The sequence below is a fragment of the Streptomyces sp. NPDC059816 genome, assembly GCF_042732055.1.
In the GTDB taxonomy this organism is placed as follows: domain Bacteria; phylum Actinomycetota; class Actinomycetes; order Streptomycetales; family Streptomycetaceae; genus Streptomyces.
Map to the genome: position 1 here is coordinate 1 of NZ_JBHWIQ010000036.1, position 57,671 is coordinate 57,671.

The 57,671-nt window shown below is 71.5% G+C and carries 48 protein-coding genes (1 of these 48 running past the window's edge); 25 read left to right on the plus strand and 23 right to left on the minus strand.

Features of this window, described 5'->3' with window-relative positions; genetic code table 11:
• The first annotated feature begins 15 nt into the window (after positions 1-15).
• Positions 16-7,029 (plus strand): amino acid adenylation domain-containing protein, encoded by a 7,014-nt coding sequence (locus ACFV88_RS32525; RefSeq protein ID WP_385495759.1) that lies wholly within the window; start codon positions 16-18, stop codon positions 7,027-7,029.
• A 43-nt stretch (positions 7,030-7,072) separates the two neighbouring features.
• Entirely contained in the window at positions 7,073-7,759 is a 687-nt protein-coding gene (locus ACFV88_RS32530; RefSeq protein ID WP_385495710.1) for a maleylpyruvate isomerase family mycothiol-dependent enzyme, read from the plus strand.
• A gap of 165 nt (positions 7,760-7,924) precedes the next feature.
• On the opposite strand, the gene ACFV88_RS32535 is transcribed toward ACFV88_RS32530, so the two are convergent.
• From ACFV88_RS32535 to ACFV88_RS32580, 10 genes are all read right to left on the minus strand, one after another.
• Positions 7,925-9,175, minus strand: coding sequence for an alpha-hydroxy acid oxidase (locus ACFV88_RS32535; protein WP_385495711.1), 1,251 nt, complete (start codon positions 9,173-9,175; stop codon positions 7,925-7,927).
• Positions 9,176-9,433: 258 nt separating this feature from the next.
• Positions 9,434-10,021: a histidine phosphatase family protein gene (locus tag ACFV88_RS32540; protein WP_385495712.1), complete on the minus strand. Its 588-nt coding sequence runs from the start codon at positions 10,019-10,021 to the stop codon at positions 9,434-9,436.
• Between the two features lie 199 nt (positions 10,022-10,220).
• Complete coding sequence (locus tag ACFV88_RS32545; RefSeq protein WP_385495713.1) at positions 10,221-10,850, minus strand: hypothetical protein; 630 nt, start codon at positions 10,848-10,850, stop codon at positions 10,221-10,223.
• 97 nt (positions 10,851-10,947) lie between these two features.
• Complete coding sequence (locus tag ACFV88_RS32550) at positions 10,948-12,567, minus strand: ATP-binding cassette domain-containing protein (protein ID WP_385495714.1); 1,620 nt, start codon at positions 12,565-12,567, stop codon at positions 10,948-10,950.
• Positions 12,564-14,177: an ATP-binding cassette domain-containing protein gene (locus ACFV88_RS32555; protein ID WP_385495715.1), complete on the minus strand. Its 1,614-nt coding sequence runs from the start codon at positions 14,175-14,177 to the stop codon at positions 12,564-12,566. The genes ACFV88_RS32550 and ACFV88_RS32555 overlap by 4 nt, the downstream gene beginning before the upstream one ends.
• Positions 14,167-15,021, minus strand: a complete 855-nt coding sequence (locus ACFV88_RS32560; RefSeq protein ID WP_385495716.1) for an ABC transporter ATP-binding protein — start codon at positions 15,019-15,021, stop codon at positions 14,167-14,169. Before ACFV88_RS32560 ends, ACFV88_RS32555 begins: the two co-directional genes overlap by 11 nt.
• Positions 15,018-16,097 carry a FecCD family ABC transporter permease gene (locus ACFV88_RS32565; protein ID WP_385495717.1) on the minus strand — a complete coding sequence of 360 codons (1,080 nt, stop codon included), beginning with the start codon at positions 16,095-16,097 and terminating at the stop codon, positions 15,018-15,020. The genes ACFV88_RS32560 and ACFV88_RS32565 overlap by 4 nt, the downstream gene beginning before the upstream one ends.
• Positions 16,094-17,143, minus strand: coding sequence for a FecCD family ABC transporter permease (locus ACFV88_RS32570; protein ID WP_385495718.1), 1,050 nt, complete (start codon positions 17,141-17,143; stop codon positions 16,094-16,096). Before ACFV88_RS32570 ends, ACFV88_RS32565 begins: the two co-directional genes overlap by 4 nt.
• 64 nt (positions 17,144-17,207) lie before the next feature.
• On the minus strand, positions 17,208-18,281 hold the full coding sequence (locus ACFV88_RS32575) for an ABC transporter substrate-binding protein (RefSeq protein ID WP_385495719.1): 1,074 nt from the start codon (positions 18,279-18,281) through the stop codon (positions 17,208-17,210).
• Between the two features lie 115 nt (positions 18,282-18,396).
• On the minus strand, positions 18,397-19,239 hold the full coding sequence (locus ACFV88_RS32580; RefSeq protein WP_385495720.1) for a siderophore-interacting protein: 843 nt from the start codon (positions 19,237-19,239) through the stop codon (positions 18,397-18,399).
• Between the two features lie 212 nt (positions 19,240-19,451).
• On the opposite strand from ACFV88_RS32580, the gene ACFV88_RS32585 reads away from it, so the two are divergent.
• Together ACFV88_RS32585 and ACFV88_RS32590 are read left to right on the plus strand one after the other, a co-directional pair.
• Entirely contained in the window at positions 19,452-21,002 is a 1,551-nt protein-coding gene (locus tag ACFV88_RS32585) for a helix-turn-helix domain-containing protein (protein ID WP_385495721.1), read from the plus strand.
• A 72-nt stretch (positions 21,003-21,074) separates the two neighbouring features.
• A complete protein-coding gene (locus tag ACFV88_RS32590; RefSeq protein ID WP_385495722.1) occupies positions 21,075-21,815 on the plus strand; it encodes a class I SAM-dependent methyltransferase in 741 nt (246 codons plus the stop codon).
• 66 nt (positions 21,816-21,881) lie between these two features.
• On the opposite strand, the gene ACFV88_RS32595 is transcribed toward ACFV88_RS32590, so the two are convergent.
• The 4 genes from ACFV88_RS32595 to ACFV88_RS32610 all read right to left on the minus strand — a co-directional run bounded on the left by ACFV88_RS32595 (position 21,882) and on the right by ACFV88_RS32610 (position 26,183).
• The gene (locus ACFV88_RS32595; protein ID WP_385495723.1) at positions 21,882-22,751 is read right to left on the minus strand and encodes a hypothetical protein; all 870 of its coding nucleotides are present in this window, start codon (positions 22,749-22,751) and stop codon (positions 21,882-21,884) included.
• Positions 22,752-22,981: 230 nt separating this feature from the next.
• Positions 22,982-23,935, minus strand: coding sequence for a zinc-binding dehydrogenase (locus ACFV88_RS32600; protein WP_385495724.1), 954 nt, complete (start codon positions 23,933-23,935; stop codon positions 22,982-22,984).
• A 347-nt stretch (positions 23,936-24,282) separates the two neighbouring features.
• Positions 24,283-24,969: a response regulator gene (locus ACFV88_RS32605; protein WP_385495725.1), complete on the minus strand. Its 687-nt coding sequence runs from the start codon at positions 24,967-24,969 to the stop codon at positions 24,283-24,285.
• Positions 24,966-26,183 (minus strand): sensor histidine kinase, encoded by a 1,218-nt coding sequence (locus ACFV88_RS32610; RefSeq protein WP_385495726.1) that lies wholly within the window; start codon positions 26,181-26,183, stop codon positions 24,966-24,968. Before ACFV88_RS32610 ends, ACFV88_RS32605 begins: the two co-directional genes overlap by 4 nt.
• Positions 26,184-26,435: 252 nt before the next feature.
• Here ACFV88_RS32610 and ACFV88_RS32615 point away from each other — a divergent pair, with 252 nt between their 5' ends.
• Positions 26,436-27,809, plus strand: coding sequence for a tannase/feruloyl esterase family alpha/beta hydrolase (locus ACFV88_RS32615; RefSeq protein WP_385495727.1), 1,374 nt, complete (start codon positions 26,436-26,438; stop codon positions 27,807-27,809).
• A gap of 29 nt (positions 27,810-27,838) precedes the next feature.
• Here the strand turns inward: ACFV88_RS32615 and ACFV88_RS32620 are convergent, their stop codons facing one another.
• Complete coding sequence (locus ACFV88_RS32620; RefSeq protein WP_385495728.1) at positions 27,839-28,435, minus strand: TetR/AcrR family transcriptional regulator; 597 nt, start codon at positions 28,433-28,435, stop codon at positions 27,839-27,841.
• Positions 28,436-28,594: 159 nt separating this feature from the next.
• Between ACFV88_RS32620 and ACFV88_RS32625 the strand changes: the two genes are divergently transcribed.
• The 8 genes from ACFV88_RS32625 (at position 28,595) to ACFV88_RS32660 (ending at position 36,487) form a co-directional block, all read left to right on the plus strand.
• Positions 28,595-29,731, plus strand: coding sequence for an MFS transporter (locus ACFV88_RS32625; protein WP_385495730.1), 1,137 nt, complete (start codon positions 28,595-28,597; stop codon positions 29,729-29,731).
• Between the two features lie 144 nt (positions 29,732-29,875).
• Positions 29,876-30,211, plus strand: coding sequence for a hypothetical protein (locus ACFV88_RS32630; protein WP_385495731.1), 336 nt, complete (start codon positions 29,876-29,878; stop codon positions 30,209-30,211).
• Between the two features lie 75 nt (positions 30,212-30,286).
• On the plus strand, positions 30,287-31,477 hold the full coding sequence (locus tag ACFV88_RS32635; RefSeq protein WP_385495732.1) for an MFS transporter: 1,191 nt from the start codon (positions 30,287-30,289) through the stop codon (positions 31,475-31,477).
• Between the two features lie 211 nt (positions 31,478-31,688).
• Positions 31,689-32,816 (plus strand): SagB/ThcOx family dehydrogenase, encoded by a 1,128-nt coding sequence (locus ACFV88_RS32640; RefSeq protein WP_385495733.1) that lies wholly within the window; start codon positions 31,689-31,691, stop codon positions 32,814-32,816.
• Positions 32,817-32,889: 73 nt separating this feature from the next.
• Positions 32,890-33,957: an ABC transporter substrate-binding protein gene (locus ACFV88_RS32645; RefSeq protein WP_385495734.1), complete on the plus strand. Its 1,068-nt coding sequence runs from the start codon at positions 32,890-32,892 to the stop codon at positions 33,955-33,957.
• A complete protein-coding gene (locus ACFV88_RS32650) occupies positions 33,957-35,039 on the plus strand; it encodes a FecCD family ABC transporter permease (RefSeq protein WP_385495735.1) in 1,083 nt (360 codons plus the stop codon). Before ACFV88_RS32645 ends, ACFV88_RS32650 begins: the two co-directional genes overlap by 1 nt.
• Positions 35,040-35,041: 2 nt before the next feature.
• Entirely contained in the window at positions 35,042-35,836 is a 795-nt protein-coding gene (locus tag ACFV88_RS32655; RefSeq protein ID WP_385495736.1) for an ABC transporter ATP-binding protein, read from the plus strand.
• A gap of 72 nt (positions 35,837-35,908) precedes the next feature.
• Entirely contained in the window at positions 35,909-36,487 is a 579-nt protein-coding gene (locus ACFV88_RS32660; protein WP_385495737.1) for a dienelactone hydrolase family protein, read from the plus strand.
• Positions 36,488-36,536: 49 nt separating this feature from the next.
• Here ACFV88_RS32660 and ACFV88_RS32665 read toward each other — a convergent pair whose 3' ends face one another.
• The gene (locus ACFV88_RS32665; RefSeq protein ID WP_385495738.1) at positions 36,537-36,971 is read right to left on the minus strand and encodes an NUDIX hydrolase; all 435 of its coding nucleotides are present in this window, start codon (positions 36,969-36,971) and stop codon (positions 36,537-36,539) included.
• Positions 36,972-36,992: 21 nt separating this feature from the next.
• Between ACFV88_RS32665 and ACFV88_RS32670 the strand changes: the two genes are divergently transcribed.
• The 5 genes from ACFV88_RS32670 to ACFV88_RS32690 all read left to right on the plus strand — a co-directional run bounded on the left by ACFV88_RS32670 (position 36,993) and on the right by ACFV88_RS32690 (position 44,700).
• Positions 36,993-38,711, plus strand: a complete 1,719-nt coding sequence (locus tag ACFV88_RS32670) for a trypsin-like peptidase domain-containing protein (protein WP_385495739.1) — start codon at positions 36,993-36,995, stop codon at positions 38,709-38,711.
• A 4-nt stretch (positions 38,712-38,715) separates the two neighbouring features.
• Positions 38,716-40,872: a tetratricopeptide repeat protein gene (locus ACFV88_RS32675; protein WP_385495740.1), complete on the plus strand. Its 2,157-nt coding sequence runs from the start codon at positions 38,716-38,718 to the stop codon at positions 40,870-40,872.
• A gap of 86 nt (positions 40,873-40,958) precedes the next feature.
• Positions 40,959-42,431 carry a VWA domain-containing protein gene (locus tag ACFV88_RS32680; RefSeq protein ID WP_385495741.1) on the plus strand — a complete coding sequence of 491 codons (1,473 nt, stop codon included), beginning with the start codon at positions 40,959-40,961 and terminating at the stop codon, positions 42,429-42,431.
• Complete coding sequence (locus ACFV88_RS32685) at positions 42,428-43,393, plus strand: hypothetical protein (RefSeq protein ID WP_385495742.1); 966 nt, start codon at positions 42,428-42,430, stop codon at positions 43,391-43,393. The genes ACFV88_RS32680 and ACFV88_RS32685 overlap by 4 nt, the downstream gene beginning before the upstream one ends.
• A gap of 20 nt (positions 43,394-43,413) precedes the next feature.
• Entirely contained in the window at positions 43,414-44,700 is a 1,287-nt protein-coding gene (locus tag ACFV88_RS32690; protein ID WP_385495744.1) for an ABC transporter substrate-binding protein, read from the plus strand.
• Positions 44,701-44,715: 15 nt separating this feature from the next.
• Here ACFV88_RS32690 and ACFV88_RS32695 read toward each other — a convergent pair whose 3' ends face one another.
• Positions 44,716-44,949 (minus strand): DUF5988 family protein, encoded by a 234-nt coding sequence (locus tag ACFV88_RS32695; protein WP_385495745.1) that lies wholly within the window; start codon positions 44,947-44,949, stop codon positions 44,716-44,718.
• 336 nt (positions 44,950-45,285) lie between these two features.
• Here ACFV88_RS32695 and ACFV88_RS32700 point away from each other — a divergent pair, with 336 nt between their 5' ends.
• Complete coding sequence (locus tag ACFV88_RS32700; protein ID WP_385495746.1) at positions 45,286-46,020, plus strand: vancomycin high temperature exclusion protein; 735 nt, start codon at positions 45,286-45,288, stop codon at positions 46,018-46,020.
• 91 nt (positions 46,021-46,111) lie between these two features.
• On the opposite strand, the gene ACFV88_RS32705 is transcribed toward ACFV88_RS32700, so the two are convergent.
• A complete protein-coding gene (locus ACFV88_RS32705) occupies positions 46,112-46,576 on the minus strand; it encodes a MarR family winged helix-turn-helix transcriptional regulator (RefSeq protein ID WP_385495747.1) in 465 nt (154 codons plus the stop codon).
• A 113-nt stretch (positions 46,577-46,689) separates the two neighbouring features.
• Here ACFV88_RS32705 and ACFV88_RS32710 point away from each other — a divergent pair, with 113 nt between their 5' ends.
• Positions 46,690-47,775: an epoxide hydrolase family protein gene (locus ACFV88_RS32710; RefSeq protein ID WP_385495748.1), complete on the plus strand. Its 1,086-nt coding sequence runs from the start codon at positions 46,690-46,692 to the stop codon at positions 47,773-47,775.
• A gap of 86 nt (positions 47,776-47,861) precedes the next feature.
• Here ACFV88_RS32710 and ACFV88_RS32715 read toward each other — a convergent pair whose 3' ends face one another.
• Complete coding sequence (locus ACFV88_RS32715; protein ID WP_385495749.1) at positions 47,862-49,019, minus strand: nuclear transport factor 2 family protein; 1,158 nt, start codon at positions 49,017-49,019, stop codon at positions 47,862-47,864.
• A 95-nt stretch (positions 49,020-49,114) separates the two neighbouring features.
• Here ACFV88_RS32715 and ACFV88_RS32720 point away from each other — a divergent pair, with 95 nt between their 5' ends.
• Positions 49,115-50,023 carry a LysR family transcriptional regulator gene (locus ACFV88_RS32720; RefSeq protein WP_385495750.1) on the plus strand — a complete coding sequence of 303 codons (909 nt, stop codon included), beginning with the start codon at positions 49,115-49,117 and terminating at the stop codon, positions 50,021-50,023.
• A 17-nt stretch (positions 50,024-50,040) separates the two neighbouring features.
• Here the strand turns inward: ACFV88_RS32720 and ACFV88_RS32725 are convergent, their stop codons facing one another.
• A complete protein-coding gene (locus ACFV88_RS32725) occupies positions 50,041-50,790 on the minus strand; it encodes a dienelactone hydrolase family protein (protein ID WP_385495751.1) in 750 nt (249 codons plus the stop codon).
• 110 nt (positions 50,791-50,900) lie between these two features.
• Here ACFV88_RS32725 and ACFV88_RS32730 point away from each other — a divergent pair, with 110 nt between their 5' ends.
• Both ACFV88_RS32730 and ACFV88_RS32735 read left to right on the plus strand, forming a co-directional pair.
• Positions 50,901-51,407, plus strand: coding sequence for a MarR family winged helix-turn-helix transcriptional regulator (locus ACFV88_RS32730; protein WP_385495752.1), 507 nt, complete (start codon positions 50,901-50,903; stop codon positions 51,405-51,407).
• Positions 51,408-51,567: 160 nt separating this feature from the next.
• On the plus strand, positions 51,568-52,035 hold the full coding sequence (locus ACFV88_RS32735) for a hypothetical protein (RefSeq protein WP_385495753.1): 468 nt from the start codon (positions 51,568-51,570) through the stop codon (positions 52,033-52,035).
• Between the two features lie 4 nt (positions 52,036-52,039).
• Here ACFV88_RS32735 and ACFV88_RS32740 read toward each other — a convergent pair whose 3' ends face one another.
• Positions 52,040-53,458, minus strand: coding sequence for an aminopeptidase P family protein (locus ACFV88_RS32740; protein ID WP_385495754.1), 1,419 nt, complete (start codon positions 53,456-53,458; stop codon positions 52,040-52,042).
• Positions 53,459-53,603: 145 nt separating this feature from the next.
• Between ACFV88_RS32740 and ACFV88_RS32745 the strand changes: the two genes are divergently transcribed.
• Positions 53,604-54,587, plus strand: coding sequence for a LuxR family transcriptional regulator (locus ACFV88_RS32745; protein ID WP_385495755.1), 984 nt, complete (start codon positions 53,604-53,606; stop codon positions 54,585-54,587).
• Between the two features lie 43 nt (positions 54,588-54,630).
• On the opposite strand, the gene ACFV88_RS32750 is transcribed toward ACFV88_RS32745, so the two are convergent.
• Positions 54,631-55,761, minus strand: coding sequence for an arylcarboxylate reductase (locus ACFV88_RS32750; RefSeq protein WP_385495756.1), 1,131 nt, complete (start codon positions 55,759-55,761; stop codon positions 54,631-54,633).
• Positions 55,758-56,720: an ACP S-malonyltransferase gene (locus tag ACFV88_RS32755; RefSeq protein ID WP_385495757.1), complete on the minus strand. Its 963-nt coding sequence runs from the start codon at positions 56,718-56,720 to the stop codon at positions 55,758-55,760. The genes ACFV88_RS32750 and ACFV88_RS32755 overlap by 4 nt, the downstream gene beginning before the upstream one ends.
• A 426-nt stretch (positions 56,721-57,146) precedes the next feature.
• On the opposite strand from ACFV88_RS32755, the gene ACFV88_RS32760 reads away from it, so the two are divergent.
• Positions 57,147-57,671, plus strand: partial view of an SDR family NAD(P)-dependent oxidoreductase gene (locus ACFV88_RS32760; protein ID WP_385495758.1) — the 5' end (the start) only. The gene runs 12,813 nt beyond the window's last position; only the first 525 of its 13,338 coding nucleotides appear in the window; it begins with the start codon at positions 57,147-57,149; the stop codon falls past the right edge of the window.

The window sequence follows — 57,671 nt, forward strand, 5'->3', positions numbered from 1 at the left end:
TCGGCGACGTACAACATTCCGTTGGTGTTGCGTTTGGTGGGTGAGTTGGATGTGTCGGCGATGGAGGCGGCTCTCAATGATGTGATCGCCCGGCATGAGCCGTTGCGGACGGTGTTCCCCGACCTCGACGGTGAGCCGTACCAGCACGTCCTCACCCCCACCGAAGCCCACCTCACCCTCCCGGTCGAACCGGTGACGGAGAACGAGATGGCTTCCCGGCTGGCAGCATGTGTTCAGCACGGTTTCGAGCTGGACAGCGAAATCCCGCTGACTGCGCAGCTGTTGACATCGGGACCGAGGGAAGCCGTCCTGGTACTCGTGATGCACCACATAGCCGCCGACGGCTGGTCGATGACTCCTCTCGCGGCCGATCTAGCTGCCGCGTACGCGGCCCGGCGCGGCGGCGAGGGGCCGGAGTGGGCCCCGCTGCCGGTCCAGTACGCCGACTACAGCGTCTGGCAGCACGAACTGCTCGGCGAGGACACCGACCCCGACAGCTTGCTTCGCCGTCAAGCCGCGTACTGGACCGATCACTTGAGCGGCCTGCCCGACGTCGTCTCCCTGCCCACCGACCGGCCGCGAACGGCGACCCCTTCCTACCGCAGCGACACCGTGAGCTTCGCGGTCGACGCCTCGACGCATGCCGCGTTGCGGGAGCTCGCCCGTGCGTCGGATGCGACGCTGTTCATGGTCCTGCACGCGGGCCTGGCGGCGCTGCTCTCGCGGGTGGGCGCGGGGCACGACATCGCGGTGGGCTCGCCCATCGCCGGCCGCACCGACGAGGGCCTGGACGACCTGGTGGGCTTCTTCGTCAACACCCTGGTCATACGCGCTGACGTGACGTCGGACCCCACGTTCGGTGAACTCCTGACACAGGTCCGTGAGACGAGTCTCGCTGCCTACAGCCACCAGGACATCCCCTTCGAGTACCTGGTGGAGCGGCTCAACCCCCAGCGTTCGCCCGACCATCACCCGCTCGTCCAGATCATGCTGGCACTCCAGAACAACACTGACCTGGCCTTCGCACTCCCGGGCCTCCGATCCGAGTTCGTGGACCCGGGCCTGTCCGGTTCACAGTTCGACCTCACCATCAACATGGGTGAGACGTTCGACGAAGACGGTCGCCCCGCTGGTATGTCCGGGCTGATCGAGTTTGCGACGGATCTGTATGACCGGGACTCTGTGGACTTGTTCGGGGCTCGGTTGGTACGCGTGTTGTCCGGTGCGGTTGCGGAGACCGGCTCGCGGGTGGGTGAGCTGGAGGTCCTGGGTGTGGGTGAGCGGGAGCGGTTGTTGGGTTGGTCGGCGTCTGGTGTTGCGCCTGTGTTGAGTACGTTGCCGGAGTTGTTTGTGGGGCGGGTGCGGGAGTGCCCGGATGCGGTGGCGGTGGTGTGTGGGGGAGAGGAATGGTCGTATGGGGAGTTGGGTGTGCGGGCGAATCGGTTGGCTCGTTGGTTGATCGATGGTGGTGTGGGTCCTGGTGGTGTGGTGGCGGTTGCGGTGCCGGCGGGTGTGGAGCAGTTGGTTGCGGTGTTGGGTGTGGTGTTGGCGGGTGCTGCGTATGTGCCGGTGGATGTGGAGTATCCGGGGGCGCGGATCGGTTGGTTGTTGGAGGACGCGCGGCCGAGTCTGGTGCTGAGTACGGGTATCGCTGCGGGGAGTTTGCCTGAGGGTCTGCCCGTGGACGTTGTCCTGCTGGACGAGGTCGACACGGATCGACTGTCTGGTGTGGAGGTCACTGATGCCGATCGGGTGGTGCCGTTGTTGCCTTCGCATGTGGCGTATGTGATTTATACGTCTGGTTCGACGGGTCGTCCGAAGGGTGTGGCAGTCACTCACGCTGGTGTGGCGGGGTTTGCTGTGGGTTTGGTGGAGCGGATGGGTATCGGCGCTGGTGGTCGTGTGTTGCGTACGGCGTCGTTGAGTTTTGATGCGTCGGTGTTGGAGTTGGTGTTGGCGTGGGGTTCGGGTGCGGCGTTGGTGGTGCCGGAGGGTTCTGGTTTGGCGGGTGAGGAGTTGGAGGCGGCGCTGTCTGTGGGTGGGGTGTCGCATGCGTTTTTGCCGCCGTCGGTGGTGGCGACGTTGCCTGAGGGTGCGTGGGAGCGGTTGGAGGACTTGGTGGGTTTGGGGGTGGGTGCGGAGGCGTGCCCGCCGGAGTTGGTGGCCCGCTGGGGTTCTGGTCGTCGGTTGGTGAATGCGTATGGTCCGACGGAGATCACGGTGGCTGCGGCGATCAGTGATCCGTTGGTGGTGGGTGGGGGTGTTCCGATTGGGCGGGCGGTGCCGGGGGCGGGGCTGTTCGTGCTGGATGAGCGTCTCGGGCTTGTTCCGGCTGGTGTGTCGGGGGAGTTGTATGTGTCCGGGCCCGGTTTGGCGCGTGGGTACGCGGGCCGACCGGGTCTGACCGCTGATCGTTTCGTGGCCAACCCGTTCGGTGGTCCCGGTGAGCGGATGTATCGGACGGGCGATCTGGTGCGTTGGGATGTGGATGGTCAGCTTCGGTTTGTGGGGCGTGCTGATGATCAGGTGAAGATTCGTGGGTTCCGTATTGAGCCGGGTGAGGTGCAGGCGGCGTTGGAGGCGGAGCCGGGTGTGTCCCAGGCTCTGGTGGTCGCCCGCCCGCACCACGACGACACCCGACTCGTCGCCTACGTCGTCCCCGCGGACCGTCTCGGCCGCTCCCTCGGCGCCCTGCGCGAGTCGTTGAGCCGTGACCTGCCCAGGTACATGGTGCCGTCGGCCATCGTCGCGCTGGACGAGTTCCCGCTGACCGTGAGCGGGAAGATCGACCGGAGCGCGCTGCCTGCGCCGGAGTACGAGGCCGGCACGTCCCGTGCACCGCGCACCCAGACCGAAGAGGTCCTGTGTGAGCTGTTCGCCGGGGTGCTGGGTGTTCCGGTGGTGGGTGTGGACGATGACTTCTTCGATTTGGGTGGGCATTCGTTGTTGGCGACTCGGTTGGTGAGTCGGGTGCGTGCGGTGTTGGGGGTGGAGTTGTCGTTGCGGGCGTTGTTCGATGCGCCGACGGTGGCGGGGCTTGCGGGTGGGTTGTCGGATGTGGGTGCGCGTCCGGTGTTGGAGCGGCGGGTGCGGCCCGAGGTGTTGCCGTTGTCGTTCGCGCAGCGCAGGTTGTGGTTCCTGTACAAGTTCGAGGGCGCGTCGGCGACGTACAACATGCCGCTCGTGCTCAAGCTCACCGGGAAGCTGGACATCGGGGCTCTGGAGGCCGCGCTCAACGACGTGATCGCGCGGCACGAGCCGCTGCGGACCGTCTTCCCCGACATCGATGGACGGCCCCACCAGCGGGTGCTCGGTCCGGAGCAGGCGCGGATCGGCGTCGAGGTGGCGGAGATCGGCGAGGAGCAGGTGCCCGAGCGGGTGTCCCGGATCGTGCGGCACGGGTTCGAACTGGACCGGGAGATCCCGGTCCGGGCCGGGCTGCTGGTCACCGGGCCCGATGCGTCCGTGCTGGTCGTGGTCATCCACCACATCGCGGCCGACGGCTGGTCGATGGGGCCGCTGACGCGCGACCTGGTCGCCGCGTACACCGCGCGCCGGGACGGGGCACGACCCGAGTGGACCCCGCTCCCGTTGCAGTACGCGGACTTCACCCTCTGGCAGCACGAGCTGCTCGGGGACGACTCCGACCCGGACAGCCTCTTCGTGCGGCAGGCCGCGTACTGGGCGGACCAACTGGCCGGGCTGCCGGAACAGGCCACGCTGCCGCCCGACCGGCCCCGCCCCGCGCTTCCGTCCTACCGCGGCGACGTCACGCAGTTCCGGATGGACGCCGCGACCCATGCCGGACTGAGGGCGCTGGCCCGTGCCGCGGACTCGACGCTGTTCATGGTCCTCCAAGCGGGCCTGGCTGCGCTGCTGTCGAGGCTGGGCGCCGGGGACGACGTGCCCGTGGGCTCGCCCATAGCCGGCCGCGGCGACGAGAACTTGGACGACCTGGTCGGGTTCTTCGTCAGCACCCTGGTGCTGCGCACGGACACCTCCGGGGACCCGACCTTCGCCGAGCTGTTGGCCCGGGTGCGCGAGACCTGCCTGGCCGCGTACACCCATCAGGACCTGCCGTTCGAGTACCTGGTGGAGAAGGTCAACCCGCAGCGTTCCACCGCCCACCACCCGCTGTTCCAGGTCGTGCTGGTCCTCCAGAACGACGACGGCGCACGCTTCGACCTGCCGGGGCTCCAGGTGGGGGCCGAGAAGGCGGGCGCGGGGTCGGCCAAGTTCGACGTCTTCGTCAGCGTCACCGAGACCTTCGACGCAGCGGGCGAGCCGGCCGGCCTCACCGGCCTCGTCGAGTACGCCACCGACCTGTACGACGCGGCGACCATCGACGCCTTCACCGCGCGCTGGACGCGACTGCTCGACTCGGCGATCGGCGACCCCCGCCGGCCGGTCAGGTCGCTGGACGTCCTGGCACCGCACGAGCGCGGGACGCTGCTCGAATGGTCCGGAGCCGACCGTGCCGACCTGCCCCCGGTGACCCTGCCGGAACTCTTCCGGGCGGCGGTCGAACGCTCACCGGGCGCCGTGGCGACGATCGCGGGCCGCGACGAGACGTCGTACAACGAGCTGTCGTACGCCGAACTGGACCGTCGCTCGAACCGCGTCGCGCACCACCTGCTGGGTCTCGGGGTCGGCCCCGGCCGGCGGGTGGCACTGCGGATGCGGCGCGGCCCGGAGCTCGTCGTCAGCATCCTCGGTGTGGTGAAGACCGGCGCCGCGTACGTCCCGGTCGACCCGGACTATCCGGCCGAGCGGATCGCGTACATGCTCGCCGACGCGGATCCCGCCGTCGTCCTCGACGACGCCTGGACGGCGGAGGTGGACCGGGAGGCGCTGCCCGACACCGACCCGGGCGTGCCGGTCGATCCCGCGCACACCGCGTACGTCATCTACACGTCCGGGTCCACCGGGCGGCCCAAGGGCGTCGAGGTCACCCACGCCGGGTTCGCCAACCTCGCGCGTGCGCAACTGGACGCGTTCGCGCTCACCCCGGACAGCCGGGTGTTGCAGTTCGCCTCGCCCAGCTTCGACGTGTCGGTGTGGGAGCTGGTGATGGCCTTCGCTTCGGGCGCGGCCCTCGTGGCGGCCTCCGCCGACGCGCTGGCCGGCGACGCACTGGCACAGACGCTCAGCGGGCGGCGGGTGACCCATGTGACGCTGCCCCCCTCGGTGCTGGCGACTCTCGACGCGCGGGGGCCGGACGTGCCCTTCCCCGACCTCGGGGTCCTCCTGGTGGCCGGCGAGGCGTGTTCGCCCGATCTCACGGAACGCTGGGCACCGGGCCGCCGCATGATCAACGCCTACGGGCCCACCGAGTCCACCGTCGGCGCGGCCATGAGCACCCCCCTGACCGGTCGCGAAAGCGGGGTCGTACCCATGGGGCGGCCGTTGTTCGGACTGTCCGGATACGTCCTGGACGGTGGACTCCAACTGGTGCCGCAGGGGGTCGTCGGCGAGTTGTACGTGGCCGGGGCCGGCCTGGCCCGTGGCTACCTGGGCCGACCGGGGCTCACCGCCGAACGGTTCGTGGCCAACCCGCTGGGCGGACCGGGGGAGCGGATGTACCGCACCGGTGACGTCGTGCGGTGGAACGCCGACGGTCAGCTGGAGTACCTCGGTCGTGCCGACGACCAGGTGAAGATCCGCGGCTTCCGGGTCGAACCCGGTGAGATCCAGGCCGAGTTGCTGCGCCTGCCCGGCCTCGTCCAGGCATTCGTGACCGTCCACCGGCACGGCGGGACGGACCCGCGGCTGGTGGCGTACGTGGTCCCCGAGGACCCGGGCGGCTTCTCCGCGGCCGGTGTGCGCGAGGCCCTGCGCGAGCGGCTTCCCGGCTACATGGTCCCCTCGGCGGTGACGATCCTGCCGGAACTGCCGCTCAGCCCCAACGGCAAGGTGGACCGCAAGGCGCTGCCCGCTCCCGACTACGGCGGCCGGGCCGGGCGCCCGCCGCGTACCCCGCGGGAAGAGGTGCTGTGCACCCTCTACGCCGAAGTGCTGGGCCTGCCCGGGGTGAGCGTGGACGACGGCTTCTTCGACCTCGGCGGGCACTCCCTGCTGGCGACCGAGCTGATCAGCCGGATCCAGGCGGTCCTCGGCGTGGAACTTCCCCTGCGCGTCCTCTTCGAGGCGCCGACCGTCGCCGCACTCGCTCCGCGTCTAGACGAGGACGCCGACGCAGGGTCCGGCGCGGACGGGGGCGGCACCGCGCATTCCAGCGCGTTCGAGGTGCTCCTGCCGCTGCGCACCAAGGGCGACCAGGCGCCGCTGTTCTGTCTGCACTCGGGCGGCGGGATGTGCTGGAACTACGCGAGCCTGCTGCCGCACATCGACGCGGACATCCCCCTCTTCGGGCTCCAGGCGCGCGGGTTGTCCGAGCCCGGGAACCTGCCGGGGTCGGTGGAGGAGGTGGCCGACGACTGCATCGAGGCGATGCTCCGGGTGCAGCCTCAAGGGCCGTACCGGCTCATGGGGCACTCCTTCGGAGGCATCGTCGCCCACGCCGTGGCGGCTCGGCTCGCCGAACGGGGTCAACGGGTCGAGCTGATGGTCTGCCTCGACGCGAAGCCCGCCGCGCAGGAGGACATCCCCGAGCACGCGCACGAGGAGTACTACCGGGGCATCCTCGAACTGCTGGGGGTGAGCACCGTCGAAGTCCCCACGGAGGAGATGACGTTCGAGGAGTTCGCGGCGGTGGCGCGGACGACGAACACCGTGCTGGGAAGCATCGAGGAGAGCGAGTTCCTCACCATCATGCGGGTGATGGAGAACAACATCGACATCACCGGACGCTACCGGCACCGGCGGGTCGCGACCGAGATGATGCTGTTCGCCGCCACCCAGGAGACCGACAACGTGCTGGAGCCGGACGTCTGGCACGAGTACGTCGACGGGCCGCTGGAGTACCGGCGGATGGACTGCTCCCACGCCGGCATGCTCAAACCGGAGACGCTGCACCGCATCGGCGGAATGATCCAGGACCGCCTGCGGCGCGGAACGGACGGTTCCTAGGCGAGGACGGGGAGCTTCGGCCGGTGGGTTGTATCTTGGCTCCGTGGACTACCTGGGTGAACTTCGGCGTGAACTCGATGCGTTCGGCGCCGTGCTGGATGGTGATCTGTCGGCTCCGGTCGAGCACTGCGGCGGTTGGAAGCTGGTGGATCTGGCCGTGCACATGGGAGCGGGGAACCTGTGGGTCGTGGCGGCGGTGCGGGAGGGGCGCGGCGATGGCTACGACGAGGGTGTCGCTCCCCGTGACCGGGCCGGTCTGAAGGCCTGGTACGCCGAGTCGGCGGACGCGCTGGTGCAGGCCCTGTCGGTTGATCCCTCGACCGGGGCGTGGACGTTCCACCCGCCGCACACGGTCGGGTTCTGGCGTCGGCGCCGCAGCCAGGAGACGCTGATGCACCGATGGGACGCCGAGCACGCGCTCGGCTCGCCGACGCCGATGGACGCGGCGCTCGCCGCCGACGGGATCGCCGAGGTCTTCGACACCATGGCGCCCCGCCTGATCTCCGGGGGAGCCGCCACCTATCCCGAGCGCGCCGTGCGGATCACCGCCACCGACACGGGCAGCTGCTTGACTTACGGGACCGGTGAGCCGATCGCGGAGGTCTCGGGCACCGCCGAGGACCTGCTACTGATGTTGTGGGGGCGCAAGCCGCGGGACACGGGATCGGTGACCTGGGGTGGGGACCGTGAGGCGGGGTTGCGTGTGTTGGCCGGGCCGCTGGTCCCCTGACGCGAAATCAGGCGACCATCGCGCTGGCAGCAACAACACCGCCCACGTTCCGACACGTGCAGCCGTGCGAGCGTTCCGGGCCCTCCGGTGCCGCACGGTGCAGTGCAGCAACCGGGAGGCACGTCACGACGGGTCACGACAGGGCGGACGCTCCCTGATGCGGAACTAGCCGGCGCGCAGCCGGACGCGGTCCGGGGTGAGGTCCTTGACCGAGGTGGCGCCCAGCAACTGCATGGTCTGCTTGACCTCCGCCGAGAGGATGTCCAGCACCCGGCGCACGCCCGCCTCGCCGCCCGCCATCAAGCCGTAGAGATAGGCGCGGCCGACGAGGACCGCCGTGGCCCCCATGCAGACCGCCGCCACGGCGTCCGCGCCGGAGCGCACCCCGCCGTCGAGATAGACCTCCGCGGCGCCGTCCACCGCGCTGACCACTGCGGGGAGCTCCTCCAGCGGCACTGGCGAACGGTCCAGTTGACGCCCGCCGTGATTGCTGACGACCACGGCGTCCACTCCGAGGCCGACGATCACCCGTGCGTCCTCGGCCGTCTGGACGCCCTTGACGATGAGCTTGCCCGGCCAGACCTCCCGCAGCCACGCCACGTCGTCGGCGGTCGCCGCCGGGTCGAACATCAGGTTGCCGAGGTCCGCGGCGGTGCCCTGCCACTGGGTGAGGGAGGCGAACTCCAGGGGTGGGGTGGTCAGCAGGTTCAGCCACCACCACGGCCGCAACGCCCCGTCCAGTAAGGTGCGCGCGGTCAGCGCCGGCGGGATCGTCATGCCGTTGCGCACGTCCCGCAGCCGGGATCCCGCGACCGGCGTGTCCACGGTCAGCATCAGCGCCTCGTACCCGGCTTCCGCGGCGCCGCACACCAGGTCCAGGCTGCGGGCCCGGTCCCGCCACAGGTACAGCTGGAACCAGCGGCGTACGCCGGGCACGGCGGCGGCCAGCGTCCCGGCCGCCGTGGTGCCCATCGTGGACAGCGTGTACGGCACCCCGTGGGCGGCGGACGCCCGGGCCACGGCCACTTCGCCCTCGTGGTGCATCATCCGGGTGAAGCCGGTCGGGGCGAGCGCGAGGGGGAGGGCGGACACCTCGCCGAGCAGGGTCGCCGAGGTGTCGACCGCCGAGACGTCCCGCAGCACGGTGGGCCGGAACTCGATCCGGTGGAAGGCGGACCGGTTGCGGGCCAGCGAGAGTTCCTCGCCCGCGCCCCCGTCCGTGTAGTCGAAGACGGCTCGGGGGGCGCGCCGGCGGGCGGCGGCACGCAGGTCCGCCACATCGGCGGCGGCGGCGAGCCGTCGCCGGGCCCCGCCGGGCCGGGGCCGCCGCGGTCGCAGCAGAGGCGCAAGTTCGGCCGGGCGCGGGAACCGGCGCCGGCGGCCGTTGCCCACCGGTGGTGACGGGAAGCCGTCCAAGGCCCCTCCTCGTGCTCAGGGTCCCCGCGACCGGCCACGGGCTGTGCCCGGCAGGACCCGGGGGCCGTCCTGCCAGGTCACGGGCACTGTACGGCCGAGGTGGGGCGCGCGACGACAAGTGTTCGGCTGCGCAAGCCCGTTGGAGTCGTCCTGCCCCGCCGCGCTGGCCTGCGGTGCGCGGGCGGCGCTCCGTTCAACTGCGCACGACTGCCGTGCGCGCGGTGGCCGGTCCGCAGCGGATCGGCCACCGGGACGACGTCAGGGTCGGGCGCCGGGCCCGAAGCCCGTCCAGCGCAGGTCCGCGGGGAGATGGCTCATGTCGTTGTAGACCACCAGCGCCGGGGCCGCGCCGGTGTAGTACTCGATGGCCGTCACTGCCGTGTTCCCGCAGCTCATCCCCAGCCACCGCTCGGGTGGGGCGCCGAGGGCGTGCCGCAAGAGCCAGGCCACCTGGTAGGCGTGGGTGACCAGGACCTCGTGCGTCTCGGTGTCGGCGGGGCGGGCGAACCGGTCGGTCAGCGCGTCCGCGAGGCGTTCCCCCCTGGCCGCTTCGACGGGGTCGTAGCCGTCGAAGACCCCGGCCCATGCCGCCGGGGGCTCCTTCGGCACGTGCGGGATGTGGTCGGTCAGTTCGGCCGCCTCCCGCACGGGGACCCCGTCCATACGTTCGCCGATGAGCTGGGCGGAGTGCACCGCCCGGGGCAGCGGCGAGTGCCACACCGTGTCGATCGGCAGGCGTGCCAGGCGCTCCGCCAGCAACTCGGTCTGGCGACGCCCGACTTCGGTGAGCCTCCCGAAGGTGTCCGCCGCGCCGTGCCTGACCATGAACAGACGCCGAGTCGCCATGTCAGCCCTTCCCCGGGGAGATGAGTGCAGAGATGCTCAGACCATCCGGATGGTACCAACATATAGACGTCTGGCGAGCCGGGCGGAACGCGGGTCGGAACGCGGTCTGGTACGGGGGTGGTTGCGGCGACTCCGCGTGGTCACGGCCCGGCGGCCCGTGGGAAGCCCCCGGGTGCAGGAGCGAGCTCGCCCAGGCCGTCTACTTTGCGGACGCGTCCTTGATGAGGTCGATCTGGTGCGTGGCCACGTGGTGCACGTTCCCGGTCGTGGTGTCCACGGCTCGTACGTGAGCGACGACGCTGCCGAGGCGCATGACGACATGGGTGGTGCTGGTGCCCTTGAACGCCTCGGTCTCGTCCGCGCCGGACACGATCTCGACCTGCTCGGGCGCCGTGACGGAGGCACGCGCCGTGGCCGCCAGGCTCTTCCGCACGGTGCTCGCCGCCTGCGGGGAATCGAAGGAGTAGAGGGTGAACTCGATGTGGCCCTCGTCCGTGGATCCCTCGGCTCCGAGTTCCTTCTTGCCGCCGGCCACCAGTCCGTCGCAGGACGCGCCGCTGCTCTCGGTGCAGTTCTGGCGTGCCTCCTGCCCCTTGACCGTGATCGGGGCGTCCCCGACGAGGGCGTCACCCAGGGTGTAGTCGGCGGGGAGTGCCGACCGCACCTGAGCGGCCGAGAGCGAGATGAACGGTTTTTCCTTCGTGGCCCTTCCGCTCGCAGTGGGTGCGTCGCTGGGCTTCCCGGTCGTTGCCTCTTCGCCGCCCCCGCAGCCGGTCAGCGTGGCTACCAGTGCTGCACCGAGCAGCATTCCCCGTATCGCGGCCTGCACCCGAACTCCCCCCACACGCAAACTGCTTGACGGCGCCTACTAAACCATCGTCGGTTGGGGTCTTCACAATTCGCGCCCTCGACGGCGGGTGTCGGAGTCAGCGCGTCCACCCGGTTTCGCCGTCTGGGCCGGTTCCGGCTCCTTCGGGCGTGCCCCCGTGGAGGGTGATGACATCCGTGGGGTCCCAGATGTCGGTGTGGCGATGGGTGACCGCGATGATGGTGCCGGGCAGTTGTCGTAGCGTCTGCACGACGTGGTGTTCCGTTGTCGTGTCGAGCGCTGCTGTTGCTTCGTCGAGGATGAGGACCGGTGCGTTCTTGAGGAGTGCGCGCGCGAGGGCGATGCGTTGGCGTTCTCCGCCGGAGAGTGCGTTTCCGTGGTGGCCGACGTGCTGGTGGATGCCGTCGGGGGACCGGGCGATGACGGTGTCCAGGTGGGCCTTCCGAGCGGCTTCGAGGACGTGGTCGTCGGTGGCCGCGGGGTCGCCGAGTCGGATGTTCTCGGCGATGGTGCCGTCGAACACGACGGGCTCTTGGGGGACGTAGGCGATGTGCGGGGCGAGGTCTTCGTAGCGCAGGTCCGTCAGGGCGGCTCCGCCCAGTGTCACGCTCCCCTTCTCGGGGTCGTCGAAGCGCATGAGCAGGTTGAGCAGGGTGCTCTTGCCGCTTCCTGTCGGGCCGGTGACGAGCACCCGCGCCCCTTCGGGGATGACGGCGCGGACGTCGCGGAGCACGGGCGGGTGCGTGATGCCCGCGAGTTCCAGTGCGTGGCCGTCGCGCGGGGCGCTCCGTGAGGGTTCCGGCAGGGCCGGCGCGGTGGCTGCGGTGCGGTACTGCCGGACCGTGGTGCGCAGGTCGTTCACCGTCAGCCCGGCGAGAGCGAGCGCGTCCAGGGGTGCCGCGGCCCGCCCGGTCAGGATCAGGAGCGCGAGCGCCGATGCGGGATCGTCGATTCCCGTGACCGCGAGGAGCACGACGACGCCGCCGAGCGGAAGGACGCCGGCGAGGTGGGAGACGAGGGCCGCCGGTGCGGAGGCGTTGTTGGTGCGCGCGAGTGCGGCTTGCTGGGCCTGCCAGGTGGCCGCGAGGCGTGCGACGGCCCGATCGGAGCCGGCGGCCGTCCGCAGCAGTTCGAGGTGGTCGACGAACTCCAACGAGGCCGCGGCGGCAGCCTGCTCGGCGTCGCCCCGGCCGGCGTCCGCACGGGCCAGGGCCCGCTGGGCGAGGCTCTGTGCGAGGAAGGCGAGGGCCAGCAGCACGCCCACGAACAGCATCGCGGACGGCCCGCTGACGATCCCGATGCCGACGAGCAACAGAAGGGGGATCAGCGGCGACAGGACGAAGGTCTGCAACTGGTGGGTGGGCACGCTCATCAGCGTCGGGATGGCGCGGCCGGCGACGGTCCCGATCAGCGCGCGGTTGCTCTCCGTGAACCAGGACAGCTTGGCGCGCGCGAACGCGGTACCGAGCGCGTCGTAGAGGTCGCCGGCGAGTCGGGCGCCGGTGAGGTAGCCGCTGCGAGAGACCAGTACGGTCGTCGCGACGGCCACTCCCGCCGCGCCGAGCACCAGTGGGGGCGGCTCCCCGTTCGCGAGGGCCCGGGCGAGTGCCGTGTACGCGGACGCCTCCGCAACGGCGACGAGCACCCAGCCGAACGAGATCAGGATCAGTCGCCGCTTCGCTGCGGCGGGAAGCGCCTGCGGCGCGGGCGTGGTCATCGTCGTCCTCCGGTCCTCGTGAGGTGCCCCTCGGCGAGCGTGAGCTGTTCGTCGGCGGTCGCGGCGAGCTGAAGATCGTGCGTGACGATGATCAGCGTCTTCCCCGTGTCGGCGAGGAGGCGCAGTTCCGACATGACCCGGGCGGCCGTCCGCTCGTCGAGTGCGCTGGTCGGTTCGTCCAGGAGGATCACGGGCGCTTCGGTGAGGAAGGCCCGTGCCAGTGCGACGCGTTGTCGCTCGCCGCCGGAGAGGTTCGTCGTGCCGGTCTCCGGCGGGACGTCGAGCTGCGCCCGCCGGAGCCCCTCGGTGAGGTCCCCGTCCTCGGCGTCCGGGGCGGAGAGGCGAAGGGTGTCGCGCACCGTCCCGGGCAGCACGTCACCGCCCTGCGGAACGAGGAGCACCGGTCCACCGGAGGGCTGCGCGGTCGAGTCGGGCGGCAGGACGACGTGCCCTGCCATCGCTGATTCGAGTCCGGCGACGACACGCAGGAGCGTCGTCTTGCCGCATCCGCTGAGTCCGGTGACGGCGGTGATCGTCGCCGGCTCGAACGTGTGGGTCACCTCGTCGACGAGGACGCGTTCCGCGTTCCCGACCGTGAGGCCGACCAGGCCGGTGCTCGTGGTGGTACCCGCTGCGCCGGCTCGCTGTGAGGCGGGCCTGACGAGGGGTTCCCGGAACACCTCGGCGATGCGGTCCGCGGCGGCGCGGGCCGCGCGGACGTAGTCGAGACCGTGGCCGAGGCGCAGCGCCGGGGTGACGGTGGCCAGGCCGAACAGCAGCATCGCGGCGAGCGTTCCGGCTTCCTGTTCGTGGCCGACGGCGTAGGCGATCGCATAGGTCGCGGCTGCTTGGAGCATCGCTCCCGCGACGGCGGCGAGCGTCGCCACGCGTCCCACCCAGCGGACCATGCCGGTGGTGAAGCCACGGGTCGCCGCCGCGTAGCGGGCCGCGGCGCCGCCCCGGTCTCCGTAGACGCGGCTGATGCGGATTCCGCGGGCGTAGTCGTCGACCGCGGTGACGATGTCGCTCATCACCCGGACGCTTTCGGCTCCGTGGCGTGCGGATGTCCGCGGAACGACGAGCAGGTAGTAGCAGGCGGCGAGCAGCCCGGGGACGAGGGCGAGCAACCCGGCCGGCCCCGCGACGGAGAGGAGGGCGGCCGTACTGGCCAGGGGCACGACGGCGAGCGTCGCGAGCTCGGCCGGCAGGTGGGCGACGGCGTGGTGCAGCGCCGCGATGTCGTCGGAGACCAGTCGGCGCAGTGCGTCGCTGCCGCGCCGGGCGAGTGCGCTCGTCGGCATCCGGGCCAGGTGCCCTGCCACGTCGTGTCGCAGACGTCGTGCGAAGCGCGCTTCGCCGTGGTGCGCCGTCCACGAGGACACGGCGCAGAGCAGGCCGCTGACGGCCCATGCGGTGCAGGCCCACACCGCGTGCGCGGGCGTCGGGTCGGTGAGGAGCCGGGTCGCGAACCAGAGCGCGCCGAGACCGCAGAGCCCGGCCACCGCTGCGGTGAGCGAAGCGAAGCCGAGCATCGGGAGGCTGGGCAGCAGCGCCCGCGCGAGGGGCGAACGCCGTACCGACGGCGAGGGCGACGCGGGTTCAGAGGTCATCGACGCTCTCCCGTCGGGTCGTGCGGTCGCGTCCGATCGGTACGACCTGGGGGGTGCCGGCGACGGGATCGGCGACGACGAGGCAGCGCAGCCCGAAGACGTCCTCGACCAGGTCCGTGGTGACGACGTCGGACGGTGGGCCCTCGGCGACGACGGCGCCGTCCTTCATGGCGATCATGTGTGTCGCGTACCGCGCCGCCTGGTTGAGGTCGTGGAGCACCGCGACCAGGGTGCGGCCGGCCAGATGCAGGTCGGTGAAGAGTTCGAGCAGTTCGATCTGATGGGTGAGGTCGAGGAAGGTCGTCGGCTCGTCGAGGAGGAGGATGTCCGTCTGCTGGGCGAGTGCCATCGCCACCCAGACACGCTGGCGTTGCCCGCCGGAGAGCTCGTCGACCAGGCGCGGGGACAGGTCCTCGACGCCGGTCGCGGCCATGGCTTCGGCGACGGTTCGTTGGTCGGCGTCGGTCCACTGGCGGATGAGCTTCTGGTACGGGTAGCGTCCGCGGGCGACGAGGTCGGCGACCCGGATGCCGTCGGGGGCGAGCGAGGACTGCGGGAGCAGTCCGAGCCGCCGGGCGACGTCCTTGGCCCGGTAGGCGTGGATGTCCTGTCCGTCGAGGACGATCTGTCCGTCCGAGGGCCGCAGGAGCCGGGAGAGTCCGCGCAGCAGCGTGGACTTGCCGCATGCGTTGGGGCCCACGATGACCGTGAACGATCGGTCCGGGATCGCCACGGACAGCCGGGCGTTGACCGGGTGCTTGTCGTATCCGATCGTCACGTTCTCGGCGCGGAGCCGGGAGCCGGTCGACGGGTGCACGCGCGTCTCGGTGTCGGAACGGGTCATATGCTTCGTCTCGTTTCGCGGATCAGCAGCCAGATCAGGTACAGCCCGCCGAGGCAGACGGTGATCAGGCCGACGGGCACGGGCCGGTACGCTTGCGCGATCGCCAGCGACGTCGCTTGGGCGAGGGCGAGGAGAGCGGCCCCCATGCACGCGGCGGAGGCGACCGTGACCCCCGGGGTGCGGGTCAGCCGCCGAGCGAGCTGCGGCGCGCAGAGGGCGACGAACCCGATCGGTCCGGCCGCGGCGGTCACCAGGGCGCTCGTGGCGACCCCCGTGATCAGGAGCACCGGTCGGGCGCGGGCGGCGCTGACGCCTTGGGCGAGGGCCGCGTCGTCGCCCAACTCCAACTGCCTCAGCGCCGGGGCGAGGACGGCGACGCATCCGAGGACGAGCGCACCGCCGATCAGGGCGGGGACGAGGGCCGCCCATCCCACCCGGCTCAGTGAGCCCGCTCCCCAGAAGCCGACGCTCATGGCGTCGTTGATGTCGGCCCGGGTGATGAGGTAGGAGTTGATCGAGCCGAGCATGGCCGAGACGGCGATGCCCACGATGATCAGCCGGAACCCCTGCACGCCCTTGCGGTACGCGAGCAGGTAGACCACGCCCGCGGTGAGCAGACCTCCCACGATCGCGGCCGTGGCCACCGATCCGTAGTGGTGGCCGCCGAGGAGCAGCATCGTGAGGACGACGCCGGTGTAGGAGCCGGCGTCGAAGCCGATCACGTCCGGTGATCCGAGGGGGTTGCGGGTCAGGGACTGGAAGATGGCCCCGCCGATCCCCAGCAGCGCGCCGAACAGGACCGCGCCGATCGCCATCGGCAGACGCCATTCGGTCACGATCAGCCGGTGGAAGTCGTCGCCCTGCCCGGTGAGCGCCCGTACGACCTCCACGGGGCCGAGCGGATAGTCGCCGAAGCCGAGGGAGAGCACGGCGACGCTCACCGCGAGGGCCGCGAGGGCCGTGTTGACCGCCAGGCTGCGGAAGCTGAAGCGGGTGGCGACGAGGCCGCCGATGCGGAGGCGGACGTGCCGGTAGCCGAAGTCGATCGGTCTCGGCCCCGTGGTGGAGCGGTTCACAGTCCGGCTGCCTTCCTGCGACGTACGAGGGCGATGAGCACGGGGGCGCCGATCAGGGCCGTCAGCACGCCTGCTTCGATCTCTCCGGGGCGGGCGACGACCCGCCCGATCACATCGGCGGCCAGGACGACGGTCGGCGAGGCCAGGACGGTGTAGGCGATGATCCACCGCTGGTCGGGTCCGGTGAACCAGCGCACGACGTGCGGGACCATCAGCCCGATGAACGCGATTCCGCCGGTCAGTGCCGTGGCCCCACCCGCGAGCAGCGTGACCGCGGCGATCCCGGCGACGCGGGTGCGGGTGACGCTCGCGCCCAGTGACGCGGCCTGATCGTCGCCCAGGGCGACGGCGTTCAACGCTCCGCCCAGGCAGCACGCGATCACCAGCCCGACGACGAGGAACGGGAGCACGGCGAGCGTGTCGGGGATCGAGGTGCGGTCGAGCGATCCGAGGCCCCAGTTCCTGAGGGACCGGAACGTCTCCTCGTCCATGAGCATCATGAACGTCGAGAACGCCGTCAGCACCGCGGCCAGGGCCACACCGGCGAGCACCAGCGTGACGGGTGAGGCGGAACCCCTGCCCGAGGAGCCGATCGCGTACACGACCACGGTGGCGATGACCGCGCCGAGGAAGGAGAACCACACGTAGCCGGTGACGCCCGACACTCCGAACAGGCCGACCCCGATGGTGATCGCGAACCCCGCCCCCGCGTTCACGCCCAGGATCCCCGGGTCGGCGAGCGGGTTCCGGGTGAGCGCCTGGATCAGTGCTCCGGCGACCCCGAACGCGATGCCCGAGACGATGCCGACGACGGTGCGGGGCACCCGCAGGGTCCACACGATCGACGCCGCCTCGGACCCGTCGGGGTGGAACACGTTCCGCCACACGTCCCGCAGCGGGAGCGGATTCGCACCGAAGCTCACGCTCAGTGCCAGCACGCAGGCGAGGACGAACATCATCGCCAGCAGCCCGAACACCCGCCGGGCCTGCGGGAGTCGTTCCTGGCGTTTCTTCTCCAGCAGGACGTGCGACGCGTCCGTGGTCATGGTCCTCCTCCATCAGGAGCGCGCGGGGCGCGCCAACGCTGGCGCGCCCCGTACCGGTGGGCTGTCAGAGGGCGTCGGCGAGGCGCGGGACGAGGTGTCCGGTCGCCCACTTGTTCCCGATCGGCCCGCCGCTGCTGATCGCCCACAGCAGGTCCCCACCGTCCTCGGTCTTCGGCGGGAGCTGCACGAAGTTCCCCGAGGACACGGCGCCGAGGTTCCGGAACAGGTCGCGACCGGTCAGCTCCCGCATCCCCTTGTCGTCCACGGCCGCGCTCTGACCGAGCAGCAGCACATCGGCGTCGATCTTCGACAGCAGTTCGTCGCTGACCGTGGCGTCCCGGGCGAACTCCCGTGCGCCCGGGTTCCTGGCGAAGCCGAGTTCACCCAGGAACGCCTCCGGAGCGGAATCGGGCCGCGACAGGTACTGGAGCCCGTTGGCCTCACCGTAGAAGATCGCCCAGGTCGCCGTGAGTCCTTCGAACTCCGGGTGCTTCTTGCGCAGCGCCGCGAAGTGCTTCTCGTGGTCGTCGACGACGCGCTTCGCGGCGTCGACGAGGTCGAGCGTCTCGCCGAGCACACGGATCGAGTCCTGCCAGGGGATGAGCAGTTGGGACGAGGTGTCCGGGCTGGTCACGACCGGGGCGATGCTCTTCAGCCGGTCGTAGTGGTCGGCGAGCTTCACCCCGCCGAGGCCGTCCGTCCACCCCACGGCGACGATGAGGTCCGGCTTGCTCGCGGCGATCGCTTCGACCGGCACCTCCTCGCCCATCACGAACTCGTAGGTCTTGACGTCGTCCGCACCGTGCTTGCCGAGGTACCCGCCCTCCTTGACGAAGCTGGAGCTGAGCACGGGCGTCACCCCGAGGGAGAGGAGCAGTTCCGTGTCGATCGCGTTCGGCACGACCGCCGCGATCCGTTCGGGACGCTTCTCCAACACGGTCTTGCCGAAGGGCGATTCCAGGGTCAGGGGATAGGAGGTCTTCCCCTCGGCGGCCGGCAGCCGGCTCGACGTGTCGCCGGTTGCCGTCTTCCTGGGCGATGAGGTGGACTCCGTGGACGAGCAACCGGTCAGGGTGAGGGCAGCGGCCAGCGCCGTGCCGATCAAGCCGGCGATGCTGCGGCGTCGTGTGAGGTTCATGAGTGCCGTTCTTGTGTTTCTCGGGGTGGGGACGAGCAGGGTGGGGTGTTGCCCCGACGGCCGGTGCGGCGGCGTCGGAGCGAGCGGCCGGACGGCCCTGGCCGGGGCCGGGGAGTCAGGGCCCGGGGGAGCGGACTCCGTCCGCGGCGGCCTCACGTTTCCAGTAGCCCGTGAAGTCGATCGCGGACTTGGGCAGATGACGGTCGCGGACGAGATGCCGGCGGATCTGCTGGACCGTCGACTGCTCGCCGGCCAGCCACGCGAACCACGCGCCGTCCGCCCAGGCCATCTCGCGAACGGCCGCCAGCAGCGCGCCGGGGCACGCCGGAGCGGACGGGCCCCGGGGGAGCCAGGCGACGTCGACTCCCGCGGGACCGTGCAGTTCCTGTGCATGGGCCGCGTGCTCGACGTCGATGAACACGCGCCCGCGCGCGTCGTCGGGAAGTTCCTCCAGCAGCCGCGCGATCGCGGGAACCGCCGTGTCGTCGCCGGCGATCAGCAGCCGGTCCGCGCCCACCGGAACTCCTCGGGTCTTGCCGGGACCGGCGATGTGCATCCGGTCTCCCGGCTCCACCGCACGAGCCCAGTTCGAGGCGACCCCGTCACCGTGGAGCACGACGTCGACGTCCAGTTCACGTCCGCGCGGGTCGTAGCGGCGCACCGTGTAGGCCCGGGCGATCGGCCGGCGTCCTTCGGCGAACGTCACCCGTCCGTCCTCGATGAGCGGCAGGACGGGCTCGCGCTCACCCGGATACGGGAACAGCAGCCGGATGTCGTCGTCGAAACCCGGCGACCTGAACGCCGGCCACGCGGTCCCGTCCGCGGAGGTGAACGCCCCCAGCTGGTCACCGGTCAAGGTCACGCGTCGCATTCCTGCCGTGACGTCGCCCGTCCTGGCGACGACCAGTTCCCGCAGGGCCACGGGAAACACGACCAGCGGACGCGCAGGGACGGACACGGAAGGACTCCTTGACGAGAGGGGGACATGGCCGTGAGATCGGGGCGTCAGATCGCCACAGGAGCCACTTAAGTAAGGCTAACCTTGCTTTTCGGCCAGCAGTTATCCTGAGATGCATGATCTATGGACTGACGGAATGACGGACCATGGGTGACACGGCCACGCGCCCTCAGCTCCCGATCGCACTGACTCCGCAGGTGCCGGCCGCTCGGGTGAGCTCACCGGGAAACGCGCGCGAGCCGTCCCTGCTGTGGATGCACACGGGGACCGCCCGCGTGCGGACGGCGACGGAACGTCATCGCCTCACGACGGGCCAGGGCGTCTGGTTGCCCGCCGGCGTCCCCTACGAGGTGGAGGTCGACGCCGGCTCCGTCGCGGTTCCGATCTTCCCCGCCGCCCGTTCCCGGTCGTCCGTGATCGATCGTCCTCTCCGCATCGACTTCCCCGGCAGCTGGTCCGCCTGGCTCACGTACCAGTTCGCCCGCAGCCTCGGCTATCTGCGCGGTACCGCGGACGACAGCGGGGTGCTCGACCTCGTGGCCAACGCGCGCCCGGCGGACCCGGCGCACGACAGCCGCAGCACGTTGCCCGCCCCACCACTGCCCGCCTCGCCCGAAGCCCTCGCCGTCGCGCGGACGCTGCTCCGGAATCCGGGCCACGGCGCCGGCATCGACGAACTGGCGGAGTCGGTCAGCATCGGCGTCCGAACGCTCCAGCAGCAGTTCCTCAACGAGACGGGACGACCGTTCGCCCGGTGGCGCACCGCCGCCCGGGTCGCCGCCGCGGCGGGCTACCTCGACCTCGGCCACGACATCGGCTGGACCGGTGGACAGGTCGGGTTCGCCACCCCCGCGGGATTCACGAAGGCCTTCCGCGCGCACTGCGGTGTCACACCCCGCGCGTACAAGGAACAGCACCGCAACGGACCGACCGGAATCCGGCCGTTCCCCAACCCCCTCGACGTGCAGATGGACGCCCGCACGCACCCGACAGCGGACGGCGGGGTGATCGGGAAGCCGCCGTCGATCCCGGCGTCACGGACCTGGAACCGGATCAGCGACTTCCATGTGCTCGTCTGGGCCTACCGCGGGACCGCACGGCTCGTCGTGGGGGGCCGCACGCACCGGTTGCGGCAGGGCGAGGCCGCCTGGCTCCCGGCCAAAGTGCCCAACAGCGTCACGCTCCCGCGCGGTGCGCTCCTGCTCCCGCTCGGCTCCCGTCCGGGGGTTTCGCCGGCCCTACCGACGGACGTCCTCGTCCGGAGCTTCCCCCCGCAGGTCGAGCGCCGACTCCTGCACACCGTCGTCGCCAACTACAGCTTCATCCGCCCCGAGGAGCACGATCCGAACGACATCACGCGACGCTTCCTCGAACCCTTCGCCGCGCCGCCCCTGCCCACCCGGGTCGGCGCATCGGTCACCCCGGCCGTCGGCCGGATCATCGACGAGCTCCGACGCGAACCCGCGAGTCGACGCACGCTCGCCCGGTGGGGAACGGAACTCGGGGTGGACGCCAAGACCCTCGGTCACGAGTTCGTCGGCGCCACCGGTCAGACCTACGTGCAGTGGCGAGCCCAGCTCCGCATGACCCTGGCCCGCCAGTACCTCGAAGAAGGCATGACGGTCGGCCGGGCCGCACGGGCACTCGGCTACGCGGACGCCTCCGCCCTCACCCGGGTCTTCACCCGCGCCCACGGGATGTCACCCCGCGCGTACCAACGCAACGGCTGGCAGCACACCGACGAAGGACTCATCCTCCGTTAGGCCCGCCACGACCACGGGCGCCGCCGCTGCGCGTTCTTCCCCGTACGGCGCACGAGGCCCATACTTCGCCGCGTGGCCACTTACAACAGCATCGGTGTGACCTACGCAGACACCCGGCGACCGGACCCGCGCATCGCCGCCAGAATCCATCAAGCCCTCGGCGACGCCGCCACGGTGATCAATGTGGGAGCCGGCGCCGGCTCCTACGAACCGTCCCGTACGGTGCTGGCCGTGGAACCCAGCTCGGTGATGATCGCCCAGCGTCCGGCCGGGTCCGCGCGGGCCCTGGAAGCCTCCGCGGAGTCGATCCCCGTTCCCGACGACTCGGCCGACGCGGCGATGGCCCTGCTGACCGTGCACCACTGGAGCGACCTGGAAGCCGGCATCGCGGAACTCCGTCGGATCGCCCGGCGACGGATCGTCGTCTTCACCTTCGACCACGACGTCAGCCGCAACTTCTGGCTGTCGGAGGAGTACCTGCCCGAGGCGGCCGCGGTGGACGAGGCGCGAGCCGTCGCGGTCGACCACCTGGTGACGCTGTTGGGGGGCGCCCGTGTCGAGACCGTGCCCGTTCCGCACGACTGCACCGACGGATTCCTCGCCGCCTTCTGGCGTCGACCCGAGGCCTACCTCGACCCGCAGGTCCGGGCGGGCATGTCGATGCTCGCCCAGACCCGGGAGGACGTCCTCCGGCCGGGGTTGACCCGGCTTGCCGAGGACCTGTCCTCCGGCCGGTGGCACCGACGCCATGCCGATCTGCTCGACCGCGAAGAACTCGATGTCGGCTACCGTCTCCTCGTAGCCGACCTGTAGGACCGATCGGGCCGCCGGACCGCACGCCCCGGCCTGCCGGAAGGCGGCGGTTCCACGGCCGGGTCGTCATCCGCGGCGCCTCCCGGCGTGCACAGACCTGTCCGTGTCGTGGAACCAGTGGGCGCGGAGGTCCACCGGCAGGCCGATGGGGTGCAGCGGGTCGGTGAGGCTGCGGAACAGGAACTCCGTGGCCGTACAAGCGAACCGTTGTCCCGCCACGGGTTCGGCCTCGGTGGCGTAGACGGGCCACCGGTCGGGGTCGGGGCCCTCGGTGATCCACGAGAATGACTGCTCGTGCTCGTTGCCCATCCACGGCACCAGTCCGCCCGGGGCGGGGAAGGGCGGATACGGCTCCCAGGACGCCTGGCCGTGCCTCGCCCCCCACTGGGTCCTCCGGATCAGGTCGTCCGGCATGAACACCTGGTGGAAGTCGGAGAACAGGCCCTTGCCGAACGTCTCCACGAGCTTCTTGTAGTCGCTCGGCAGCGGTGTTCCCAGCGACGATTCGACTGCGGGCCAGTCGATTCTCCCCACCGTCCTCGGTTCCCAGCCGGTCACGGCGACGAGTCGCTCCAACCAGGAGAGCCCTGGGGGCAGTTGCTCCGCGTCCGGTGTGCTGCGCGGGGCGATCACCAAAGCGGGTACACCGCCCGTGCCGCGGCCGGTCCGGCCGAAGGCGACCCACCGGTTGCTGAACGGCCAGGCGAACGTCCAGTCGACCCGCCCCGAGAAGGGGAGGGGCGGCAGCCGGTCGGTGCCGGCCAAGGGTTCGCCGTACCGCGCGGAGAGCTCCTCGACGAGGTCGCCCAAGTCAACGCCCCCGGAGACGGAGAGGCAGGTATGCCCCGGTGCGTGCCCCGGCTCCTGGCAGTTCAGGTCTTCCACGTCAGGCCACAGGGTCTTGAACACGGCGGTCAGAAGCCGTTCGTCGGTCATGTCGTCGAGTCAAGCACGCGCCACTGACGCCCAGTACGACTACGTCTTCGACCACTACGCCCTCCACGGCGCCGCTGCCTGGCACCACTGCGGGACGAGCCGCGCCGCGCGCAGCCGCATGAGGCGCCCTTCCGTGGTGCGACCCGGGACGGTCGGGGGCGAGCGAACCCTCCGGCCGTCCCGGGACGGGGGGCGATCTGCTGCACCGGACGCGCGCCGAGCCGGTGCGTTCACGATCGTCTGCCGTTGGCCGTCCCCACGTCGAGGACGGCCTTGCCCAGGACACGACGGGCAAGGAGCGCTTCGGCCGCTTCCGCAGCGTGCTCCCAGGAGCCGCGCCAGCCGATCTGCGGATCGAGCGCCCCGGCTTCGAGACGGCCCACGAGGTAGGCGAGGTCCGGGCCGAAACCCGGGTCGAAGCCGGGATCGCCGACCATGAAGGATTCGATCCGCTTGCGGACGCCGCCCAGTCGCTCCTGCTCGAAGTCGATGGTGGTCGGCTCGCGCGAGGCCATCCCGATGCTCTGGGCGCAGCCCCCGTCCTCCAGGAGGCCGAAGGCTTCGGCCAGTTGGGTGCCGCCCACGTTGTCCAGCACTCCGAAGACGGGTGCGGTGACGTTCTGCGGGCCGATGACGATCTCGTCGGCCCCGAGCTCGCTGAGCCCTTCACCCCGGGCAGGGCTGCCCACCGAGGCGATGACGTGTGCGCCGGCGTGGGCGGCGAGTTGCACCGCGAAGCGCCCGACACCGCCCGAGGCCCCCGTGATGAGGACGCGCCGGCCCAGTACCGGACCGAGTCGGCGCAGCGCTCGCAACGCGGTGACGCCTGCGGCCGGAAGCGCGCTCGCGGAGGCGAGGTCGACGGAGTCGGGGACGACGGCGAGGTCCGCGATGTTGGCGGCACGTTGCTCGGCCCAGGCCCCCGACGCCCATCCGAAGGTCACGACACGTGTGCCGGTGGGCGGACCGGAGCCATCGGCCGCGGCCTTGATGACGACACCTGCCGCGTCCATCCCGAGGACGCTGCCCGGTCGTGTGCGAGCGGCCTTGAAGGCGAGTTCCCCGAAGTTGAGCGAGACCGCGTGCACCTCGATCAGGGCTTGCCCGTCCTGCGGCACCGGCTCGGGAACGGCGCTGAGACGGAGACCAGCGGGTGCCTCCGGGGCATAGGTCAAAGCGTGCATGCTGCTCCTCATGAGTGTGCAGAGTGTGCCGAGTGCGGTGAGGGCGCGCCGGGCGGGGTGCATGGGTCGGAACGGCAGGTCGGCGTGGCAGCGTTCGGGGAGCGGAACGCGCGTGGCGGGAACGCCGATGCCCTGCTCGGTCCTTCGTGATCCATCGTGGAAGCACGCGCGCCGTCTGTCCAAGAGGTGCTCTCATAACCATCGGTCATGGATGTCCACGTCCGGAATCCGTGCGTCGCCGTCGCCGTCGCCGTCGCGGTCGTCCAGGAGCCCAGCCGCACCCGAGCCGCGAACGATCGCTGCTCGGAGGGGGCCTGACCCCTTCGACGCACCCGGGGCGCCCGCGGTCAGAGCAGGCCGTGGTCGCGGGCGTACAGGGCGGCTTGGGTGCGGTCGCGCAGCTGGAGGCGGCTGAGGATGCGGGAGATGTGGTTCTTGACGGTTCCCTCGCTGAGGAAGAGCCGGGAGGCGATCTCCCGGTTGGTCGAGCCGCCGGCGATGAGGCGCAGGACGTGCACCTCGCGTTCGGTCAGGGTCCCGGCGGGCACCACAGGGCCGCGCGCCACCGGGGCCACGGCGAGCCCGGCCAGCACCGAGGCGTCCAGCTGGGCCACCCCGGCACGGGCGAGACGGACGGAGCGGGCGAGTTCGGCGGAGGGCAGGTTCTTGAGCAGGTACCCGACGGCCCCCGCCCCGAGCGCGCGGGCGACGTAGTCCCGGTCGTCGAAGGTGGTCAGCATGACGACCCGACAGGAGGGCACCCGCGCGGTGAGCACGGCGGTGGTGTCGATGCCGTCCATGCCCGGCATCCGCACATCGACCAGAGCGACGTCCGGCCGGTGCGTGACGGCGGCCTCGACGGCCCCGGGCCCGTCGCCCGCGGTGGCCACGACGGTGACGCCCGGCTGGACGCCCAGCAAGGAGGCGATCCCCTCCCGGACGAGTTCCTGGTCGTCGACGACCAGGACCCGCACCACGTCGACCACGTCCTCGTGCCCGGCGGGCGGCTCCCCGGCGAGCCCCGGGCCGCTCACCCGGTGCTCCCCGAAGCGGGCGGTCGGCGCGGGACCGTGACGGTGACCACCGCGCCCCGGGTCGGATGACCGTCGATGTCCACGCGCCCGCCCAGGAGTTCGACCCGTTCGCGCATGCCGCGGATGCCGAAACCCGTACGGCCTCGGTGCGCGGCCTCGGCGGTGGTGAAGCCCCGGCCGTTGTCGGTGACGGTCAGCCGGGCCGTGGACTCACCGTAGGCGGCCGTGACGTCGATACGGGTCGCCCGCCCGTGCCGCCAGGCGTTGGTGAACGCCTCCTGGGCGGACCGGTACAGGGCGGTGAGCGATCCGGCGTCGTACCCGCCCTCGTCACCGGTGGTGCGCAGGGTCACGGTGAGTCGGTCGTCACCGAGGTGGCGGGCCAGGTCGGTGAGCGCGCGGTTCAGGGAGAAGGGCCGGGCCTCCCGCAGTGCTCCGACGGACTCACGGACCTCCGTGAGCGCCCGTCCCGCTGACCAGCGGGCGTCCGACACCGCCTTGGCCGATGCCTGCGGGTCGAGTGTCCGGAAGACCTCCGCCTTCTCCAACTGCACGGCGATCGCGGTGAGATGGTGGCCGAGGCTGTCGTGGATCTCCCGGGCGACCCGGTTGCGCTCATCGGCCGTGGACAGCTCCGCCACCCGCAGCGCGTACCGGGACAGCCGGTCGTGCGAGCCGGCCAGTTCGGCCAGGACGCCTTCCAGCCGTTCCCGCCCCTGCTGCTCCCGTACCGCGACGGAGGCCATCGACAGGGCCAGCGCCAACCCCAGGCCGAGCATCAGCAGGTCGGAGACGTACTCGGCCCGCATCCACCACCGGGGCACCCACACCGCGTAGCCGCCGATCAGCAGGGCGACGCACCCCGCACCGGACACCAGCCCGGCCCGCCGGCCGAGGGCGAGACGGGCGGTGAACGGCACCAGGACGAACAGGGCCCGGGAGACGCCCGAGCCGTCCAGCACGGCGACCACGGCGAACAGCACGAGACGGACGGTCAGCAGGGTCCCCGCGGTCCGGGCGGGGGCGCCGGTCGGCCAGCGCCGCCGTTCGACGGCTTCGAGGGCGAGCAGCAGGACCAGTCCCGCCACGAATCCCGCGGTGCGTGCGACGTGCACGGGCCCGGGGGAAACGGCGGTGTGGTAGGTCCCGCCGGCCAGGACCACCCCGTACAGCACGGGCGCGATCCACGGCACGGCGGTCGGTGGCGAGGCCATGAGTTCCCCCTCCGGTCACTGCTGCTGCGGACGTTACGGGACTGCTGCCGCCGGGCGCGCGGTTCCGTTCCTCATGTGGCCACAGGTCATGTGCCGATCGGCACAAGGTGGCCACCGCGGGGGTGCCGGAAGCCGGGGGAGGACTGGCCGCCCCACACTCCTCGGCGTCGCACCACCCGGCCTACGTTCTGCCGGGAACCGGGGCCGCGCGCATCGGCGCACGGCCCGACCGACCGAAGGAGCCCCGCACCCATGTCCCGTAGGAAGCACCGGCGCCGTCTCCTCGCCCTGGCCCCCGCGCTGCTCGTGGCCGGCCTCCTGCCCGCGGCCGGAGCGCACGCCACGGGCGCCGCCTGCGCGGCGCACCGACTGCGCGTCCCCGGCGCCGAGCGCGTGCTCGGCCACTGCCCCGACGACCTGACCACGGCCGGCCTCCTCCCGCTCGGCCTCACCCACCCGGCGGACTACCAAGGGCTCCAGGCGTCGAACACCGTCAACCCCGCGCCCGCGCCCGTGCCCGGTGTCCAGCTCGACGGTTACTTCCCGGACACCTCCACCACCAACACCCACCACGGCTGGAACCACGACAGCCAGTTCGTGATCCGGCTCCCGGAACGCTGGAACGGCGGCCTGGTCGTCGCCGGCCCGCCCGGAACCCGCCGCCAGTACGCGAACGACCGGACCATCAGCGACCAGGTGCTGGCGCGGGGCTTCGCGTACGCCGCCACGGACAAGGGCAACACCGGTCCCGAGCTGTACCGGGACGGCACGGAGCCGGGCGACGCGATCATGGAGTGGCACCACCGGTTCACCCAACTGACCCTCGCCGCCAAGAAGGTGGCCGCCGGTCACTACGGCCGCCTGCCCGCCCGGACCTACGCCGCCGGTCTCTCCGCCGGCGGGTACCTGGTCCGCTGGCAGATCGAGCACTTCCCGCGCCTCTACACGGGCGGCGTCGACTGGAACGGTCTGCTCTTCACCCGGGACGCGCCCAACCTGCTGACCCATCTGCCCCCCGCCCTGCGGGCCTACCCCCGTTGGGAGCGGAACGAGCCCGGCGCGGCGGGGGCCATGTACGCCGCCGGGTACCCCGAGGGCTCCGAAGCGCTGTGGAAGGCCCACTACCTGACCCAGTGGGACACGCTGCAACGCGCCGTCCGGGAAGAGGTCGACCCCGAGTACGACGGCCCCGTCCAGGGGGGCACGCCGTTCTGCCCCGAGGGGACCGGCGCGGGCTGCGACACCGACTACGACTACGGCTCCCGGCCCGACAGCGTCCACGACACGGTGGAGCGGATCTCGCTGACCGGCCGCATCACCCGGCCGCTGATCACCCTCCAGGGCACCCTCGACGTGATGTTGCCGATCACCCGGACCGGCGACCTGTACGGCCGGATGGTCAACGACTCCGGCCGTGGCGCCCTGCACCGGTACTACCGGATCCAGGACGGCACCCACGCCGACGGATACCACGACCTTGCGCCCCGGATCGTCCGGCCGATGCAGCCCTGCTTCACCGCGGCCTTCGACGCGCTGGTCGCATGGACCACCCGCGGCGTCACCCCGCCGCCCGGTGGCACCGTCCCCCGGCTCGCCGACGGCACGGCCACCGACTGCACCCCCTGACGTCCTGAGGGACCGTGTCGAGGGCCAGGTCACGGGGGCGTCGGTCCCAGGGTGCGAATCGCCAGATCGATCGCGGCGGCCAGCCGGTCGGGGGCATGGCCGGCGCGTTCGCGCACTCGTAGTCCGAGCACCGCGGTGAACAGCAGTTCCACGGCGTCTTCGATGTCGAGGTCCGCGAAGAGTTCGCCGCGGTCACGGCCCTGGGCCAGCGCCGCGCGCAGGGCCTGCCGAGTGGATTCGAACGCGGCCTCGGTCCGCTCAGTGACCTCCTCGTCCGTGGTGCCCAGTTCGGTGGCGGTGTTGACCACGAAACAGCCATGGCCCGAACTGCCGTCGGGCGGGCACGTCACCAGCCAGAGCAGCCACTCCCGCAACACCTCGCGGACCGGACGGTCGGAGGCGTCCAGCCGGTGCCGGGCCTCAGCCGACTCGGTGGCCCGGTAGTGGTCAAGCGCGCGCAGGAACAGCGTGTGCTTGTCCGTGAAGGTGCGGTACAGGCTGCTGGGAGTGAGCCTCAGCTCGTCGCCCAGGTCACGCACCGAGGTCGCGTGGTAACCGCGACGCCAGAACAACTCGGTCGCCGAGGTGACCGCGTCCGTCTCGTCGAACTGTCGTGGCCGTGCCATGTGATCACCCTACCCAGCTTGCGGAACGATCGCTCCCATACTACCTTCCTCAATTCGGGAGCGAGTGCTCCCGAATTGATGAAGGAGGTTGCTTTGGCGACCGCAGAACAGACCCCGGCCCCGACACGGGAACCGGAAGTCCCGAAGAGAAGCAGATGGATGGCGGTCTCCGCGGTGGCCCTGGGCACCTTCCTGCTGGTGACCGCCGAGCAACTCCCGATCGGCCTGCTGACCTCCGTGGGGTCCGCGCTGTCGGTCTCCGAGGGGACGGCGGGACTGATGGTGACGGTGCCCAGCATCGTCGCCGCCCTAGCGGCTCCGCTGGTGCCGATGCTCGTCGGGGCGATGGACCGACGCCTCCTGCTGCTCGGACTGATGACCCTGATGACCGTGTCCAACCTGGCCACCGCCCTGGCGCCCAACTTCGCCGTGCTGGTGGGCTCCCGGGTGCTGGTCGGCATTGCGATCGGCGGGTTCTGGGCGGTCGCCAGCGGGCTGGCCGTCCGGCTCGTCGCCCCAGCGGACGTGCCGCGGGCCACTGCCGTCATCTTCGGCGGCGTCGGAGCCGCGAACGTGTTCGGTGTTCCGCTCGGCACCCTGCTCGGTGACCTCACCGGCTGGCGCATCGCCTTCTCCTCGCTCAGCGCCCTGGCCCTCGTCACCCTGATCGCCCTGCTGGCCGTACTGCCGGGGCTGACCGCCTCTCAGGCCATCCGGCCCAAGCTGCTGATGGAGCAGTTCCGCAACCCGGGCGTGCGCGTCGGCATCATCGCGACCGTGCTCATCGTGTTCGGGCACTTCGCCGCCTACACGTTCGTCAGCCCGGTACTCCAGGAACTGTCCGGCATCGACGAACGCTACGTCGGCCCGCTGCTCTTCGGATTCGGCGTGGCCGGCATGATCGGCAACTTCGCCGCCGGCGCGGCGCTCTCCCGGCAGGTGTACCGGAGCGTGCTGATCACCGCCGTGGCCCTGGCGGTGGCGATGCCGGTCTTCCTGCTGCTGGGGCAGACCGTGGTCGGCGGCGCCGTTCTGCTGGCCGTCTGGGGTCTGTCCTACGGAGGCGTCTCCGTGGGCCTCCAGACCTGGATGATCAAATCCGCCCCGCAGGCCGTGGAGGCGGCCTCCTCGCTGTGGGTGGCGGTGTTCAACCTGTCCATCGGCCTTGGCGCGCTGGTCGGCGGCGTCATGGTCGACACCCTCACCCTCCAGAGCGTGCTGTGGCTCGGTGGCGCCTGCGCCCTGTTCGCCGCCTTGGCCATCCGGACCGCCCGCACCAACGAGGCCCTGCGATGACCGACACCGTCACCGCCCCCTGCTGTCCTGATCCGCCGCGCAGGTGACGACGGTCGTTCCGGGCGGCGGGACCGCGATAGCTTTCCTGCGAACTCGTCGCGAACAGTCGGGAACTATGCACGGGGGCGTCGCGACTCCTTAGACATGGCACTTGACGAGAGGGCCGAGGGTTGGCAGCGGGACGACACGATGGTGTTCATCTGCCAGCAGTGCCGTCCCGAAGCCGGGCAGCAGTGGGTACGGGAAGCCCGCCGACGCCTGTACGGGTTGGTGGCGAAGGAATCCCTGACGGTCACCGTGTCGGGGTGCGTGCGCACCTGCCCCGAGGACGGGGTGGCCGTCGTCCTCGCCGGCCCGCACGGCCGGTGCCACCAATGGTCCGTGCCACCGAACGCGTCGGACGCCGTCCGCATCCTGCGCGGTCACCTCTCACCTCGGCCCACGGCGAGCGCCCGTGCCCACCAGGGCGGTGAACGATGAGCGCCCGCCGTACGTCCGCACCGCAGCCACCGTCAGAACCACGGTTACGTCCGATCCCCCGGGAGGAGCGTGTCCATGACTGAGTCGTACACGATGCTCCTGCGCACCCCCCAAGTCCCCGCAGTGCTCGGGGCCGGCGCCCTGGCACGACTGCCGGTGGGCATGTACGGGCTCGGACTGCTCTTCCTGGCGCACGAAACGACGGGATCGCTCGGCGCGGCCGGCGCGGTCGGGGCCGCCGCAGGGGCCGGATACGCCGTCGTCGGCCCCGCCTTCGGGAGGGCGGCCGACCGGCACGGACCGGTGCGCCCCCTGCTGGCCGCCACGGCGATCAACGCCTGCGCCTTCGGGGTCTGCCTCACGGTGGCCGCCCTGACCCCGTCGGTGTGGATGCTCGGCGCAGCCGCCTTCCTCGTGGGAGCGTCGATCCCCCCGGTCGCCTCCTGCCAACGCGCACTGTGGCCCAAGCTGCTCGACGAACAGCGGCGGGAGACCGCGCTCGCCCTGGACTCCCTCCAACTGGACGCCTTCCTCATTCTCGGCCCGCTGCTGGTGACCGCGCTGTCCGCGGTGGCCGGCCCGGCCGTCGCGGTGGGCGTCACCGCCGTCCTCATCGCCGTCGGCACGGTCGTCTTCGCCGCCCTGCCCGCCTGCCGCACCGCCCGCCCCGCGGGCACCAAACGCGGCCTGGGCCCCCTGCGTTCGCCGGGGTTCCTGCTCCTGCTGGCCACGATCGCCGCCACCGGAGCGGCACTGGGCGTCGTACGCGTCTCCCTCATCGGCTTCGCCGACGCCTTCGGCGACGCCTCGTGGGGAGGGGTGCTGTACACGGCCATCGGCATCGGCAGCGCCCTCGGCGGACTCTGGTACGGCAGCCGCAGCTGGTCGGCGCCGGTGGAACGCCGGTACGTGGTGCTGCTGGCCCTCTACGGGGCCTGCGTGCTACCGCTGCTGGCCGGAACCGGCACGGCGGTCATGTTCGGGCTGGCGATCCTCACCGGGATCGCCCTGACACCCGCGACCATCGGCGAGTTCGCCCTGATCGGCCGCTGCGCACCTGCGGCCACCGTCACCGAGGCGTTCGCCTGGGCGACCACCGCGACCTTCGCGGGGAACGCCGCCGGCACCGGCGCGGGCGGCTGGCTCGTCCAACACGTCCACTGGAGGGCGGGCATCGCCGTCGCGGCGACGCTCCTCCTCATCGCAGCGGTCGCCGCCCTGTGGCGCATCGACCTGCTGCGCCCCCGAACTCCCTTGCCGTCGTGAGACGCGCGAGGGTGACACGACCGTCCGAGCAGGAGAGGAGGTGACCGGCCATGGCGAAGATCAAGATCCAGGTCCGCTCCAAGAAGACCCGCGGCAACCTGCTGTCGAACCACCCGGCCTAATCGGCTGAGCGGCGGGGTGCGGGGCGATGCTGCCCATCGACCCGCACCCCGTCACCGGTGCCCCACACAGCGCTCCAAGGAGAAACGGTATGAAGCTTCGCCGAACTCGCAGCCTCATCGGATATTGGCACGAAGGCGAATTCGTCCTTGAAGACTACCTGACCACCAAGTCCTCCGACGTGGAGGAGGACAACGCGGTCGTCATCGACGAAACGGCGTTGCTCCTGCTGCACCGCTTCGACGACTGGACGGACCCGGAGTCGGTTCTGGACGCCCTGCCCGACTACGACCCGGAGTCCGTCCGGGACGCCATCGGCGCGCTGGCGGAAGCCGGACTCCTGCACACACCGGAACAGGCCCAGCGGGAGGACCACCTCGCCGAGGAGTGGGCCAACTGGAACGAAGAGGCCCGCTTCTTCCACTTCGGCACCAAGGACGCCGTCTACATCGGCGACGACGACGAGCACCGCACCGCGGCCGCCGCCGTCGCGCTGGAGAGCGGCCCGCCGCCCGCCGTCTTCAAGAGCTATCCCGACGCCCCCCGGGTGCGGTTGCCCCGGGCCTTCCTGCCGCTGCGCCGGGACTTCGACGACGTACTGCTGGCCCGGCGCACGCACCGGGAGTTCACCGGCGACCCCGTCACGCTGCGGGAACTCGCGACGGTGCTGCACTACACCTTCGGCCCGATGTACTTCGTGGACGCCCGTGAGTACGGCACGCTCATGATGCGCACCAGCCCCGGCGGCGGTGCACGCCACGAGATAGAGGCGTACGTGGGCGTGCTCAACGTCGAGGGCGTGGCACCGGGCCTCTACCACTACAACGTGGAACAGCACGCGCTGGAACTGATCGACCCCGACTTCACGGCCCAGGACGTCGACCGCCTCGGCTTCGGCCAGCAGATGGCGGTCACGGCGGGCTTCGTGACGTTCCTGACCGCACTGGTGTCCCGGGCCGCCTACAAGTACCGGCACCCGCGCACCCTGCGGATGATCCTGCTGGACGCCGGGCACCTCGCGCAGACGTTCGCCCTCGTCAGCACGGCGACGGGCCTCGGCCCCTTCCAGACCGCCGCGTTCCGCGACAGCGAGGTCGAAGCCGCCCTCGGCATCGACGGCATCTCCGAGACCGCCCTCTACCTGATCGGTGCGGGACACCCGTCCGGCCCGGTCGACGGGCATCCGATCGACATGAGCGTCGCCGCCTCACCCCGCTGACTCACCGGCCGGCGCCGATCGACGCGTCAGTGACCGGCCGGAGCACCACTCTTCACCAGAACGGACGGGTCGCATGCCCAAGACAACCAGACCACTCACGACGGCCCTGGTGCTGACGGCACTCTGCCTCTCCGGGTGCGGAGAACCCGCGGGACGGGACCCCTCCTCGGCGTCCACCACGGACGCCAAGCCCTACGGGAAGCGCACGGTGGTGGACTGCACCGGGCACGAGTCGACCTTCCGGGCGCCGCCGGCCCGGGTCGCCACCGTGACCTCCAGCGTCCTGGAAATGCTGCTCTCCCTCGGTCAGAAGGAGAGGATCGCGGGCATCCAGGCAGTGTCCCCGGGGGCGTTCCCGCCCGAACTGGAGGACGACGCGAACGGTCTGCGCACCCTGTCGGGCGCGTACAAGCCGAAGTCCTACGCGCCCGTTCAGAAGGAGCAGCTGCTGAGCGTGGACCCCGATCTGGTCGTGGGCGGCTGGTCCTCGAACTTCGACGCCGGCCTCGGCGCACTGAGTCAGCGACAGCTCGCCCAGCGGGGCATCAACGCGTACTACGCCTTCAGCACGGCCTGCGAGAAGGCGTCCGAGGCTCCGGTCACCGACTTCGCCTCGGTCTACCGGGACCTGGACAACTACGGCCGGATCTTCGACGCGGAGCCCCGGGCCGACGCCCTGGCCTCCGGCATGCGCGAGCAGATCGCCACGGTCCGGGACGCGGTGGGCCCGGCGGAACCGGTCAGCGTCTTCGGCTTCGAGTACGAGGAGGGCACCCAGACCCCCTACGCCGAGGGCAACCGGAACCTCGCCAACGCCGTGATCACCCAGGCGGGCGGCAAGAACATCTTCTCCGATGTGAACGACACCTACGAGAAGGTGAGTTGGGAACAGGTCGCCGCCCGCAACCCCGAGGCGATCGCCATCGTCGTCTACGGCAAGGACACGAAGGCCCAGTTCGACGAGGTCGTGCGCGAGGCCGAGCGGTTCCTCACCGGTTTCGCGCCGCTGGACGACGTGACCGCGGTCAAGGAGCGCAACTTCATCCCGGTGACCTACGAGGAGTACGCCATCGGCAGCGTCCGCAACGCCGACGCGGTCGTCGACCTCGCACGGGAACTCCACCCCGGCCGCCTCGACTGATGTCCCGCACGAAGACCGGGCCGCCCACCGCTCTCGGCGACCGGGCCGCGCGTCGCCGGACGGGCTGGGCGATGACCGTACTCGTCCTGTGCGTACCCCTGTTGTCCCTGCTCGCGCTCGTGGTCGGCTCCGTCTCCATCCCCGCGCCACAGGTCCTGGAGATCCTCGTCCACCGGCTCACCGGAGTGGGCGACCCGCACGGCTGGACGCTGGTGCAGGACGGCATCGTGTGGGACCTCCGGCTGCCGCGCGTCCTGCTCGCCCTGCTGATCGGCGCCGCGCTGTCCGTCGTCGGAGTCGTCGCCCAGGCCCTGGTGCGCAATCCGCTCGCGGACCCCTACCTGTTGGGCACCTCCTCGGGGGCCGCGCTCGGCGCGGTCGCCTCGATCGTCCTGGGCGTCGCCCTCTTCGGAGGTGCCTCGACGGGCGTGGCGGGCTTCGTCGGCGCCCTTGCCGCCCTGCTCGCCATCTACGCCTTCGTGCGGCTGACCGGGGAGTTCTCGCCCACCAGGTTGCTGCTCGCGGGGGTGGTGGTGGGTGCGGGACTCTCCGGGATCACCAACTACCTCATCTTCCAGGCCCAGGATCCCGGCAAGACCAACTCGGCGCTCTTCTGGCTCCTCGGCAGCCTGGCCGGCGCCACCTGGAGCCAACTTACCTTTCCAGCCGTGGCGTTGGTCATCGGTTTCGTCTACCTCATGTCGGGGGCCCGCCAACTCAATGCGATGCTCCTGGGCGACGAGACCTCCGCGAGCGTGGGAGTGGACCCGCAGCGCCTGCGCGTGACGCTCTTCGTCGTCGCCGCCCTCCTCACCGGGCTGACGGTGTCCCTCTGCGGGTCCATCGGGTTCGTGGGGCTGATCGTCCCCCACATCGCCCGGCTGCTGGTGGGCAACGACCACCACCGACTCCTCCCGATGTCGGCCCTGCTGGGCGGACTGTTCCTGCTCGCGGTCGACATCGTGTGCCGTACCGTCATGGCCCCCCAGGAACTCCCGGTCGGCGTCATCACCAGCGTGATCGGCGCCCCGCTGTTCCTCTTCCTGATGGGTCGCCGCGGGGTCCGACTGGAAGGATCGTGAGGATGGGTGACGGTGCGCTGGTCGTCGACGGGGTGTCCGTCTCCATCGGCTCCGTCCGGGTGGTGACGAGGGCCGCCCTGGAGGCACCCGCGGGCACCCTGATCGGGCTGATCGGACCGAACGGCGCCGGGAAGTCCACCCTGGTCCGGACGGTCTACCGCCATCTACGGCCGCAGAGCGGCGCGGTGCACGTCGACGACCAGGACGTCTGGTCGATGAAGCCGCGCTCCGCCGCACGACTGATCGCCGGCGTGCCGCAGGAGACCCGGGTGACCTTCGACGTCACCGTCGAGGAACTGGTGGCGGTGGGCCGGACCCCCCATCTGCGGCCGCTCCAGGCACTGGGCCGCGACGACCTCGAACGGGTCCGTGCCGCGATGCGGCGCACCGGCGTTGACCAGCTGGCGGACCGCTCCGTGACCACGCTCTCCGGCGGCGAGCGCCAACGCGTCCTCCTCGCACGTGCGCTGGCCCAGGCGGCAACCGTCCTCGTCCTGGACGAGCCGACCAACCACCTCGACCTCGCGCACCAGGAGGAGCTGATGCGCATCGTCCGCCAGCAGGGGCTCACCACGGTCATGGCCATGCACGACCTGAACCTCGCCGCCGAGTACTGCGACCAGCTCGTCGTCATGCGCGGGGGCACGACCGTGCGGCACGGTGAACCGGCGCGGATCATCACGCCCGAGATGCTGCGCACCGTGTTCGGAGTCGAGGCCGACGTCATCGACCACCCGCGCAGCGGTCGGCCCCACATCGTCCTCGCCGGCCGCAGTCCCGAACACGGTGACACCTGAGCGGTCCTGTCAGTGCCGTGGCCCATACTCGTGCCGCGGCGTCACTCGGAGGCCGCAGCGCGAAGGGGAGTCATGGCCGAGGTACTGGTCTTCCACCACGGACACGGGCTGACCGCCGGCGTGCGCGGGTTCGCCGAACGGCTGCGCCGGGCCGGGCACACCGTCCACCTCCCGGACCTGTACGAGGGGCGGCTGTTCGACAGCCTCGGGGACGGCATCGGCCATGCCGAGGCCGTCGGGTTCGACACGATCACTGCACGCGGAACCACCGCCGCCGAGGGGCTGCCCGCGGAGCTCGTCTACGTCGGCTTCTCGCTCGGTGTCCTCCCGGCGCAGCGACTGGCCCAGACGCGCCCCGGCGCGAAGGGCGCGTTGCTGTTCGAGGCGTGTTTCCCGCTCGCGGAGTTCGGCGGCGCCTGGCCCGGGGACGTCCCGGTCCAGGTCCACGGCATGGACGCGGACCCGTTCTTCGCCGGGGAGGGCGATGTGGACGCCGCCCGCGCGCTGGTCGAGACGGCGACGGACGCCGAGCTGTTCCTCTACCCCGGTGACGAGCACCTGTTCACCGACAGCAGCCTGCCGTCCCACGACGCCGTGGCCGCGGCGCGGGCCGAACACCGGGCGCTCGGCTTCCTCGACCGCCTCGCGTAGGGGGTGCGTGGAGCCCGCTCGGCGTCGTCAGGCCGGTGCCGGTGGCCCTTCAGTGTCGGATCAGCCCGCCGATGGGGACGGCGGCGACGTGCCCGGTGGCCGGAAGCGTCCGGGCCAGGGCGAGGCCGATGTCGACCAGCGAGGACCGGCGCAGGTCGGCGACCCGGGGGAGGGGGGTCCAGACCGACTCGGCGGTTTCGCCGTTCGGCTCGGGCCGGAGCCGGCCGCCGGTGATGCGGACCTGGTAGAAGACGCCGACGTTCTGGTGCTCGGGCAGCCCGGGGGAGGGGCGCTCGGCCGGGGGAATCACCCTGGAGTCCACGCCCAGCAGCCGTTCGACCACCGCGTCGCAGCCGGTTTCCTCGGCGACGGCCTGGGCGGCGCCAGGAGTGCCAAGGGGGCGCAGTGGTCTGCCGCACCACTCGTACGCACCGACGTTCCCCGCACACTTCCGCGTCCTGCTGAGGTCGTTCTCCAATGCCAACTACTCCACTAGCGTGGGCACATGACGCGGCATCACCATCGGGAAAGACCATGGCGGGTGAGGGTCGACGACGACCAGGGCGTGCCTTGGGGCGCGGGCGTGCTACTCGACGGGCGGGCCGTCCTGACGGCTGCGCACGTGGTCCAGGACGCGGGCGCCCACCCCGGAGGGCCCGCGACGCGCGTCCGCGTGCGGAGCACGGTGTGCCGTCCCGAGTGGACCCGTACCGCCCGCGTGGCACCCGGCACCTGGGTCTACCACAGCGGGACGCGGCGCGGGGACGTGGCCCTGCTCGAACTGGACGAGCCGGCCGACTGCGACATCCGGACCGAGCTGTGGAAGGTGCCCATCTCCGGTGGCAGGGTGCGTGTCTACGGCTTCCCGGACGTCGATTCGTACGGCGTCGGAGTGGACGCCGAACTGGCCGGGTCCGGTGGCCGCGAAGGGGAGCGGGGGCTGCTCAAGCGGGTGAGCGAAGGCGATCCGTGGATCGAGCCGGGCTACTCGGGCGCCGGAGTGATGGCCCTCGACGGGGAGTTCGCCGGCCGGGTGATAGGCATCGTGATCGCCAGCTACGTCAACGAGGAAGCCAAGGCGGCCTGGATGCTGCCGACCGAGACGATCCTGTCGTACCTGCCGGGGCTCGGCGCGATCTCCGGTGGCAACGGCATCACCGACTTCGGCCCCGCCGACCTGCCCGGGCCCGATCTCGACGATCCGCTGCAACTCGCCCTGACCCGGGAGCTGACCCGACTGTGCGAAGGCGACCGGTCGGGCACCTTCCTCGTCGGCACCGGCAGCGCGACCGGCGCGGGCTCCTCGTGGCTGGTGCGCCTCGCCCGCACGTCGGGCCCCGCCGGCCGGACCGCTGCGGAACTCGATCCGCGCACGAGGGCGCCCAGCGGCACCGTCCTCGGCTTCGGCACCGTCGACGCCGCCTTCGACGCACGGGGCCGCTCCACCGACGACGCCTGCACGTACCTCGCGGGGCGGTTCGGCTTCGGCACCCGGGGTGGTGTCGCCGAACTGGTGCGCGACCTGCTGCACCGGCGGCCACCCCCCTGTCTGATGGTGGACGGCGTCGACCGGGCCGCCGACCCCTCCCGGCTCGTCACGGAACTCCTCGCCCCCCTGGCCCTGCGCGCACGCTCACGCGGACTGCGGCTCGTCCTCGGCTTCGAGGGGGCGCCGCCCGAAGACCTCGCGTACGACGTGCACCTCGACCCGACGCCCCTGCCCGCGGGCGAGCCGGCGCGGCCGGCCACCGAGGAGCAGGCCCGGGCGGCGGTCGAGCGGCTGGCCGCAGCCGAGGAGCAAGCCCGGGAGCTCCAACGGGCCCTGGGGACGACGTTCCTGGCGCCGCCCCGTCTGCCGCCGGGCCGGGCGCCCCGCTTGGCCGTCCGCCTCGCCGTCGCCCGGGCCACGCACCCGAACGCCGAGATCGCCGCCGTCGAGCAGGACGCGGAGGCCGCCCACGCCGCCGTCACCCGTTACGTCGACCTGCTGCGGGAGATGGAAGGGGAGCACGAGGACCTCACCGTCTCCCTGGACCTGCACCGGGTGCGCGCCGCCCGCCTGGTCGGGGCCGAGGACCTGCGGCTCGGCGAACTGTACGTGGCCGCGGCCACGGCGCTGCAACGGGTGCCGGTCGACCTCGCGGCGGCCCGGCGGCGGGTCCCCCGCTACATCGGGGCGGTCGACCAGCGGATCGGAGAAGGTCACCGGAGTCAGGGAGGTTGAGGCGATGGCGGTGTGCAAGCGCCCCGCATGCGGGCTCGGCACCATCGACGCACAGGGATTCTGCACCGCCTGCGACAGGGAGCCGCTGCCGCCGGAGGCAGAGCCCGTGGCGGCGCCACCGAAACCGGCGGCCGCCGGGGTGGAGCAGGTGCGGCCGGACCCCTGGTACGGCCTCACCCTGGTCGACGACCTCCCGATGCCGGACACGGCCCGCACCGAGGAGCAGTCGCCGCAGACGGGCAGCGGACCGCTGTCCGAGGAACACCGATTCTGTGCCAACCCCGGGTGCGGGCGGCCCGTCGGGCGCGGCCAGGACGGCCGCGCGGGCCGGATCGCCGGGTTCTGCTCGCACTGCGGCACGCTCTTCGACTTCAACCGGGTCGTCGGCCTCGTCATCGCCGGCCGCTACGAGGTCCGCCGCCTGGTCGGCCAGGGATCGTACGGCGCGGCGTACCTCGCGCACGACCGCAACCTCGACACCGAGGTGGTGGTGAAACAGTTGCGCACCTCGCTCACCCGGTCCGACCGGGAACGCGATGCGCTGGTCGGGCTCCGGCACGACGCGATCGTCCGCATCCTCGGCTACGAGGAGGAGCACGGGCGCAGCTATCTGGTGCTGGAGTACGTCCCCGGCACCGCGCTGTCGAAACGGCGGGGCGACCGGCTCCAGACGCTGCTGGCACACGGCCTGCGCCTGCTCCAAGCGCTCGACTACCTGCACGGCCGCGAGCTGCTCCACTGTGACGTCAAGCCGTTGAACATCATCCGCTTCCACGAGACGGGCCCCGCAGGTCCGCTCGACCGGGTAAGACTCATCGACTTCGGCGCGGTGCGCTCCGTCACGGACCGCTCGCCGATGGCCGAGTTCACCGAAAGGTACGCGCCGTTGCGAGGGGACGCGGAGTACACGGACGGACCCACCCCCGGGTTCGACCTCTACGGCCTCGGCATGACGTTGAAGGAGGCGTCCCGCGAACACCTGGAGGATCCGTCCGCCCCGGGGGTGCGCTCGCTCGCCCTGCTCCTGGAGCGCGCCACCCACGTCAACGGGCCGACCTGGCGGTTCACCTCCGCTCGGCAGTTCGGTGAGCAACTCAGCGGTGTCATCCGGCAGGTCGTGGCGACGCCGCCGACCGGCCGTCGGGTGGCCCGCTCCTCGGCGCTCTTCGGCCCGCTCAACGAGTCGCTGCACGGCGGCATCGGCGCGGCCCGGCCGCTCGGCCACTGGATCGACGCGACGGTGGAACCGGGCGGCGGCGTGACCGGCATCGAGCCCGGGTCGCCCGGCGGCGTGCGCCTGGCCCTGCCGCCGTCGTTCTCCGCCCCCAGCCCGCGGGCGATCGCGGCGGCCCTGCCGATGCCGCTCGGCGACGCCGACGACCGTGCGTTGACCGCCGACGTCGTCGGCCACCTGGCCGAATGCCGGCGCTTGCTGCGCGCGGCGGACACCGAAACGGCGGGGCAGGTCTTGCAGGGCGTACCGCTGCCCGACGGGCACTGGCTGCGCGACTGGTACGAGGCCCTGCTCGCGCTCACTCGACCGGAACCGGACGTGCCGGGCGCCGAGTCCCACTTCACCCGGGTGCGCGGCGCGCTGCCCGGCGAGCTGATCCCGCAGCTCGCCCTCGGGCTGTGCGCGGAATGGGCCGGCGACCACCCGGTCGCCGAGGCGCACTACGCCACCGCCTTCGCCACCACCCCGGCGCTCGGAGCGGCCGGCTTCGGCCTGGCCCGCATCGTGTGGCGCAGCGGCGGTGCCGAACAGGCGGTGCGGATCGTCGGCGAACTGTCGCAGGAGATCCGCTTCGAACGGGCGGCGCGCGTCGCCGCCTTCCGGCTCTCCGTGGCGCGGCTGGGACCGGGTGCCGACCCGGACGAAACGGCCGGAGTCCGCGCACTGCTCGACCGACTCGACGGGGACGACGCCGAACATGCCGCTCTGACAGCCGAGTTGGCAACTGCGGAGTTCCAGGTCACCGGTGATCGGCTGGCCTTGTCGGAGGCGGTCCGGGCGCTGGCGCGACATTCCGTCACCGAGCGGGAGTTCGTCGCCCTGGTCGATCTCGCCAACCGACTGAGACCCGAACCGCGCTGGCCCTGGTCCGTACGGCCAACCCGCGGGGCGGCGCACATGAATCGGCGTAGCCGTTCCCGTTCCTGAGCGCAGGCGCTACGCTCCCGCTAGCCTGAGCGGGCACCCACGGTACACAGTGCGGTTCGGCGGCGACGAGGGGGTCGTGAGGACCGATGGGGGACTCATCGCGTGCGGCGCTGACCTTCACGTTGGAGAAGGACTTCTCACCGGACCTGGCGTTCGACGCCACGCGGGCCGACGTACTCGTCACGGTGTGCGCCCGCGCAGACGACGAAAGCGCCGCGGGCGCCGCGGGGAGCCCGACACCCGGCGCCGAGGTCTTCATCATGGACCGATCACTGTCGATGGCCGGGCTCGGCAAGCTCGACGAGGCCAAACGTGCGATCTGCGCCGCCATCGACGCCCTGCGCGACGGCACCCTGCTCGGGATCGTGGCGGGCCACCACGAGGCCGCCGTGGTCTACCCGCCCAGCGGGCGTCTCGTGCGCGTCGACGCCGCCCGCAAACAGGAGGCGAAGGCCCATGTCGCCGCCCAACTGACGGGCGGTGGAACGGCGATCGGGACGTGGCTGGACTGTGCCCGTCAGCTCTTCGAGACCTCGACCGCAGCCGGCGCCGTGCGCCACGCCGTGCTCTACACCGACGGCAGGGACGAACACGAGAGCCCCGAGGAGCTCGACGCCGTCCTCGCGGCCTGCGCCGACCGGTTCACCTGCGACGCCCGCGGACTCGGCGAGGACTGGAACTACCGCGAACTCCACCGCATCACGGAGGCGTTGCACGGAACCGCCGCGGCCGTCATCGACATCGCCGACCTCACCCAGGACTTCGTGCACCTGGTGGAGAAGGCGCAGAGCATCGTCGTGCCCCGCGTCTACCTGGGGGTACGGATCCACGAACAGCTCGACCTGGGGTTCGTCCAGCAGACCCGTCCCGTACAAGCCGATCTGACGCCCGGACCGGCCGACCGCGGGGAGGAGATCCACATCCCGCTCGGCGCCTGGTCCCCGGGGGTCCGCCAGTACCAGATCTCGCTGCGTTTCCCCTTCGGGGCGCTGCCCGTCGAGGAGCAGCTGCACGCCGCCCACCTCACGCTCTACAGCGAACCGTCCGACGGCCGGGGACGGGTGCCCTGCGCAGCGGTGGAATCCCTCACCCTGCGACGTCGTTCCAATCCGGCCTTCCGGATCCCCGTGTCCACCGACTTCACCCGGGTCGAGACGGAACGGGAACTCGGCATGGCGATGCGGGCCTGCGCGGACGCGCACCAGCAGCAGGACCGGGCCCGGGCCGACCAGGAACTGCGCCTCGCCCTGCGGCTCGCCGAAGAACTCGGCGACGAACAGCGCTTGCGCTTGCTGCGCGCCGTGGCGGACACCACCTCCGACGGCCGGGTGATCGTACGGCCGGACGTGTCGCGCGGGGCGATGCAGCAACTCGGGCTCGACTCGACGCGCACCGGTCCCCCACCCGTGGACGCGGTCGAACAGGTCGTCCCCGCGGCTGCGGGGGAGGGACCCGGCCGTTGCCCGAACTGTAGTTCGCCGCTCGTGTCGCGCGCCGCCCACTACTGCGAACAGTGCGGTCACCGCCTCGACGGCGGCCGTGCCGGGAACGTCGGATGAGCCCCCCGTCCGCAGGGGCGTCCGCCTCCGACCCACGGCGTCGGCCGGCCGGGGTGTGGCGGAGGCTGCGCGGTGCGCATCCGGTCCGGGTGCTGCGCTGGCTGCGCGGGAGCGTCCTGGCCATGGTGTGCGCGACGGCCGTCGTCTACCTCGCGGTGTCCACCAACGGGGGGAAGGAGATCACCTCCGTCCGGGACACCTATGCGGCGATCGACGACATCGGCGACGCCCAACACGCCGTGCAGCAGGCGGACGGGGCGCTGGAGCGCGCCAGCCGGACCGGTCAGTTCGCGCTGATCGGCACGGGCACGGAGTTCGCCAACGCGACCGCACGCATCAGCACCCTCGTCACGGCCGCCGCCCAGGGCAATGCGGCCGGAGCCACCGGACGCAAGCAGATCCAGTTCGTCCAGGGGCAGTTGACCACCTGTCTGGCACTCGCCGCCACGGCGGTCCGCGACTATCCGCGCAGCGGCCGGGCGGGCGTGGACGCCGCGCGCGGCGCGCTCACCGCCCCACGACTCGTCGACCCCGACACCCGCCGGCCCATTTCCGGAACGGGGGGACTGCTGGCCTCCCTCCAGGACCTGGAGGCGATACAGGACAGCGCTCTGGCCCGGCGACAGAACGACGGTTGGCTCGACCCCGTCCAACTCTGGGGCCTGGCCTCGGCCCCGCCGCTCCTCATGCTGGCGCTGGTCCTCGCCACCGCGCGCGTCCTGGCGCGCCACTTCCACCGCCACGTCGGTCTGCGGTTGGTGGGGGCGTTCTTCGTCACCGCGGCCGTCGCCGGTACCTCCGCGGCGCTGATCGCGTGGGACGAGGACCGACTGGCCGCCCATCCGACCGCCGGGCACCCCGTGGCCATGGTCCTGGCGCTCCTGGCCCTGGTGGTGGCCGGCGTGCTGAACCACGTTGCGTACCGTCCGCGGCTCGCCGAGTACAAGTTCCCGCGGCCATGACGACACGGGGGAGGACCGCCATGACGACACCGGTGCCCGAGCCGGCGCACCGCCGGGGTTCCGGACTGCTGCACGTGCTCGTGGTCCTCGGCCTGCTGCTGGTCACGGCGGGGTGCGCGGTGAGGGACACGGATGCGCGCGAGCGGGTGTCCATCATGGTTCCGTGGACGCAGCAGGGCGAGTTCCAGGCGTTCTACTCCCTGGTCAAGGACTTCGAAGCCGACACGGGCATCCAGGTCGACGTCCAGGTCACCCGGGCGCTCACCCAACAGTTGGACGCCTCGGTGACGGCGGGCGCCGCGCCCGACCTCGCCGTGCTGCCGAGCGTGGGCGCCATCACCCGGTACGCGGGCAAGGAGGACGGCCTCCAACCGCTGGATGCGGACACCGTCGACATCGGTGCCTTCCTCCAGCCCTTCCGCAACCTCGCCCGGGTGGCGGGCACCACCTACGCGGTACCGGTCAAGGTCGACGTCAAGAGCCTCGTCTGGTACGACTCCGCGGCGAGCGGTGAGCGGCGCACCGATACCGCCGACGTCTTCGACTTCGCACCCGGGTCCCGTCTGCGGTGGTGCCTCGGCCTGGCTTCGGGCCCGACCTCCGGTTGGCCGGGGGCCGATTGGATCGCCGACGTCCTGCTCGCCGACGCGGGCCCCGACGCCTACGTGCGATGGGTGTCGGGCACCTTGCCGTGGACGTCCCCGGAGGTCGAGCGGGCGTGGTCGCGCTGGCACGACCTGATGGGGCGGTCGGCGCTCCGGGGCGCCTCCCACCGGGGCTTCGCGGAGGCGACCGAGCCGATGGCCACGGAGGCGGCCACCTGCCGACTGGTCCACGGCGCCCGGTCGGCCCTGGCCGCCGATCTCCAGGGGGCCGACCGGTTCGACTTCGTCGCGCCCGCCGCCGGCCGTCCCGTGGAGGTGTCCGGCGACTTCATCGGCATGTTCACGGACGGCAATCCGAGCGCCCGCCGGTTCGTCGCGTACCTGGCGGGGACCGAGGGACAACGGGCCTGGGTGGAGGCGTCCGGGTCCTCCGCCTTCTCGGCGCGCACCGATGTGAGCCGGTACACCGACGCGGTGCAGCAGCGCATCGCGGCGATGCTGCAACCGCGTTCGGGCTATCGGCTGTGCTTCGGTGCCGCCGATGTGATGAGCCCCGACGTGGCCGCCGCGTTCTACCGGGCCGTCCTCGACTACGCCGACGGTGCGGACCTGGGCACGCTGCTGGACCGACTCCAGCGGGTGCAGGACGGGCTGCGGCACGCGCCCGTGCCCGCAAACAGCATCTGCTCCGAACCGACCTGACGGCCCGACCGCCGGCTACTCCGCGATCTTCGTGCTGTAGTCGAAGCGGAACACCGGCACCGTGCGGCCCTCCACCAACTCGGTCTCGGCGGTGCGCACGAAGCGTTGGTGCCGTCCGTAGAAGGCCAGGATCAGTCGCGCCGCATCCGCGACCGTCCCCTCCGGTAACCGTTGCACCCGCGGGAGCTCCGGCGGCCCGCCGCTCAGTACCACCCACTGGCTTCCCCGCACGACGTCCCCACCGGTCATGGCCACCCCGATTCCCGTGACTGCACCGGTCCCGACCGCATCGTGAGGGGACCGAGCGATGGATTCATTCCTCTGATGTCCATTGGGCATGATCAGGGGGATATCCGCTAGGCGTACGGAAGGGCGCATGTCGTGCTTCCGTACGCCGGGCTGGACGTCCGCATGCCCCCTCCCCTCGTCCTGCTCGTCACAGGCCCACCTTCGGCACAGCACCGGGTGTCGGTTCGCGCCGTCGGTTGAGCGCGCCGCGGTGGTGAGCACGGCGTGGCCCGGGGCAGCCGCAATTGCGTCAGCGGCGCGGAGAACCATCCGCCGGCAGGAGTCGTCCGACCAGGTATGAAGCAACGACGACTGATCCTTGTGGCCGCGTCCCGGCGGCTCAAGCTGTCCGGCCTGCGCAAGCTGCCGCGGCCGGGCCTGCCGAGGTCCCGCCGGGCCCAGCGGCGGCTGGTGCAGGCGACCATGGTCGCGTCGGTCCTCGCCCTCACCCCGACCACCTGGATGCACCTGGCCGCCGACAGCAGGGTCACCACGGTCGCCGACGTGCCGCGCCAGGAGGTGGCGGTGGTGTTCGGGGCCGGCCTGTTGGAGGGCAAGCCGACCAAGTACCTGGCGCACCGGTTGGACGCGGCGGCCGACCTCTACCGTGCGGGCAAGGTCAGGGTGGTCCTGGTGACCGGGGACAACGGTCGGGTGGAGTACGACGAGCCCGACGCGATGCGGACGTATCTGAAGGAGCGCGGGGTGCCCGACGGGCGCATCGTCAGCGACCACGCGGGCTTCGACACCTGGGACTCGTGCGTCAGGGCGAAGAAGATCTTCGGTGTCGATCGTGCGGTGCTGGTGACCCAGGACTTCCACATCCGTCGTGCGCTGACGCTGTGCCGTTCGGCGGGTGTCGACGCGTACGGCATCGGAGTGGCCGAGCGGCTCGACTCGAGTTGGTACCACGGGAAGGCCCGGGAGGTCTTCGCGGCGGGCAAGGGCGCGATGAACGTGCTGTTCGAACCGGACCCACGCTTCCTGGGGGCCAAGGAGAAGGGCATCCAGAAGGCGCTGGAGGTTCGCTGAGGCTGCGAGGTGCCGCCCGGGCCGGCTCCGTACCGGCCGACCCCGTGGGGCGGCGCCGGCCGAGGTGAGGACCGTCCGGGCGCCGCGGCGCTCAGGACGCGCCGGTTCGCCGGTTGTGGTGGTCCAACAGCTTCGACAGCAGTTCGGTCAACCGCTGACGCTCCTCGGGCGACAGCGGCACCAGCAGTTCCTCCTGGGTCTCGGCCAGTCGTTTCTCCAACTGCCGCAGCCGCCGCTTGCCCGCAGCGGTGAGCGAGATGATGTTGCGCCGGCGGTCGGACGGGTCCGGCGCGCGCTCGACCAGTCCGCGGTCGGCCAGCTCGTTGACGGTCGCGACCATGTCGCTGACGTGGATGCCGCTGCCGCGGCCCAGCGCGGTCTGGCTGGCCGGGCCGAACGCCTCCAGCGTCGCCAGGAGACGGTAGTGGTAACCGCGGGCGCCGACCGACGAGAAGCCGTCGGCCACCAGCCGGTGCGTGTGGTGGGCGGTCTGGGTGAGGAGCCAGCTCGGCAGCGTCTCCCAGTTGTTCGGTGTGTCCTCGGACGGGTTCTCCATGGGGCGAGTCTAACGAATCGTTGGTGCCGCCAATGATTGCGGTATCGTTCGCGGGGTAAACGTTAGTCGTCCAAATCTTTGGGCTTCCAATGAATCCTTCCGGAGTTGAGACCATGATCGAGCCGTTCCGCATCGGCGTCCCGCAGGCCGACCTCGACGACCTCGACGAACGGCTCGCGCGCACCCGCTGGCCCAACGAGGTCGCCGACGCCGGGTGGGACTACGGTTTCCCGTTGGCGCGGCTCAAGGAACTGGCCGAGCACTGGCGAACCGGCTACGACTGGCGCGCACACGAAGCCGCGCTCAACGGGCTTCCGCACTACACCACTGAGATCGACGGCCAGCGGATCCACTTCGTCCACGTCCGCTCGTCGAAGCCGGACGCGCTGGCCCTGGTCCTCACCCACGGCTGGCCCGGTTCCTTCCTGGAGTTCCTCGACGTGATCGAACCGCTGTCTCGCGACTTCCACCTGGTGATCCCGTCCATACCGGGGTACGGCTTCTCCGGACCGACCCATGAGCGCGGCTGGGACGTCGTCCGCATCGCCCGGGCCTGGGCCCAGCTCATGCACCGACTCGGGTACCGGCGCTACGGGGCGCAGGGCGGCGACTTCGGCTCGGCCATCTCGACGGCGCTCGGCGCGGTGGCACCCGATCAGGTCGTCGGGGTGCACGTCAACTACCTCCCGACCAGGCCGGACCCCGATGCCGACGTCGAACTGTCCGCCTCCGACGAGGCCCGACTGGACCGGGTCAGGCACCTGATGGCCAACCGCCCGCCCTACCAGGCGCTCCAGGCCGCCACCCCCCAGACCATCGGCTACGCGCTGACCGACTCGCCCATCGGCCAACTGGCCTGGATCGCCGAGCGCTTCGCCCAGTGGACGGACCCCCGTACGCCGGTCGGTGACGAACGGATGCTGACCGACGTCTCGCTGTACTGGCTGACCGCCACCGCTGCCTCCTCGGCGCGGCTGCACCACGACGCTCCGCGGCGGACCGCGCCGTGCCCGGTACCGGTCGGCGTGGCGGTGTTCGCGCACGACATCACGCTGTCGGTGCGCCCGCTGGCCGAGCGGCTGTACGACATTCGGCACTGGTCGGAGTTCGAGCGCGGGGGGCACTTCGCCGCGATGGAGGTGCCCGAGCTGTTCGCCGAGGACGTACGGGCGTTCTTCCTCGCCCTCACCGAGGACTGACGCCGTCCGCCCGTCGAAACCCGCCGCCGCACCGTGTCCCGCACGCGGAGCGGACACCGCCGGCCGTGAACTCCAGGCCGCGCGGCTCAGAGGTGTCGGTGGTAGACCTTGTTGGCGATGCGCCAACCGCCGTCGACACGGACCAGCAGGAAGACGTCCGTGAAGGTGTCCGGGCCGTGCCGCAGCGTCATCGTCGCGGTCCCGACGGTGCCGTGCACCTCGACCGAGTCGATCCGGCGCGAACGCGTCGGTTCGTCCACGGCCGGTCGGCCCGGGAAGAGCGTGCCGTACTCGTCCAGGGTCCACGAGACGAAGGTGCCGTCCCGGACCCCCTCGATGCGGGCGCCGGGTAGGAACGCCGCGCGGAAGTGGACGGGATCACCGGTGGCGTGCCCGCGGACGTAGGCGCGGAGCGGTTCGAGCACGGCGTCCGCCACGGCGGGGACCGTGGCGGCGACGGCGATGTCCGCCCCGAGGTCGGTACGGGTGTCCACCAGACCGGCTGCACTGCGCAGGGGGGTGGATGACGCGTCGGCCAGCAGCGCCATGTCCTTGACGAGCGCCCCGATCGTGAACTCGGCCGTGACCGCGGTCGGCGGGTCGGTGAGGAAGGGGCGTTTGCGCGCCACGAGCCCCCCGAGCTGGCCCAGTTCGAGGACGTCCAGCGCCCGGTCCCGTGGCAGGCCGAGGGCATCGGCCTGCCGCAGCGCATCGCGCAGGGCGAGGACGGCACCGGCGAGGCTGTGGTTGGCGACCAGTTTGAGTGCGGCGGCGCCCGCGGCGTCGTCCACGCGACGCACCGTGCCCAGCGCCTCCAGGACCGGTCGGACCCGGTCGAGTGCATGCGGATCGCCGGCGGCGAGGAACCGTAGGGCGCCGGCGGCGACGGCCGTGACGGAGCCGAGCACCGGAGCGTGGACGTAGGACGGGCCGAGTCGCCGGGCCAGCTCCGCTGCCTGCTCGGGGCCGACGGTGCTGGTGTTCAGGACCGTCACCCCCGTGCGCAGCGAGCCACGGACGTCGTCGAGGACCTGCTGACAGGCGGGTCCGTCGAACAACGCCAGGAGCACGACGTCCGCCGTCGCCACGGCCTCGCGCGGATCGCCGGTCGTCCTGACCGTTCCCCGGGTGCGCCCGGAGCGCGTCCAGCCGATGACGTCCCAGTTCCGGGCGGCGAGTCGGGTCGCGATCGCGCCGCCCATGCGCCCCAGGCCGAGGACGGCGATCGTGTGCGGTGTGTTCATGAGTGCCAGCGTGGTGCAGGGCGCCGACTGCGACAAGCGCACACTTCGCAGGACGGCCCTGCGGGATGCGCATACCGGCAGCGCATACTGACCCCATGGAACTGGCTGTGTGGCGGACCTTCGTGACGGTGTGCCGACTCGGGTCGCTGTCGGCGGCGGCCGTCGAGCTCCACCACACCCAGTCGGCCGTGTCCCGACAGATCGCCGGCCTGGAGCGGCAGCTCGGGGTACCCCTGGTGGAGCGCCATGCGCGCGGAGTGCGTCCGACGCCCGCCGGCGAGGTGTTCCGGCACCACGCCCTGGCCACGCTCAACGAGGCCGATCGCGCCGTCCGCGCCGTCCGGGACCTCCGTGACGGCGCGTTCCACCGGCCGTTGGCCGTCGGCGCCACCCCCGCGCTGGCCGCGGGAATCGTTCCCGAGGCCATCCGGGACCTCCTGGCGGAAGTCGGCCCCACCCCCTGGAGCCTGACCCCCGGACTGAGCGCACCCCTGCACCACCGGGTGATCACCGGCGACCTCGACCTCGCCGTCGTCACCGACGCACCGCCCGGACTGCCTCAGGACCCAACGGTCGCCCGACGGTTCCTCGGTCTCGACGAGATGGTCGTCGTCCTGCCCGTCGGCCATCCGCTGGCCGGTCGCGGCCCGCTGCACATCGCGGCGCTGGCCGAGCAGACCTGGGTTGAGGACAACGACGGATCGGCGGCGCTGCTGCGCCAGCACGCCGCCCGCGCCGGAGTCAGTGCCCGCATCGACCTGGCCGCAGCCGATCTGCTCGGCAAGATCGCCCTGGTCGCCAGCGGTCACGCGATCGCGCTGATACCGGGGACGCTGACGCGTGCGCTACGGAGCGACGTCATCACGGCGGACCTCGTTGATCCGCCGACCCGCGGCATCTACACCATCACCCCGGATCGCGACCCCCACCCCGCCGCAGCACCCCTGGTCGAACGGCTCGTCGGTGTCTTCGCCGAGGTCGGCCCTTCCCGGCACCGGGCGTGATCTCGGGGGCCGGAGTTTCAGCGGCCGGTCAGGGAGTGGTCGAGCAGGGGGAGCAGCCGGTCCCAGTGACGCTGGAGCCCGGAGGGGTCGAAGGCGTCGGTGTCCGACATGGTGAAACCGTGGACGGTGCCGGGGTAGATCTCGGTGGTGTGGTCGACGCCCGCGGCATCGAGGGCCCGGTCGAGTTCCTTGACGGCCTCGGACGACATGTCGTTCTCGGAGAGACCGAAGTGGACCCGGGCGTTGAGCCCGTGGACCAGGCGGTGCGGGCTGTCGGGCGCCTCGGTGACCAGGAAACCGGGGTGGAATCCGGCGACGGCGGCCACCAGGTCGGGGTGGGCCGCTGCGGTGCGCACCGCCAGGACGGCGCCCAGGCAGTACCCGATCACGGCGACGGGCCCGGCGCTGACCTCGGGCCGGCTGGTGAGGAACCTGAGGTAGGCGTCGGCGTCGCGCAGGACGTGTGCGGTGGTGTGCTCCTGGACCAGGGGCATCAGCCGGGCGACGAGCGCGGGCCGCAGGTCCTCTCCGATGTGCTCGGGGAGGTCGACCACCGGTGCCGGGCCGTGCCGGTAGTGGAAGTTGGGGACGAGTACGTAGTACCCGTGCGCGGCCAGTTCGCGGGCCCTGCGCTCCAGTTCGGGCCGCACGCCGAAGACGTCCGTGTACAGCAGTACCCCGGGGTGCCGCTCGCCGCGGTCGGGGAAGGCGGCGAAGGCGTCGGACCGACCGTCGGCGGTGGGGATCTCCAGTGTCCTGGTGGGCACGTTCGTCCTTCCTGGGAGTACGCTCCATCAACGTTAGTGGCACTAACATTATCGGTGCGGGCGACCGTATATCGTTAGTCGAGCCAATGGCAATGGGTGGGATGTGCGCCATGATCGGACCTGGAGTCGGGGACCTGCCCGGCGATGGCGCGTCGCGGACGCCCGACCGACTGCGTCGACGGGCGAGTCGACTGTTGTCGCAGCTGTCCACTCGCTCGGACCGGCTGGTCAACGAGGGGTTGGCCCGGGTCGACGCCCGCAAGTGGCACTACGCGGTACTCGCTTCGCTCCAGGAGTACGGGCCGGGCAGCCAAGCGGAGTTGAGCGGGCGCAGCGGCATCCACCGCAGCGACATGGTCGGCGTGCTCAACGAGTTGGCCGAGCGCGACCTCGTCGAGCGGGCACCGGACCCCGCCGACCGGCGCCGCAACGTCATCACGATCTCCGCCCGGGGCCGCAGCCAGCTGCGCCGCCTCGACCAGGTCCTGGACGTCCTCCACGACGAGCTGCTGGCGCCGCTGGACCCGGCCGAACGCGAGCAGTTCGTGCAGTTGCTCACCCGCTTGCTCGACCACCACGACCGCAGATCCGGACCCCCGCCGGGGGGATCGCGGTGAATCCGCATCCGTGCTGTACGTCCTGCTGTACGGTCGGGGCAGGGTGTCGAACACCGGTGACGCCGGGCGCGGGGCACAGGGCGCGGGTGCGCCGTCGACCGCATCCGCCGCCGGCGGAACCGACCGCTCGATCCGAACCGTTGGAGGGGGAGAGTCCACCATGGCCGACGCAGAGGAGCCCGTGGACCCGGGCGCGATCGTCCGGGCCCGGTACGCGCTCTACGTGGAAGCGCTCCGGGCCCGCATGCCGCACGATCAGTACGCCCTCCTCATGGAGATCGTCCGCGAGTACGTGAAGGCCGGCGGCGGTCGGTTCCGGCTCGATCTGGAACCCGAGGAGAAGGAACTGTTCACCGAAGAGGTGCAGCACGAGCTGCTGAACCTCCTCGGGCTGCTCGGCGCGATGGAGCCGGGCCACGAGGACCGGGCCGACCGCGTCGTCGCCCGCCTCGGTGACGGCGAGCACGTCAAGGCCGCGATGTCGCTGGTGCCCCCGGACGTCGCCGACGACCCGGACAGGCTGCGCGCGATGCGGGACCGGCTCGACGCCCAGCAGCACCAGCGCAAGCAGGACGAAAGGACGGTGGAGGGCATCGCCCGGGCGAGCGGCATGTCCGACGACGACTGAGCGGTCAACCGGCGAAGCGCGCCATCCACGCCTCGACCTCGTCCGCCGAGCGCGGCAGCTCACCCGACAGGTTCTGGTGCCCGTCCTCGGTGACGAGCAGGTCGTCCTCGATCCGGACGCCGATGCCGCGCCACTCCTCGGGCACGGTGAGGTCGTCCGGCTGGAAGTACAGGCCGGGCTCCACGGTGAGCACCATGCCCGGCTCCAGCACGCCGTCGACGTACTCCTCGTTCCGGGCCCGTGCGCAGTCGTGGACGTCGAGACCGAGCATGTGACCGGTGCCGGCCATGGTGAAGCGGCGCTGGAGCCCCAGGGCGTACGCGCGATCGGCCGGGCCCTCGATGAAGCCCCACTCGACCAGCCTGCCCGCCAGGTGGCGCTGGGCCGCCTCGTGGAAGTCGCGGTACGCGGCGCCCGGCCGCACGGCGGCCATGCCCGCCTCCTGGGCTTCGTACACGGCGTCGTAGACCGTGCGTTGCAGGGGCGTGAAGGTCCCGCTGATCGGCAGCGTGCGGGTGACGTCGGCGGTGTAGAGGGTGTGCGTCTCCACGCCGGCGTCGAGCAGGAGCAGGTCCCCGGGGCGCACCGGGCCGTCGTTGTCGGTCCAGTGCATGATCGTGGCGTGCTCGCCCGCGGCGCAGATCGAGCCGTAGCCGACGGAGTTGCCTTCGAGGCGTGCGCGGCGGAAGAACGTGCCCTCGATCCATCGCTCGGACGAGGCGACCGCCCGGGAGAGTTCGCCGATCACATCGGTGAATCCGCGCACCGTGGAGTCCACGGCCTTGCGGAGCTCGGCGATCTCCCAGTCGTCCTTGACGAGGCGGAGGTCGCTGAGCGCCCCTTCCAGCTCGGCGTCGCGCTCCGCGTCGGTGCTGACCGCGGCCTCCAGGTCCGGGGCGATGCCACGGACGATCCGGGTCGGCGCACCGAAGGCGGAGGCCGAGGCCAGGTCACGGACGGCCGTGCGGACATCGCGACAGGGCAGTCCGAGTACGCGTTGCGCTTCGGCGAGGGAGCGGCGCCGGCCCATCCACAGTTCCGCCGTGGGGCCGGTCCAGAACTCGTCGTCGTCCCTGCTGTCCCGCGGCAGCTGGTAGCAGTAGGCGTCGTGGCCGCCCTCCGCCCGGGGTTCGAGGACGAGCGCGCCGTCCCGGGCCTGGTCTCCGGTCATGTGCACGTAGCCCGAGTACGGCCGGAAGGGGTAGCTGTCGTCGTTCGAGCGGACCTTCAGGCCGCCCGAGGGGATCACCAGGCGCTCGCCGGGGAAGCGCGCGGAGAGTGCGGCGCGGCGGCGGGCCGCGTACGGAGCCTGCTCGGCGGGCCGCAGGTCGTGCCGTTCGGTGTCCGCCCACCCCGTCCGCATCAGCGCGGACAGTTCCTCGGAGATCCCCGAGTAGAGACCGTTCTTCCGGCCCTTGGTCATGTCGTACCCCTTCACCCGGGTGGATGTGCCGTCGCCGACCCTCGGCGGGCTTCGGACGGTATCCGGCACCGCATCCGTGTGGTGCCGGAGAGTGCCACTGGCACGGATCGGCCAGAGCCCGCCCTGAGCCGTCGACAATGAGGGCATGACGAACGCGAGACTCGGTGAGGCCCTCCGTGTGCTGGGGCTCGACGACGTGGCGGCCCGGGTCTATCTGACGCTCCTCGAACGGGCCCCCGCCCCGCTGGACACGGTCGCCGCCGCGGCCGGTGTGAGCGGCGCGGAGCTCGCCGTGGCGTACGGGGTGCTGGTCGAGGCCGGGCTGGCCAGTGCCGCCGAGGAGGGCGGGGAGACGGTCGCGCCGGTTCCGCCCGCTGCCGGTCTGGAGGTGCTCGCCCGACACCGGGCGGCCGAGGTCGAGGAGTCGCGCATCGCCGTCTCCGGCGCGTTCGAGTCCTTCCGGCGGCAGCGGCTCGCCGCGTACAACGACCACCTCGTCGAGGTCGTCACCGGCGAGGCCATCGGTCCCCGGATCCGGCAGGCGTGGGCGAGCGCCCGCGATCAGATCCGACAGTTCGAGTCGCCGCCGTACTTCCCCCTGGCGGCTGCCACGCACGACGCCCTGGCCACGCTCGCCCGCGGGGTGACGCAGCGCGTCGTGTACTCGCGGGAGTCGCTGGAGCACCCGGGGCGTCTGGAGGAAGTGATCGAACCGTGCGTCAAGGCCGGCGAGCAGGCCCGGGTGCTTCCGTCGGTGCCGGTCAAGCTGGTGATCATCGATGAGGCGTACGCACTGGTCTCCTTGTCGATCAAGGAAGCCGATGTGCACAACACCATGTTGGTGGTGCAGCCGTGCGGCTTGCTCTCCGCGCTGATGGCCCTGTTCGAGCTGTCCTGGCAGAACGCCCTGCCGTTCCAGGGCCGCGCCACCCTGCCGGGCGGTCTGCCACCGGCCGACCGTCGTTTGTTGTGGCTGCTCGCGGCCGGCGCGGGCGACGACGTCATCGCCCGCGAGCTGGGGATCAGCCGCCGCACCCTGTTCCGTCGGCTCCAGGTCCTGATGGCCCGCCTGGGCGCCGCGAACCGCTTCCAGATGGCCTTGCAGGCGCAGCGCAACGGTTGGTTGTGAGTGGCCCGCCCCGGTCCCCCGCCCCCGTCCTCCGCCGCCGCTGTCAGTAGAGGCCCTCGGGTGCGGTGGAAGTGATCTGTAGGGGACGGACGTTCGCGACCCCGTCCGAGGGCCAGCCGTCGCCGGTGTCGAAGCGCAGGGCCTGGTCGCGTTCCAGGATGTTGGGCAGCAGCAGGTCCTCGTGCAGGACGGTCAGCCGGACCTGACCGGTGGCCCCGTACGCCACCGGGGTCGTCCAGTCGCCCTTGTCCACGACGGCCATCGTGACCTGGGGGTAGTTGGGGGCGTACGGAAGGATCTCGCCGTCCTGCACGGGAGGGAGGCCGGCGGCGTTGCCGAAGGTGTTCCCGTAGCTGCGACCGCAGACCCCGCCGTCCAGCGCGGCGGTGAAGTCGCGGTACATGTCCGGGCTGATCTGGGTGCCGCTCAGGCGCACCCCGTCGAGGGCGGCGACCAGGTCGGGGTGTCGGCGCATCAGGACCTGGAGTACGGCGGGCGTGGTGTTGACGTAGTGGATCCGCTGCTGGCGCAGGACGTCGGCGATCTGCTCGACGAGGTGGGCGCTGTACTCGGAGGCTTCGGCGAGCCGCCGCTCCCGGATGAGCCGCTTGACCCAGCGCGGGTCCATGTCGACGGCGTAGACGAGGCCGTCGTGCAGTTCTCCGGCCTCCTGGGTGCCGTTGCCGATCAGATGGGGGCCGGTCGGAGTGGCTTGCAGCCAGGTGCGCCCGGCCTCGAAGCCCTCCGTGACGAACGACCAACGCCGCCAGGCGCCCCGGTGCAACAGCATCTCGGGCGTGTAGAAGACGCGGCAGGGCGTGCCGGTGGTGCCGCCGCTGTCCCAGATCCGGCCGGTGAGCGGACGGGGCACGGCCAGCGGCACCAGGTCCGCGGGGTCCTGCGAGCGCAGCACGTCGAGCGGGAAGGTCCCGAGCTCGGTGAGCTGGTCGTAGCGGGTGATGTCACGCGGGTCGAAGGCCAGTTCGGCCGCACGGCGCAGCCAGTAGGGGGAGCCGGTCGCCGGGTCGAAGTGGCGGCGCAGCACCCGGCGGGTCCAGGCGTCGAGATCGGTGGCGAGGCCCTGCGCGATGAGGTCGTCGCAGGTGGCCGCGCTGCCGGTGGCGCTCGGGGCGGCGCCGGGGGCCGTGCTCGGGGTGGCGAGGTCGGCGGTCATCGCGCGGCCCGGGAGGGAGCGATGTCGATGCCGAGCTCGAAGGCGGTGGTGAGGGCCAGGTCGATGTGCTCGGCACGGTCGACGTGCACGACCGGGAACGGGAAGCGCAGGATCCCGTCCGGTATGGAGCCGCCCATGATCAGGCCCAGGCGGACCCCCTCGTCCTTCATCGCCTCGTGCACATGAACGAGGTTGATGGGGTCGGTGGGGTTGCGGTGAAAGGTGCTGCGCACATCGGCCGCGGTGACCAGGACCTTGCGATCGAGGCAGGAGATCAGCGGCAGGCCGGGGTCGCGGAACGGCATGTCGTCGAGATAGGGGGTCATGAAGTCGCGGAAGTGGGCGCGCAACGGGGAGTGGATGGCCATGGCCCGGCCCGGCAGCGGAACGAGCGTGCCGTCCGGCAGCTCCGCGCCGAGCGCGTCGAGGGCGGTCCGTTCACCGGAGAGCATCAGGATGCGGGTCGCACCGTCGGCGGTCGGCCCGAACTGTCCCGCGAGGTACACCCCCGGACGCCCCTCGCCCCGGAACCGGCTGATGTCGCCGCTGACCGGCGCGAAGACCAGCGCCATGCCCTGCTCCGGGGTGCCGGCGGGCTGCTCGGGCGTGCCGCGGCTGTACGCGAGCATCTCGAACAGGGCCCGCCGCTCCACCGCCCCGGCGAGGGCGGCGGCGGACATGCCGCCGAGGCTCAGTCCGCCGAGGACCGAGGGGCGCAGCCCGTGTTGGACGAGGACGTCGTGCACGGCGACGGCATGGACGGCCTCGCGGACCGTGCCGACGCTCTGGCGCACCTCGGGAGCGGTCGGCAGTTCCTCGTCCAGGACCTGCCCGACGGTCAACCCCGTCCACTCGGCCACCTGGGCGTAGAGGTCCCGCACGACCGGGTATTCACGGTGGAGGTCAACACCCCGCGGTTCTTTACCGACACCGCCGCCGAACAAAAAGCCTAACGTCATCAGCCTTACTCCTGAAACTAGTTGTCACCTGATGATTCCGGGAACGGTGCGACTTTCGCCAGGGGTGAGACCGGTCGCGCGAAACACCGTACCCAGCGGCAGTTCGGGCGGGCAAGGCCGGAACGGCTCGTTCCCGTCCCGACCGGACGTCAGTCGGTGCGACCGGAGTCGTGCGCCCGACCGGCCGGTTCCGAAATTCGGCGGCGTACTCCTGCCCTTCGGTCGAGTGCGGGAGCGGCCTTGCGTATGAGGTGCACGTGTTCGGCCTCCGGGGAATCGATATCGCCCGCGCGTGGGCGCGTTACAAGCTGTCGCGCTTGACGTCATCGAGACGATATCGACGGCTGGAAGGGTGGGTCTTCCCGTCGAACGGTGATCTGCACGACGGGAAAAGGCCATTCGTGTACCGCCGTCGAACTGAGAGATATGGACCCCACTGTTCCCATCGCCGTCGTCGGGTATTCCTGCCGGCTCCCCGGAGCGGGGGACCCCACGGCCTTGTGGCGGTTGCTGTCGACGGGTGGGAACGCGGTCACCGAGGTTCCGGTCGGCCGGTGGGACGTGGCGGAACTGCCGGACGAGCCCTGGGCCCGGGCGGCGCGCTGGGGCGGCTTCCTCGACGATCCGGGCCTGTTCGACGCCGACTTCTTCCAGGTGTCGCCGCGTGAGGCGGCGGCCATGGACCCGCAACAGCGGCTCGTGCTGGAACTCGGCTGGGAGGCGCTGGAGCACGCCGGCGTGGTTCCCGCCGCGCTCGACGGCACCGACACCGGCGTCTTCGTCGGCGCCGCCCTGGACGACTACGCGATCCTGCGGGCCCGGCTGGGCACCGCCGGCATCTCCCCGCACACGACCGCCGGCACCCTGCGCAGCATGATCCCCAACCGACTGTCCTACCTGCTGGGGCTCCGCGGGCCGAGCGAGGTCGTCGACACCGGGCAGTCGTCCTCG

Coding starts and splice junctions, on each gene's coding strand:
- ACFV88_RS32540 (WP_385495712.1), bottom strand. CDS start 10,021: ATGGCGACTCGGCGTCTGTTCATGGTCAGGCACGGCGCGGCGGACACC.
- ACFV88_RS32550 (WP_385495714.1), bottom strand. CDS start 12,567: ATGACCACGCCCGCGCCGCAGGCGCTTCCCGCCGCAGCGAAGCGGCGA.
- ACFV88_RS32555 (WP_385495715.1), bottom strand. CDS start 14,177: ATGACCTCTGAACCCGCGTCGCCCTCGCCGTCGGTACGGCGTTCGCCC.
- ACFV88_RS32560 (WP_385495716.1), bottom strand. CDS start 15,021: ATGACCCGTTCCGACACCGAGACGCGCGTGCACCCGTCGACCGGCTCC.
- ACFV88_RS32570 (WP_385495718.1), bottom strand. CDS start 17,143: ATGACCACGGACGCGTCGCACGTCCTGCTGGAGAAGAAACGCCAGGAA.
- ACFV88_RS32575 (WP_385495719.1), bottom strand. CDS start 18,281: ATGAACCTCACACGACGCCGCAGCATCGCCGGCTTGATCGGCACGGCG.
- ACFV88_RS32595 (WP_385495723.1), bottom strand. CDS start 22,751: ATGACCGACGAACGGCTTCTGACCGCCGTGTTCAAGACCCTGTGGCCT.
- ACFV88_RS32600 (WP_385495724.1), bottom strand. CDS start 23,935: ATGCACGCTTTGACCTATGCCCCGGAGGCACCCGCTGGTCTCCGTCTC.
- ACFV88_RS32610 (WP_385495726.1), bottom strand. CDS start 26,183: ATGGCCTCGCCACCGACCGCCGTGCCGTGGATCGCGCCCGTGCTGTAC.
- ACFV88_RS32615 (WP_385495727.1), top strand. CDS start 26,436: ATGTCCCGTAGGAAGCACCGGCGCCGTCTCCTCGCCCTGGCCCCCGCG.
- ACFV88_RS32620 (WP_385495728.1), bottom strand. CDS start 28,435: ATGGCACGGCCACGACAGTTCGACGAGACGGACGCGGTCACCTCGGCG.
- ACFV88_RS32625 (WP_385495730.1), top strand. CDS start 28,595: ATGGCGGTCTCCGCGGTGGCCCTGGGCACCTTCCTGCTGGTGACCGCC.
- ACFV88_RS32630 (WP_385495731.1), top strand. CDS start 29,876: ATGGCACTTGACGAGAGGGCCGAGGGTTGGCAGCGGGACGACACGATG.
- ACFV88_RS32635 (WP_385495732.1), top strand. CDS start 30,287: ATGACTGAGTCGTACACGATGCTCCTGCGCACCCCCCAAGTCCCCGCA.
- ACFV88_RS32640 (WP_385495733.1), top strand. CDS start 31,689: ATGAAGCTTCGCCGAACTCGCAGCCTCATCGGATATTGGCACGAAGGC.
- ACFV88_RS32645 (WP_385495734.1), top strand. CDS start 32,890: ATGCCCAAGACAACCAGACCACTCACGACGGCCCTGGTGCTGACGGCA.
- ACFV88_RS32650 (WP_385495735.1), top strand. CDS start 33,957: ATGTCCCGCACGAAGACCGGGCCGCCCACCGCTCTCGGCGACCGGGCC.
- ACFV88_RS32655 (WP_385495736.1), top strand. CDS start 35,042: ATGGGTGACGGTGCGCTGGTCGTCGACGGGGTGTCCGTCTCCATCGGC.
- ACFV88_RS32660 (WP_385495737.1), top strand. CDS start 35,909: ATGGCCGAGGTACTGGTCTTCCACCACGGACACGGGCTGACCGCCGGC.
- ACFV88_RS32670 (WP_385495739.1), top strand. CDS start 36,993: ATGACGCGGCATCACCATCGGGAAAGACCATGGCGGGTGAGGGTCGAC.
- ACFV88_RS32675 (WP_385495740.1), top strand. CDS start 38,716: ATGGCGGTGTGCAAGCGCCCCGCATGCGGGCTCGGCACCATCGACGCA.
- ACFV88_RS32680 (WP_385495741.1), top strand. CDS start 40,959: ATGGGGGACTCATCGCGTGCGGCGCTGACCTTCACGTTGGAGAAGGAC.
- ACFV88_RS32685 (WP_385495742.1), top strand. CDS start 42,428: ATGAGCCCCCCGTCCGCAGGGGCGTCCGCCTCCGACCCACGGCGTCGG.
- ACFV88_RS32690 (WP_385495744.1), top strand. CDS start 43,414: ATGACGACACCGGTGCCCGAGCCGGCGCACCGCCGGGGTTCCGGACTG.
- ACFV88_RS32695 (WP_385495745.1), bottom strand. CDS start 44,949: ATGACCGGTGGGGACGTCGTGCGGGGAAGCCAGTGGGTGGTACTGAGC.
- ACFV88_RS32700 (WP_385495746.1), top strand. CDS start 45,286: ATGAAGCAACGACGACTGATCCTTGTGGCCGCGTCCCGGCGGCTCAAG.
- ACFV88_RS32705 (WP_385495747.1), bottom strand. CDS start 46,576: ATGGAGAACCCGTCCGAGGACACACCGAACAACTGGGAGACGCTGCCG.
- ACFV88_RS32710 (WP_385495748.1), top strand. CDS start 46,690: ATGATCGAGCCGTTCCGCATCGGCGTCCCGCAGGCCGACCTCGACGAC.
- ACFV88_RS32715 (WP_385495749.1), bottom strand. CDS start 49,019: ATGAACACACCGCACACGATCGCCGTCCTCGGCCTGGGGCGCATGGGC.
- ACFV88_RS32720 (WP_385495750.1), top strand. CDS start 49,115: ATGGAACTGGCTGTGTGGCGGACCTTCGTGACGGTGTGCCGACTCGGG.
- ACFV88_RS32730 (WP_385495752.1), top strand. CDS start 50,901: ATGATCGGACCTGGAGTCGGGGACCTGCCCGGCGATGGCGCGTCGCGG.
- ACFV88_RS32735 (WP_385495753.1), top strand. CDS start 51,568: ATGGCCGACGCAGAGGAGCCCGTGGACCCGGGCGCGATCGTCCGGGCC.
- ACFV88_RS32740 (WP_385495754.1), bottom strand. CDS start 53,458: ATGACCAAGGGCCGGAAGAACGGTCTCTACTCGGGGATCTCCGAGGAA.
- ACFV88_RS32745 (WP_385495755.1), top strand. CDS start 53,604: ATGACGAACGCGAGACTCGGTGAGGCCCTCCGTGTGCTGGGGCTCGAC.
- ACFV88_RS32750 (WP_385495756.1), bottom strand. CDS start 55,761: ATGACCGCCGACCTCGCCACCCCGAGCACGGCCCCCGGCGCCGCCCCG.
- ACFV88_RS32755 (WP_385495757.1), bottom strand. CDS start 56,720: ATGACGTTAGGCTTTTTGTTCGGCGGCGGTGTCGGTAAAGAACCGCGG.